The 57,671-nt window shown below is 35.5% G+C and carries 49 protein-coding genes (1 of these 49 running past the window's edge); 17 read left to right on the top strand and 32 right to left on the bottom strand.

Going from position 1 to position 57,671, the window contains the following annotated elements:
• The 23 genes from secDF to asnB form a co-directional block, all read right to left on the bottom strand.
• Positions 1-1,710: the 5' portion of a protein translocase subunit SecDF gene (secDF, locus tag ACRHOC_RS14645; protein WP_431159385.1), read on the bottom strand. The gene continues 1,350 nt to the left of window position 1, outside the view; 1,710 of the gene's 3,060 nt are visible here — the first part of the coding sequence; the start codon lies at positions 1,708-1,710; its stop codon lies off the left edge, out of view.
• A gap of 142 nt (positions 1,711-1,852) precedes the next feature.
• Positions 1,853-2,464: a hypothetical protein gene (locus tag ACRHOC_RS14640; protein ID WP_431159384.1), complete on the bottom strand. Its 612-nt coding sequence runs from the start codon at positions 2,462-2,464 to the stop codon at positions 1,853-1,855.
• A 68-nt stretch (positions 2,465-2,532) separates the two neighbouring features.
• Complete coding sequence (locus ACRHOC_RS14635) at positions 2,533-3,459, bottom strand: malate dehydrogenase (RefSeq protein ID WP_431159383.1); 927 nt, start codon at positions 3,457-3,459, stop codon at positions 2,533-2,535.
• A gap of 139 nt (positions 3,460-3,598) precedes the next feature.
• Positions 3,599-4,615 (bottom strand): DUF6588 family protein, encoded by a 1,017-nt coding sequence (locus ACRHOC_RS14630; protein ID WP_431159382.1) that lies wholly within the window; start codon positions 4,613-4,615, stop codon positions 3,599-3,601.
• A gap of 217 nt (positions 4,616-4,832) precedes the next feature.
• A complete protein-coding gene (locus ACRHOC_RS14625; protein ID WP_431159381.1) occupies positions 4,833-5,498 on the bottom strand; it encodes a hypothetical protein in 666 nt (221 codons plus the stop codon).
• Between the two features lie 20 nt (positions 5,499-5,518).
• Positions 5,519-6,223: a DUF3575 domain-containing protein gene (locus ACRHOC_RS14620; protein WP_431159380.1), complete on the bottom strand. Its 705-nt coding sequence runs from the start codon at positions 6,221-6,223 to the stop codon at positions 5,519-5,521.
• Between the two features lie 208 nt (positions 6,224-6,431).
• Positions 6,432-8,369, bottom strand: a complete 1,938-nt coding sequence (gene gyrB, locus ACRHOC_RS14615; RefSeq protein ID WP_431159379.1) for a DNA topoisomerase (ATP-hydrolyzing) subunit B — start codon at positions 8,367-8,369, stop codon at positions 6,432-6,434.
• A gap of 275 nt (positions 8,370-8,644) precedes the next feature.
• On the bottom strand, positions 8,645-9,007 hold the full coding sequence (locus tag ACRHOC_RS14610; RefSeq protein ID WP_431159378.1) for a hypothetical protein: 363 nt from the start codon (positions 9,005-9,007) through the stop codon (positions 8,645-8,647).
• A 77-nt stretch (positions 9,008-9,084) separates the two neighbouring features.
• Positions 9,085-11,319 carry a beta-glucosidase BglX gene (gene bglX / locus ACRHOC_RS14605; RefSeq protein ID WP_431159377.1) on the bottom strand — a complete coding sequence of 745 codons (2,235 nt, stop codon included), beginning with the start codon at positions 11,317-11,319 and terminating at the stop codon, positions 9,085-9,087.
• Positions 11,320-11,454: 135 nt separating this feature from the next.
• Entirely contained in the window at positions 11,455-12,078 is a 624-nt protein-coding gene (locus ACRHOC_RS14600; protein WP_431159376.1) for a DUF6090 family protein, read from the bottom strand.
• Between the two features lie 83 nt (positions 12,079-12,161).
• Positions 12,162-13,484 carry an MBOAT family O-acyltransferase gene (locus ACRHOC_RS14595; RefSeq protein WP_431159375.1) on the bottom strand — a complete coding sequence of 441 codons (1,323 nt, stop codon included), beginning with the start codon at positions 13,482-13,484 and terminating at the stop codon, positions 12,162-12,164.
• A gap of 110 nt (positions 13,485-13,594) precedes the next feature.
• Positions 13,595-14,623 (bottom strand): hypothetical protein, encoded by a 1,029-nt coding sequence (locus tag ACRHOC_RS14590; RefSeq protein WP_431159374.1) that lies wholly within the window; start codon positions 14,621-14,623, stop codon positions 13,595-13,597.
• 99 nt (positions 14,624-14,722) lie between these two features.
• Complete coding sequence (locus ACRHOC_RS14585; protein ID WP_431159373.1) at positions 14,723-15,400, bottom strand: DUF6090 family protein; 678 nt, start codon at positions 15,398-15,400, stop codon at positions 14,723-14,725.
• 51 nt (positions 15,401-15,451) lie between these two features.
• Positions 15,452-16,237: a DUF6090 family protein gene (locus ACRHOC_RS14580; RefSeq protein WP_431159372.1), complete on the bottom strand. Its 786-nt coding sequence runs from the start codon at positions 16,235-16,237 to the stop codon at positions 15,452-15,454.
• On the bottom strand, positions 16,230-17,270 hold the full coding sequence (locus ACRHOC_RS14575; protein WP_431159371.1) for a DUF6090 family protein: 1,041 nt from the start codon (positions 17,268-17,270) through the stop codon (positions 16,230-16,232). The genes ACRHOC_RS14580 and ACRHOC_RS14575 overlap by 8 nt, the downstream gene beginning before the upstream one ends.
• Positions 17,263-17,982 (bottom strand): DUF6090 family protein, encoded by a 720-nt coding sequence (locus tag ACRHOC_RS14570; protein ID WP_431159370.1) that lies wholly within the window; start codon positions 17,980-17,982, stop codon positions 17,263-17,265. The genes ACRHOC_RS14575 and ACRHOC_RS14570 overlap by 8 nt, the downstream gene beginning before the upstream one ends.
• A gap of 47 nt (positions 17,983-18,029) precedes the next feature.
• Complete coding sequence (locus ACRHOC_RS14565; protein ID WP_431159369.1) at positions 18,030-18,779, bottom strand: DUF6090 family protein; 750 nt, start codon at positions 18,777-18,779, stop codon at positions 18,030-18,032.
• The gene (locus tag ACRHOC_RS14560; RefSeq protein WP_431159368.1) at positions 18,772-19,485 is read right to left on the bottom strand and encodes a DUF6090 family protein; all 714 of its coding nucleotides are present in this window, start codon (positions 19,483-19,485) and stop codon (positions 18,772-18,774) included. The genes ACRHOC_RS14565 and ACRHOC_RS14560 overlap by 8 nt, the downstream gene beginning before the upstream one ends.
• A complete protein-coding gene (locus ACRHOC_RS14555; RefSeq protein ID WP_431159367.1) occupies positions 19,482-19,673 on the bottom strand; it encodes a hypothetical protein in 192 nt (63 codons plus the stop codon). Before ACRHOC_RS14555 ends, ACRHOC_RS14560 begins: the two co-directional genes overlap by 4 nt.
• Before the next feature lie 198 nt (positions 19,674-19,871).
• The gene (locus ACRHOC_RS14550) at positions 19,872-23,114 is read right to left on the bottom strand and encodes a S41 family peptidase (protein WP_431159366.1); all 3,243 of its coding nucleotides are present in this window, start codon (positions 23,112-23,114) and stop codon (positions 19,872-19,874) included.
• 25 nt (positions 23,115-23,139) lie between these two features.
• Positions 23,140-26,280, bottom strand: coding sequence for a WD40/YVTN/BNR-like repeat-containing protein (locus tag ACRHOC_RS14545; protein ID WP_431159365.1), 3,141 nt, complete (start codon positions 26,278-26,280; stop codon positions 23,140-23,142).
• A gap of 1 nt (position 26,281) precedes the next feature.
• The gene (locus ACRHOC_RS14540; protein WP_431159364.1) at positions 26,282-27,034 is read right to left on the bottom strand and encodes a DUF6090 family protein; all 753 of its coding nucleotides are present in this window, start codon (positions 27,032-27,034) and stop codon (positions 26,282-26,284) included.
• 213 nt (positions 27,035-27,247) lie between these two features.
• The gene (gene asnB, locus ACRHOC_RS14535; protein ID WP_431159363.1) at positions 27,248-28,909 is read right to left on the bottom strand and encodes an asparagine synthase B; all 1,662 of its coding nucleotides are present in this window, start codon (positions 28,907-28,909) and stop codon (positions 27,248-27,250) included.
• A gap of 234 nt (positions 28,910-29,143) precedes the next feature.
• Here asnB and ACRHOC_RS14530 point away from each other — a divergent pair, with 234 nt between their 5' ends.
• Positions 29,144-29,737, top strand: a complete 594-nt coding sequence (locus ACRHOC_RS14530) for a DUF2911 domain-containing protein (protein WP_431159362.1) — start codon at positions 29,144-29,146, stop codon at positions 29,735-29,737.
• Positions 29,738-29,776: 39 nt separating this feature from the next.
• On the opposite strand, the gene ACRHOC_RS14525 is transcribed toward ACRHOC_RS14530, so the two are convergent.
• Positions 29,777-30,409, bottom strand: coding sequence for a 7-carboxy-7-deazaguanine synthase QueE (locus tag ACRHOC_RS14525; protein ID WP_431159361.1), 633 nt, complete (start codon positions 30,407-30,409; stop codon positions 29,777-29,779).
• A gap of 91 nt (positions 30,410-30,500) precedes the next feature.
• Here ACRHOC_RS14525 and ACRHOC_RS14520 point away from each other — a divergent pair, with 91 nt between their 5' ends.
• Entirely contained in the window at positions 30,501-31,241 is a 741-nt protein-coding gene (locus ACRHOC_RS14520; RefSeq protein WP_431159360.1) for a hypothetical protein, read from the top strand.
• Here the strand turns inward: ACRHOC_RS14520 and ACRHOC_RS14515 are convergent, their stop codons facing one another.
• On the bottom strand, positions 31,242-31,688 hold the full coding sequence (locus tag ACRHOC_RS14515) for a RidA family protein (RefSeq protein ID WP_431159359.1): 447 nt from the start codon (positions 31,686-31,688) through the stop codon (positions 31,242-31,244).
• A 59-nt stretch (positions 31,689-31,747) separates the two neighbouring features.
• Between ACRHOC_RS14515 and ACRHOC_RS14510 the strand changes: the two genes are divergently transcribed.
• The 7 genes from ACRHOC_RS14510 to ACRHOC_RS14480 are packed head-to-tail and all read left to right on the top strand — an operon-like array spanning position 31,748 to position 36,854.
• The gene (locus ACRHOC_RS14510; RefSeq protein WP_431159358.1) at positions 31,748-33,283 is read left to right on the top strand and encodes a helicase HerA-like domain-containing protein; all 1,536 of its coding nucleotides are present in this window, start codon (positions 31,748-31,750) and stop codon (positions 33,281-33,283) included.
• A 28-nt stretch (positions 33,284-33,311) separates the two neighbouring features.
• Positions 33,312-33,872 carry a hypothetical protein gene (locus tag ACRHOC_RS14505; RefSeq protein ID WP_431159357.1) on the top strand — a complete coding sequence of 187 codons (561 nt, stop codon included), beginning with the start codon at positions 33,312-33,314 and terminating at the stop codon, positions 33,870-33,872.
• A gap of 3 nt (positions 33,873-33,875) precedes the next feature.
• Positions 33,876-34,463, top strand: a complete 588-nt coding sequence (locus ACRHOC_RS14500; RefSeq protein WP_431159356.1) for a hypothetical protein — start codon at positions 33,876-33,878, stop codon at positions 34,461-34,463.
• A gap of 6 nt (positions 34,464-34,469) precedes the next feature.
• Entirely contained in the window at positions 34,470-34,841 is a 372-nt protein-coding gene (locus ACRHOC_RS14495) for a cupin domain-containing protein (RefSeq protein WP_431159355.1), read from the top strand.
• Complete coding sequence (locus ACRHOC_RS14490) at positions 34,838-35,668, top strand: alpha/beta hydrolase (protein ID WP_431159354.1); 831 nt, start codon at positions 34,838-34,840, stop codon at positions 35,666-35,668. The genes ACRHOC_RS14495 and ACRHOC_RS14490 overlap by 4 nt, the downstream gene beginning before the upstream one ends.
• Positions 35,668-36,432, top strand: a complete 765-nt coding sequence (gene rluF, locus ACRHOC_RS14485; RefSeq protein WP_431159353.1) for a 23S rRNA pseudouridine(2604) synthase RluF — start codon at positions 35,668-35,670, stop codon at positions 36,430-36,432. The genes ACRHOC_RS14490 and rluF overlap by 1 nt, the downstream gene beginning before the upstream one ends.
• The gene (locus ACRHOC_RS14480; protein WP_431159352.1) at positions 36,432-36,854 is read left to right on the top strand and encodes a VOC family protein; all 423 of its coding nucleotides are present in this window, start codon (positions 36,432-36,434) and stop codon (positions 36,852-36,854) included. The genes rluF and ACRHOC_RS14480 overlap by 1 nt, the downstream gene beginning before the upstream one ends.
• Positions 36,855-36,865: 11 nt before the next feature.
• Here ACRHOC_RS14480 and ACRHOC_RS14475 read toward each other — a convergent pair whose 3' ends face one another.
• From ACRHOC_RS14475 to ACRHOC_RS14465, 3 genes are all read right to left on the bottom strand, one after another.
• A complete protein-coding gene (locus ACRHOC_RS14475; protein WP_431159351.1) occupies positions 36,866-37,744 on the bottom strand; it encodes a bifunctional 5,10-methylenetetrahydrofolate dehydrogenase/5,10-methenyltetrahydrofolate cyclohydrolase in 879 nt (292 codons plus the stop codon).
• 23 nt (positions 37,745-37,767) lie between these two features.
• Positions 37,768-39,099: a signal recognition particle protein gene (ffh, locus tag ACRHOC_RS14470; protein ID WP_431159350.1), complete on the bottom strand. Its 1,332-nt coding sequence runs from the start codon at positions 39,097-39,099 to the stop codon at positions 37,768-37,770.
• A gap of 190 nt (positions 39,100-39,289) precedes the next feature.
• The gene (locus ACRHOC_RS14465) at positions 39,290-41,905 is read right to left on the bottom strand and encodes a hypothetical protein (protein WP_431159349.1); all 2,616 of its coding nucleotides are present in this window, start codon (positions 41,903-41,905) and stop codon (positions 39,290-39,292) included.
• 93 nt (positions 41,906-41,998) lie between these two features.
• Between ACRHOC_RS14465 and ACRHOC_RS14460 the strand changes: the two genes are divergently transcribed.
• The 5 genes from ACRHOC_RS14460 (at position 41,999) to ACRHOC_RS14440 (ending at position 47,637) form a co-directional block, all read left to right on the top strand.
• Positions 41,999-42,517: an RNA polymerase sigma factor gene (locus ACRHOC_RS14460; protein ID WP_431159348.1), complete on the top strand. Its 519-nt coding sequence runs from the start codon at positions 41,999-42,001 to the stop codon at positions 42,515-42,517.
• A 64-nt stretch (positions 42,518-42,581) separates the two neighbouring features.
• On the top strand, positions 42,582-43,475 hold the full coding sequence (locus ACRHOC_RS14455; RefSeq protein ID WP_431159347.1) for a FecR family protein: 894 nt from the start codon (positions 42,582-42,584) through the stop codon (positions 43,473-43,475).
• A complete protein-coding gene (locus tag ACRHOC_RS14450) occupies positions 43,468-45,783 on the top strand; it encodes a TonB-dependent receptor plug domain-containing protein (protein WP_431159346.1) in 2,316 nt (771 codons plus the stop codon). Before ACRHOC_RS14455 ends, ACRHOC_RS14450 begins: the two co-directional genes overlap by 8 nt.
• Positions 45,784-45,927: 144 nt before the next feature.
• The gene (locus tag ACRHOC_RS14445; protein ID WP_431159345.1) at positions 45,928-47,085 is read left to right on the top strand and encodes an acyloxyacyl hydrolase; all 1,158 of its coding nucleotides are present in this window, start codon (positions 45,928-45,930) and stop codon (positions 47,083-47,085) included.
• Between the two features lie 6 nt (positions 47,086-47,091).
• Entirely contained in the window at positions 47,092-47,637 is a 546-nt protein-coding gene (locus tag ACRHOC_RS14440; protein WP_431159344.1) for a YfiT family bacillithiol transferase, read from the top strand.
• Here ACRHOC_RS14440 and ACRHOC_RS14435 read toward each other — a convergent pair.
• Positions 47,634-48,923 carry a carboxypeptidase-like regulatory domain-containing protein gene (locus ACRHOC_RS14435; RefSeq protein WP_431159343.1) on the bottom strand — a complete coding sequence of 430 codons (1,290 nt, stop codon included), beginning with the start codon at positions 48,921-48,923 and terminating at the stop codon, positions 47,634-47,636. The two genes, ACRHOC_RS14440 and ACRHOC_RS14435, sit on opposite strands and share 4 nt — an antisense overlap.
• A 98-nt stretch (positions 48,924-49,021) precedes the next feature.
• Entirely contained in the window at positions 49,022-50,797 is a 1,776-nt protein-coding gene (argS, locus tag ACRHOC_RS14430) for an arginine--tRNA ligase (RefSeq protein WP_431159342.1), read from the bottom strand.
• A 505-nt stretch (positions 50,798-51,302) separates the two neighbouring features.
• Between argS and ACRHOC_RS14425 the strand changes: the two genes are divergently transcribed.
• Together ACRHOC_RS14425 and ACRHOC_RS14420 are read left to right on the top strand one after the other, a co-directional pair.
• A complete protein-coding gene (locus ACRHOC_RS14425; RefSeq protein ID WP_431159341.1) occupies positions 51,303-53,354 on the top strand; it encodes a tetratricopeptide repeat-containing sensor histidine kinase in 2,052 nt (683 codons plus the stop codon).
• A 35-nt stretch (positions 53,355-53,389) separates the two neighbouring features.
• A complete protein-coding gene (locus ACRHOC_RS14420; protein ID WP_431159340.1) occupies positions 53,390-54,013 on the top strand; it encodes a chromophore lyase CpcT/CpeT in 624 nt (207 codons plus the stop codon).
• Here ACRHOC_RS14420 and ctlX read toward each other — a convergent pair whose 3' ends face one another.
• Positions 54,014-54,946 carry a citrulline utilization hydrolase CtlX gene (gene ctlX / locus ACRHOC_RS14415; protein WP_431159339.1) on the bottom strand — a complete coding sequence of 311 codons (933 nt, stop codon included), beginning with the start codon at positions 54,944-54,946 and terminating at the stop codon, positions 54,014-54,016.
• A 128-nt stretch (positions 54,947-55,074) separates the two neighbouring features.
• Between ctlX and ACRHOC_RS14410 the strand changes: the two genes are divergently transcribed.
• Positions 55,075-56,814, top strand: coding sequence for a M14 family metallopeptidase (locus ACRHOC_RS14410; protein WP_431159338.1), 1,740 nt, complete (start codon positions 55,075-55,077; stop codon positions 56,812-56,814).
• Between the two features lie 50 nt (positions 56,815-56,864).
• On the opposite strand, the gene ACRHOC_RS14405 is transcribed toward ACRHOC_RS14410, so the two are convergent.
• Positions 56,865-57,671, bottom strand: an 807-nt coding sequence (locus ACRHOC_RS14405; RefSeq protein ID WP_431159337.1) for a T9SS type A sorting domain-containing protein, incomplete at its 5' end; no start/stop codon positions are given.

Raw genomic sequence — 57,671 nt, 5'->3', positions numbered from 1 at the left:
AGGTAAGGTTAATACTGCTCCTAAACTCGCAAGTACACCAAATATTAATAGGATGTTTAATAATAAGGCAACATCGGCAAAAATACCGGCTTTACCATAATAGAATATCATCCAAAGTAATACAAACGCTAAAGCAATTAGGAAAGATTTCATACCACTATCAATAGCTTCTTGACCTAATGAAGGTCCTACCTCATCTGCCTGAACAATTTCAGCTGATGCTGGTAATTTACCTGCACGTAAAACATTAGCTAAATCAATAGCTTCTGTAAGCGTAAAAGATCCTGAAATTTGTGATCTACCTCCTGCGATAGGTCCATTAGATACACTTGGTGCTGAATAAACAATATCATCTAAAACAATGGCAATAAAACCTTGCGTTTCAAATGCTTTCTTAGTCATCTCTTCCCAAACCTTCGCACCCTTCGCATTCATCTGCATGCTTACTGCAGGTCTGCTAATTTGATCATAATCTTGAGATGCATCTGTAATTACAGAACCACTTAATGGCGGAATACCATCTCTGTTTGAATTAATAGCATACAACTCTGAATACTCAGAATCTTTTTGCTGAATACCCCAAACAAATTTTGCATAACGCATTTCTGCTGGTAATAAAGCTCTATTCTGAGGTTTATTCAATTCTGAAATAACCTTCTCTCTATCCTTAGATAAGAACATAGCGACAACAGAGCCTCCATTTCCATAACTTTGAATGCCTAATGGATTTAAATCAGCAACATCTGTTGAATCTGATTCTATCTGACCTGTTAATTCATCAATTGCACTATCAGCAGTATCTGTATCATCTTGTCCTTCTTCTTCAGTTTCTGTTTCTGCAACTTCATTATTCTTTTTGTTAGCTTCTACTAAAGCTTGGTTAACCTGTAGCACATAAGGCAACATGTCTTGTGTTTTATACGTTTCCCAAAACTGAAGTTGTGCCGTTTTTGTAATAATGTCAACGACACGTTTTTTATCTCTAGCACCAGGTAATTCAATTAAAATACGACCAGAGTTCCCTAAACGCTGAATGTTTGGAGACGATACACCAAAGCCATCGATACGATTACGTAATACCTCAAAAGCAGAAACTATCGACTCGTCGATTTTTGTTTCTAAAATACCTTTAACCTCATCATCAGACATGTCAAACTTAATCACATCGCTTAAGTCACGATTTGCAAAAATATCTGGAGATGCCAATTTCGTATCGCCTTTAATAGCGTCAAAAGCACGGAAAAACGATTCTAAATACGATTCTTGTGCATCCTTTTGAAGTTCCTCTGCATCGTCTAATGCCTTATTAAAAATTGGATCTTTACTATTATTAGCTAATCCCTTTAAAATATCTTTTACAGAGATTTGTATAATAGCGTTAATACCACCTTTAAGGTCTAGACCAAGCTTCATGGCATTGTCTTCAACTTCTGTGTAAGTGTATTGAGAAACACCTAGCATATTATAAACTTCAATTGATTCAAAGTTTTCTCCAACTTTTACTTTTGAAGTTTTTAATGAATCCAAGTAGTTGATTTCAGCTTGGTTTCTTAAATCTTGATAACCGTCTACAGATTCATCAAATTGGCTAACAGCATATGCTTTAGCTTCATCTTCTAATTGGTTAGCCTTAAATGTAAAAGACAACTGGTAGATACTTACCAGTCCAAATAGAAGTGCAAACAGTTTAATTATTCCTTTGTTTTGCATTGTATAGTTGTTTTATGTCGGAAATTAGTCGCGCAAATATAAAGTTTAGCACCATTACCGACAATTATTTTTAATTGTATAAATGGGTTAACGTTTCTTGATTGATAACGAGAATTTAAAAAGGGGATGTTTTTATATCTGTCTATCCCAAAGTAGAAGGTCCTGCTCTAACTTCTGGAACTTTATAATCAATTCTTGTAGAAAGATTTTTATTGCCATAACTATTCAATAGACGCTTAAATAGAAACGTCTCTTGATATGCTATAATCGCTTGGCTAGATCCAAATTTAAGTTTTGGAAAATAGTATCGATCACTTTTTTGGTTGAGCTCCGTAACCTGTGTCCCTTCAAAATCCCAATTATTGGTAATAGGGTTCTGAATTTCTGTTACATTAAGTTTTATAGATTGTTCATCGCTAGAAGAACCATGAGATAAAGGGTAATCACCTGTATACTCAAATACAACATTTTCTAAATGACCAAGTATGCTCTGAATGCGGATAACATCTGAATCACTGTAATAGGTGATTTTGATTTGCCCATTGTGATACTCGCCTATTTGTAATTGATCAACACCAAGATTATGTAATCTTTCAGTTAAGGCCTCTATTGAAGCCTCAATCTCATCTGCAGTAAGCTGTTGATTAGGAAATTGAACAAGAATTTGCTGATTCGGTACAGTATGATTGGCAAGGTATATGCCTAAGAACATAACCAAAGCCATTGCAAATCCAAATCGCATTTTCAATTTCATCCGCCAAATATAAAAAAATAAAGACTGTATCACTACAGTCTTTATTTATATATCAGTTTAAAAACGTTTTAGTATTCTAATAAGCCATTAGTCTTCTTCACACCTTCTGCACTTTCTATCATATGTGCTTTTTCAGCATCACTTAATGGTACATCTACAATACTTTCAATACCATTTCTTCCTAATATCACAGGTACACCAATACAAAGATCAGAAAGTCCGTATTCACCATCTAATAATGCAGAACATGGGAACATTTTCTTTTGATCACAAGCAATTGCTTGTACCAATCCGCTCACTGCAGCACCAGGTGCATACCATGCAGAAGTTCCTAATAGTTTCGTTAATGTTGCTCCACCAACCTTAGTATCTTCTTTTACCTGATTTAAACGCTCCTCAGAAATAAACTCAGATACGTTTATACTATTTCGAGTTGCATGAGATGTTAATGGCACCATACCTTTATCGCTATGGCCTCCAATTACCATACCATCAATATCACTTATTGGGGCATCTAATGCTTCCGCCAATCTGTATTTAAAACGTGCTGAATCTAAAGCACCACCCATACCAATAATTCTGTTCTTTGGTAAGTCTGTTGTTTGATGCACTAAATACGTCATTGTATCCATAGGATTACTCACAACGATGATTATAGTGTTTGGAGAATGCTCCACTAAACTAGCTGACACGGATTTAACAATCCCAGCGTTAATCCCGATTAACTCTTCTCGAGTCATACCAGGTTTACGTGGAATACCAGAAGTGATAACACAAATATCACTATTCGCTGTTTTTGAATAGTCATTTGTACTACCTACAATTTTAGTATCAAATCCATTAAGAGATGCACATTGCATTAAGTCCATTGCCTTACCTTCTGCATAACCCTCTTTTATATCGAGAATAACAACTTCGGAGGCAAAATTTTTCATTGCAATATATTCTGCACAACTTGCGCCAACTGCACCAGCGCCAACTACGGTTACTTTCATTTTATATGTTTTATAACGTTAAAAATTCGGATACAAATTTACGGCTTTAGTATGTATTTTCCATGATATAAATCATACTATTAAAAATAAAAAAGCAGTCTCAATGAGACTGCTTCAATTCATATTTTTTTCAGAATTATTATCTAATGCCAAAATTGATACCGACTGAAAACGTATCAAATTCAGACAAGTTATATTCCGCATTAAGTCTAAAGAATCCAAGCTTTAATCTGGCGCCTAAAGTACCTCTTACAGCACCAACCTCTGAAGATACTGAAAATGGATCTACGATATCTTCGGTCGTTAAAATTCCGTCAGTAACACGATAAACACCTAGTAAATCTGTTTCTGATTTTCCGTCTATATAACCTATACCACCATAAAAGTTGATGACTGGTAATTTGGTAGAAGCCACAAGTTGTAATAAAAGCGTACTCGTTTCATTCTTTAATCTTTGATTTTCGCCTTCAATACCAGAAGAATTGGTAATATCATATTCTCCGTTTAACTTGCTATAGGCTACAACACCAGACAAGCCAATTGGCCATAAGTTGTCTGCAGGTAACCATTCTGTAAATTCAATCTGTAATCCTACACCATACATTTGCAGATTTACCTCATCGGTTTCTATTTCTGGTAAGTATCTTGCTTTCACCTCTAATCCGGCTCCCAAACCAACTGCACCTTGCAACGTAGCTGTTGGAAGTAAATTAGCACTGGCATCTCCAATACCTTGAGGCAACTCTATTTGCTCGGTCTGCGAACCAAAAATTGGATCGTCGTATTCAACCTCCACAAAAATAGTTGGGTCGTTTTCACCAAGAACAGATGCTACCGACTGTACACTTGGTCCTTGAACAAACTGTACGTTATTGTAATCGGCCGTATTAAGACTAAAGATTTTGTCTTCATCCTTAACTAAGGATGCATTTGCAATAAGCGATATTTCAAATCCACCTAGTGGCTTTGTTTTACCAGAGTTAAACCAATTGGCATTCATGCTATGCATTAATCCATTGGTTCCTGGCGCTAGATAATCATTCGCAAAGCGTTGCGCATCTTCTATACCTGCAGCTAATAATACATCGATATCATTCTGTGAATTTAAGGACGATAAGGCCACCGACATAATGCTGAATAAAACTAATTTTTTCATGAGGTTAAGTTTTGTTTGGTAAACAAATATATAAAAAATTACCTTTCATCGATATTTTTTGCTCTTAATCGTGAAAATAAAATTAAAAAACTGATGCTCAATAAGTTAAAAATTACATCAAAAATTCAAGCAATTGAGAACCTATATAACCAAAAAGCAAGACCCATTTTGGTCTTGCTTTTGAATATTGTAATTAAATATCTAGGAAATGATATCCTTATTTCTGGAAGGCTTTAGAAATAGCTTTTACATATTTTGTCGCTGCTTCTGAGGCGTCATCGGGATCCTCTAAGAGGGTCGTCACTACAGCTACTAATTCATTTTCAGGTTCATTTTCTAAATCAAACACCAAGGTTTCTAGTACATAATTAGTACTTGTGTATGTTGTTGTGGTTTCTTCTACATAATTCCCTAAAGTTCTGTATGATAATGGATGCCCATAATATCTAACGAAGCCACCATAATATCTAGGGTAATACCCATAGTAAGTACTGCCTGCATAATAACCACCATCGGTCTCAGTTCTTACCAGTTCTTCTTTATCTTTTAAAGCCGTTAGCACTACGCCATTAAATCCTTCCGCCTCAATAATGGATCTTATTTGCTTCTGCTTTTCTTCAGATAATTTCTTCTCTGGGTTCAGGGTTGGGAATTTAGTAAAACTTGCTGTTGATGCGATTCCTTTTTGTGCTAGTTGTTTTACAATTTCATTTTCAAAGGCAATTCGCGCACTTTTATCTTGGCTTCTAACAATGACCAATAAATTGTTGTCTTTTATATCACCTACCTTCTCAGACTTCCACGAATCGAGAACTTTAGCACTTGAACAAGATATTATGACGAGACAACAGATTGACATTAAAAGCGATAGTTTAATTTTCATTTTTTATAGAATTTTATTGGTTAAAAAGAGTAACCCAAGGTAATTCCATACCTTAAAGTTACCGCGTTAAATTTAGTCTTTGATCTTACATCCGAAAATCTAAAATCAGCGTTTACGAAATCAAATATAGGATAATCGTCTAAGGCTTCATTTAAATCTTCGTAGAATTCTTCTGGTAGATCACTTTTATTTTCGATTTCATAATTATGAAATCCTCTGCCAGGGCCTATGATAAGAAAATCTAAGGTTAAACGTTTTGAGATTGGCAATTTATATCCAATCATGAGGCCAACGGACAATACTGAAAAATCAGCATCAAAAGCTACGAGAAAAGATTCATCCTGATCGTTTAAATACGTACCATCTAAATTTGATTTATAATTTGTAAACTTTGCATAGGTACCAACATAAAATCCATCCATACTGTACCTAGTCGTACTTTTAATATAATAGCGCACGGCCGGAATAAATTTCACACCAGAATAGGTAAGATCATTGGTTTTTATTTGATCTCCATTTAAACCAGAAAATCGGATTAAACCATTATCACCTTTATAGCCGAAGCCAAAACTAAAGGAGACATTTTTCATTATTAAGCGCTCATACTCTAATTGCAAAGCACCATTAACCATGTCTGAAACGGAAACCCCTATTTGATTTTTTCTATTATCCCACTCTTTAGGAACTGATTCTTGGGCGAATATAAATTGTCCTAGACATCCCAATATGGTAAATAGAAGTGCTTTCTTCTTTAGTCGAAGTCCTAAAATGTAATGTACTTTTTTAATTGGTCGTTGGTTATAATTATCTAAAGATAAATAAATTACAAGATGAAATTACTAAGTAAAATTCTAATTGCCTAGCAATTTAAGAATTAAACAAAAAACCACATCTTACGATGTGGTTTTTCTCTAATTTTAGATTTTCTTTATACTACGCATCAATGTTGGCATAAATCGCGTTCTTCTCAATAAATTCTCTACGTGGAGGTACTTCATCTCCCATAAGCATAGAAAATATACGATCTGCTTCTGTACCATTATCTATTTGTACTTGACGCATGGTTCTAAATTCTGGATTCATGGTCGTATCCCAAAGCTGCTCTGCATTCATCTCACCAAGTCCCTTATAACGCTGAATCTTAGAGCTGTCTCCAAAGGATTCAACAATTTCATCACGTTCTTTATCCGTCCAAGCATATTGTTTCTTAGCACCTTTCTTAACTAAGTATAATGGTGGTGTTGCAATATATACGTGCCCTGCTTCAATCAATTCTTTCATGTATCTAAAGAAGAACGTAAGAATTAATGTGGCAATGTGGCTACCATCAATATCCGCATCACACATAATCACAATTTTATGATAACGGAGTTTTGATAAGTTTAATGCTCTCGGATCTTCTTCTGTACCAATGGTTACACCTAGCGCAGTGAAGATATTTTTAATTTCTTCGTTCTCAAATACCTTATGTTGCATCGCTTTCTCAACATTAAGAATCTTACCTCTTAATGGTAAAATAGCTTGGAAAGCTCTATCTCTACCTTGCTTAGCTGTTCCACCTGCAGAATCACCCTCTACAAGGAACACTTCACATTTAGCAGGATCTTGCTCTGAACAATCTGATAATTTTCCTGGTAATCCACCAATACTCATTACCGTTTTTCGTTGCACCATTTCGCGTGCTTTCTGTGCGGCATGACGCGCCTGCGCAGCTAATATTACTTTTTGTACGATTGTTTTAGCATCGTCTGGATGTTCCTCTAAATAATCAGTTAACATTTCAGATACTGCCTGACTTACAGATGCAGAGACCTCTCGGTTTCCAAGTTTAGTTTTTGTCTGACCCTCAAATTGAGGTTCAGCGACCTTTACAGATACAATTGCTGTAAGACCTTCACGGAAGTCATCACCAGAAATGTCAAATTTCAGTTTCTCTAACATCCCTGAACTATCGGCATACTTCTTTAAAGTATGTGTTAATCCACGACGAAATCCAGAAAGGTGTGTTCCACCTTCATGCGTATTAATATTATTTACATAGGAATGTAAATTTTCTGCATAAGAAGTGTTATACACCATGGCAACCTCAACTGGCACACCATTCTTTTCCCCTTCAAATGCGATAACGTCCTTCATTAAAGGCTCACGATTCCCATCAAGATATTTCACAAACTCTGGTAAACCATTCTCTGAATGAAAGGTTTCGCCTTCAAAAGATCCATCTTCTTTGGTACTACGACGGTCTACCAAATGAATCGTAATCCCCTTATTCAAATACGCCAATTCGCGCATACGACTCGCCAAAGTATCATAATTATACTCTAAGGTTTGCTGAAAAATTTGAGGATCTGGCTTAAAGGTTACTGTCGTCCCTGTTTTGTCAGATTCTCCAACAACCTTTACAGGATACATTGTTTTACCACGTTCATACTCTTGCTCCCATATCTTGCCTTCTCTGTGTACTGTTGCTTTTAAGTGTTCCGATAGTGCGTTAACACAACTCACACCAACACCATGAAGACCACCCGATACTTTATAAGAATCTTTATCGAATTTACCACCAGCACCAATCTTAGTCATAACAACCTCTAATGCTGATACGCCTTCTTTCTTGTGTAAACCAACAGGAATACCACGACCATCATCTTCAGTGGTAATAGAATTGTCTTCGTTAATGGTCACCGTAATATTATCACAGTGTCCTGCTAAAGCCTCATCAATTGAGTTGTCCACTACTTCATATACTAAATGATGTAATCCACGTGTTCCTACATCACCAATGTACATGGATGGACGCATACGAACGTGTTCCATCCCTTCTAGGGCCTGAATACTATCCGCGCCGTATTGCTTTTTGTTTTCTTCGCTCATACTTTATATTAGTCTTGATTTTTAATGTTATAATACACAAAAAAGACGCTTTTTGCGTCTCTTTTGAGTACTATCAAAGATACGAAATAAATACCCTAAAAAACAGCTTTTTAGAGACTTTATGCATTAATTATCAACAATTGTTAAAAAGATAAAAGTGTCTTAAAATGGCTAAAAACCACCTTAAATACAATTTGACCTAAAAAAATTCTGTTCGAGAAATTGTTTTTTAAGAAAATAGATTAGGAAGCCTTATTTGAAGTTTTTCCAAAAATTCAGGCCCACTTGAACGCATCCTTAAGTGACCCAAAAACACGAATTTTCCAGTTACTTTTTTGCATGAGTTCAATAAAACGCTCCACTGCTTCCAGAACATATCCATCCTTCGCAACAAAAGCCATTTTTAACTTCCTGTTCCACTGCGATGCAGAACTGTTTATGGCAGAGGTCACTTGTAAATTATGGTCTGTGACATCGAGGTCGTCAATAGTTAATAAATCGTAAACGATAAAATCTAAATTATCAAAGCGTGGATCATTAAAGAGTGCCTCATCTGCGGATTCTATGTCAGCATAGGTCACTTCACCATGGAAGGTCACCAAAGCACTCTCTTTATTCCAATCAAATCGGTAGGGCATATGAATCCAAATAATCTTATTATCAGATAGTTAAGATACACAAAAAATACGATAATCCCTACAAATTAACTTTTCTTTTAGTTTCCTCTTATTGAAAAGCTCGCCTCATTATTAGCCATAGAACTACCACCAACAAAAATCTTAAACGCACCAGATTCGACAATAAAGTTTCCTTTATTATCATAAAAACCAAGAGCAGTCTTATCTAATGTAAACCGCACTGTTTTAGTTTCACCTTTCTTTAAAGGCACAAGCTCAAACCCTTTTAACTCCCTTACTGGTCGTACGGCAGATGCTACCATATCTCTAATGTACAGCTGTACTACTTCCTTACCATCATAATCACCAGTATTGGTAACCTCTATGGTCACAGTTAGAGATTCATTTGAATTTATTTCGTTTTTATCGAGCTTTAAGTTTGAATATTTAAAGGTGGTATAGCTTAAACCATGACCAAATGGAAACTGTGGTGTTTTTTCAACGTCATTAAAATGAGACCAGAATACATTTCCATCTTTATCCACTGGCCTTCCGGTATTCTTATAGTTGTAATAAATAGGAATCTGACCTACATTTCTTGGAAAGGACATCGGTAATTTACCACTTGGATTATAATCTCCATATAATACTTGAGCAATAGCATTACCTGTCTGAGATCCTAATTGCCAGCCTTCGACAATAGCAGGAATATGTTCTGCAGCCCAAGGAATTGTCAATGGGCGACCGTTATTAAGCACTAAAACAATATTAGGATTAACTTCATATACCTTTTCTAAAAGTTCTTGCTGCAGACCAGGAAGATCTAATTCTGTCCTACTTCTACCCTCTCCACTTTGAAATCCATGTTCACCAAGAACCATAACAACTACGTCACTTTCCTTGGCCAGTTGAATTGCTTCTTCCATACCTGTCCGATCTGTAGTATTTACAGCTAATTCATTAAGAAAAGTGGTAGCACCTAAAAACACATTAACACCTTTTTCATACGCTAGCGTATTACCTGTATACTGTTGCATCCCTTCTAAGACCGAAACTGCTGTATCGTCATCTGATGCGATTCTCCAACTCCCAAGAGGACTATTATCATCACCAGCCAACTCACCAATTAAAGCAATCTTTTGACCAGTTCGCTTTAAAGGTAAGAGGTTGTTTTCATTTTTTAATAAAACAATAGACTTTTTAGCCACATCCAAAACTGCTTCCTGATGTTTTGGATTATATATCATAGCCTTCTCATTTTCAGGATCGCAATATCTGTAAGGATCATCGAATAGACCCAACTCCATTTTTACCTTAAGGATTCGTCTTACGGCATCATCTATTAAAGCTTCATCTACCTTACCTGCTTTTACCATAGCCTCTAGCTCATTTACATAGACATGACCTTCCATATCCATATCCGAACCTGCATTGGCTGCTAATACAGCGGCATGCTTTCTGTCTCTAGCATAACCCCAAACCAAAAGTTCTCTTATAGATGCCCAATCAGAAACTACAAAGCCATCAAAATTCCAGCTTCCTTTTAATATATCACGCTGTAAAAATTCGCTCGCAGTTACAGGAACACCATTAAGATCATTAAAGGAATTCATAATGGATTTTACATCAGAATCTACAGCCGCTTTAAAAGGTGGTAAAACCATATTATACAGTGTATTTGTTCCTATATCCGAAGTATTATACTCTTTTCCGCTTTCTGCAAAACCATAAGCAGCGAAATGTTTGGCTGTTGCTGCAATGGTATTTGGTGCCGATAAGTCATCTCCTTGAAATCCTTTAACACGCGCTATTGCCACTTTACTCCCTAAATACGGATCTTCACCAGCACCTTCCATAACACGACCCCATCTTGCATTTCTTGAAATATCTACATTTGGTGCAAAGGCCCAATTAATTCCAACTGCAGAAGCTTCTGTTGCGGCGATACGTGCAGATCGCTCAATAGCTTCCATATCCCAGCTTGCCGCTTCAGCAAGCGGAATAGGACTTAAAGTCTTATAACCATGAATCACATCGAACCCAATCATTAAAGGGATTCCTAAACGCGATTCTTCTACTGCTATTTTCTGTACAGCACGCACTTCTTTAGTGCCTCTAACCGTAAGCATAGCACCAACACGACCTTCCTTTAAATGTTTGTATTTAATGGCTGCGTTGCCACCTTCTGGTGCAGGACCAGTAACCTCCCAAAATCCATTGTACAGATTCATTTGCCCTACTTTTTCTGTTAAGGTCATCTGGTTGATCAAATCCTCTATTTTCTTATCGATATTATCTTGTGCACCTATGAAGCCCGAGATTACAAGGGACATGCAGAAAAGTCTGAATTTCATTGGATTGGTATTAGTTATTTGATGCAGAAAATTCTGCGTGTAATTAAAGCCCTAAATTAGTGTAATTCGTGGATAAAATAGCGTTTTCAGAGTATAATAATAGCCTTTAGCCGATTACTCAATTGCCTTTGTAATGGCTTTTAAATTGTAGTCGAATCCATCGAGTAGTTCTGACTCGGCATAATACACATCTTCCATAATCATCCGTACAAAATTGAACATCTGCTGTGCACCTTCCTCAGTGGATCGGTTAATACCATAGATTCCATTATTAACACTTTGACCAAAATCGTTATAAAATTGAATCTTAGTGTAGAGATTATTCAAAGATTCGGACAAATCTAGATCAAAGTCCTTTATCACACCAGATTGTACTGCGGTTTGAAAAGAAGAAGAGCGTAACCTAAATATGCGATGTCCTTGCCAAAAGCTTAATCCTTGCTTGCCTTGAACCAAGGCCTCTAGGTCTATTTGTTTTAAAGTATCCCTAAGCTTTTTATGATAGTCGAATACATTGGTGATTTGTGCTCTATTGACATCGATCTCCTTTTGGATACTTTCGAGGAGTTGCACCTTTACTTTCTCTGTTTTGCGTTTCTCGTTCCAGTTATTAATACCTAAGGCTATAAGGATACCAACCACTACCAATATGATCTCTCCAAAAGCATATCTAAAGTATTTACCCATTTGATTTTGACCCATTAATTTTTGTCGCTTATTTCGGAAGATTTTAAGCATTTACTTCACCCTATATTTTCATTAAATATAGCAAAGATGCCTATAAAGGTGTATCTCAAGAATAAAAAAACTGAGCATTACCATTAAAATTGGAAGTAGATAAATTGCTCACCACTACCTTGTGAAATTATAATAAGAAAAAATAAAATTGCCCAAGTCACACCAAATAACCAAGGTGGTGTTTTTTGAGATAACTCTTTTAAAGAACTGTTGCGCATCAGCCAATGACACAGAAACATAATACCAATAACAGCACAGACTTTAATGATTTCGAAATTGTGTAATATTTTTTCACCATCTGAAACGACATAAAACATTGATTTTATCATCTCCCACGATTTCTGAAACGTGTCTGCTCTAAAAAATACCCATGTAATATTTACACAAGAAAATGTAATAAAGGCTAGAAATATCCCATTGTACTTTGTGATCTTAAACGGCAGGTATCTTTTCTGTAAACGTTCTAATATCAAATAGGAACCATGTAAACCTCCCCAAACTATAAACGTCCAAGCGGCACCATGCCATAAACCTCCTAAGAGCATGGTTAGCATTAAGGCAATGTACATCTTAACGATACCATTTCTATTGCCTCCAAGTGGTATATAAAGATAATCTCTTAACCAAGTGGATAAACTAATATGCCAGCGACGCCATAAATCTGAAAAACCGATAGACGCATAAGGATATTTAAAGTTATCTGGCAGTACAATACCTAACATTAAGGCAATACCAATGGCACAGGTCGAATAGCCAGCAAAATCAAAAAAAATCTGTCCTGAAAAGGCAATTGTACCCACCCAAGCATCTACACCGTGTAATAGTTTACTAGAACCAAATACATCATCGGACACTTCAGACAGTAGTGTGTCCGCAAGAACGACTTTTTGAAAAAGGCCCATAGTGAGTAAAAATAAACCCCATAAAAACTGCTTTGTTGTAGCACGCTTAGATTCGTAAAACTGTGATATCAATTCCTTTGCTCTCACAATAGGACCAGCAACCAACTGTGGGAAGAAGGTGACGTATAATGCAAAATCTAAAAATGTTCGTGCTGGTGCCATTCTTTTGTTATACATGTCGATGGTATAGGACATAGTTTGAAAGGTATAAAACGAGATGCCCATTGGTAGGATAATATCCATCGGCATTGCTTCATATTCGATACCTACGAGATTAACTAAGGATATAAAATTCTCGAGCAGGAAATTCCCATATTTGAAAAATCCTAAAAAGCCAAGGTTAACGACCATACTGAGTATGAGCCAAAATTTTCTTTTCTTTTGGTCGTCCTCTACTGCAAGTTTATTACCAGCGGTCCAGTCCACGATGGTAGATATCCAAAGTAATATAACCAGAGGTGGATTCCATAAGCCATAAAAGACATAACTAGCTAAAAGGAGCATTCTTTTTTTGTTGGTCCAACCAAACAATTTCGAATAATATAGCGCAAGCACTATAACGAGAAATACGACAAAACTTAATGAATTAAAAAGCATAATAAATGATTGGTTAGTTAGTTAGTAGTTATGGCTTTATCTTTCTTTAAAATGCCTATAAATTCTCGTGTAAAAAACTGCGCATCCTCAGTCGCTAAATGCGACCATTCTGGTAAGAACAAATCACGAAACTGCGGATAATCATCGTAGTGATAGGCCTTAGCACCTACCTGCTCGACTAAAGGATCCCAATACTCATTTCGCGGAAATCCTTTGGCCTCTACTTCTTTAAAAAACCCTGAGGAAGGACATCTCAATAGAATGAGATTACCACCTCTAGCTTTAAATTTTTCTGCCAATTCTACAAAAGCGGCTGTCGTAGCTTCTTTATCTGGTGGTGGCCGGTCACCAAGTACCATATCTTTCCATGCGGCTTTAATGGTATTGGCATATGCAGTATCGTTAGTTACGAAATCTGGCATCTTCATATGCCTTGTTAGTGTAATCTCTTCAAAATTATTGAAGGGCACATGAGGTGGGCCAGCACGTTCTCCAATATGGATTTGTTTTAACAGTGTTTTTAAATCTAAATCGGTATCCCAGTCTTCATCTCCATCCCTAATAAAGGCCAAATTGGTTTGCAAGGGAATGGACAGCTTATGATTAATACGTTGTGCGTAAGTTCTATTCTCATAATAGTCGACCTTAGACTGTGGTCTTCTAATAGGAAAAGCCTCAGGATAGACTGTTGAGAACATAATTGGTGGTGTTATCCCAACCATTAAGGTTCCTTTAAAATCGGTATTCTCAACAATATCTTTAAATACTGGTAATGGTGACGACCCTTGTACGGCCAACATGATTGGTTCTTTGTTTGTGAGCTCTTCCCAAATGTCTAATTGAATATCATAAAGTATACGCGACGAGCCAATAAAGACTGTCATGTTAGAGTTATCGTCATCTAAACGTTCGCGTTGATTGGCCCAGAGGTCTTTGTTATCATCGAGATTTGGAACTACGCCTTGAGAACGCCAATAGAGCTCCCAACAAGCCACTGCTCCAATACCTAAAACAATGGCAATGACAAAGGATTGCTTTAACTGCATAAAGATTGATTTTAGTTGGTTAGTAGTAAGTTAAAGCGAACCTGGGCTATGGATAAAAATAGTAAATTATTTAAAATCAACTATTTGAAACTGCAATTCTTATTGTAATTGTTCTTCTACTCTTTGCTGTAATGCCTTTAATTGCACCATCTGCTCCTCATAAACACGATTTAAAATATAGGATAGCCGCCTTCTATTAGAAACATGATTTAAAAACATTCTTGAATTTAACAGTTGTTCCTGCATCGTTTTACTTATTGGCTCATCGATATAATCCACTTGAAACAGGTCTAAATTATCATCGACATAGCCCTGATATTCACGACTGGATTCTTTATTTAACGCTTCCCATTCTTTTAAACCAGAGAGGTCGTCTTCCCAAGTGGCTAAAGCCAAACGTAAACTATCGTTGGTCACTACATTTAAATCTCCAGAAGCGATTAAGCTCTTAACCGTACCACCTTTGGCTTGGTAAATGGTAAAACCAGAACTCCCAAAGATCCAACTTGTAAAATTGCGATCACTAAAGTCTAAAACTTCATCATTCTTAACTTTTAAAAGGGTATCTGCCATATTCACTACACGATTTGTTTTGTCAATAACCCTTTGTAACTCATCAGCATTTTTCACCAAATCGTTCTGAAAACTGGTTAAATACAATTGTTCTTTGGCTTTTGATTTTCGGTTTTCGTTCCAACTGTTCACTTGAAAGGCGATTAAGATCCCAACCACAACCAATAGTATCTCGCCTATGGCATATTTTAAATATTTACTCATATTGTTCTGCTGAATTAACTGTTGCCGTATTTTTCGGAAGAAATTAATCATCTAATTACTATGGTTAAATCGTTCTTTTAGTTCTTTTTTTATGGTTTCTTGAACCTTTTCAGATCTAGAAATAATACTTTTTAGATTCCACCACAAATCACTTTTATAATGTGCATTTTGTATTAAATACTCTTCATAAAAGGGTTCAGTTAAGTATTTCTCAAGATCATATTTTCTTCGTGGCGCATAGCCTTTTTCAATTCCATCCTCAACTACAAATTCCAAATATTCTTCGAAAAAACCATCTTCTCTAAGCCTATCTATCATTTTGTTAATTTTCGGCTCGTACTTTTGTTCTGTATTCTGAATGAATGATTTAGCACGCGGCAAATACACTTCGAAATAATCTGAAAGCTCATAGCGTAAGGAGTCAGTGGTTATATTATCGAGACCACTAGATTTTAAGGCCTCGTATGGTCCATCATTGTAGGTGAACAAGATACTAGAACCAGCCCAAAAAATGTCGTTTCTTAACCGCTCTTCACTAAACTTTCGTTTACCTGCTCTCGCATATAGGAGGTTGTCGATGGCTGAATCTTTTTTCCGAATACGATCCTCAAAGTGATTAAAAATATCAATATCACTTTTCAATGTCGTGTATATTTCACTTAGCATATTTTCTTCGAAAATATTCGCTTTGCGAGTCTCATTCCAATTATTTATTTGAAGCGCCAATAAAATCCCTATTACCACTAACAGTATCTCACCAATAGCATATTTAAAATATTTGCCCATTTGATTATTATCTAAAAATGATTTTCTAAAATGTCTAAAGAACTTAATCATTTGTTTTCCTTTTATAGGTTAACTGCCCAGAAGTTCTCTGCACCTGCAATTCTATGTCACCAGCTTTGTTTTTTACAAATGAGATAAAACCTGGTTGTCCAATAAAGGTTAAGCCATGATTCCAATAAATTTCGTTCTTTAAATTATCTCCACCCTTAAGAAATAGTGTTTGCTCTTCTTCTGAAATCTGTAATTCCGAGTGTGAAAAATTAAGACCATTATCTAAATCTTCTACAAGGGTATAAGTACCAACCAATTGCTTTCTTATCGATTCGTTATCAAAGTTGGTAGAGGCAATAGATGGCATTTCTAAATCTGTTTGTGTTAAGCTATCTATCAGCTTAATGGCCGTTATAGACTTTTGTTTAAAACTAAAACCTTCGTAGGCTGTGGAATTTAAATTTTGCAAATACAAGCTGATACGATTTTTTGCCAAAGAATCTGTTAGGAAATACATGTCCGCTTCAACTGAAGGAATATTTCGGCTCCAATCTGAAAACCATGGCTTTGTCTCGGATAGTGTATTTAAATGCTCCTCTATCGCCTGGTCCATTAACTTATTGTATATGTCTAAATTACTTTTGGTATTAATGTAAATATCATTGAGAGCAGTTACCAAATCCTTATAGCTCGTAGGCAATTTGTCTATATTAACTTTAAGTTGCTCATAGCCACTGGTATTTAAATCGAGTACCAGACTGGTAAATGGTAAAAAAGAGCCTCCAATTTCCGAAAAGGTCCTTTGGTCTATGGTCTTATTGAAAATGTGATGTGCAATAGAATCTTTCCTTTTTAGAGTATAGAGGTTATTATTAACAACTAATAAATCATCTGTAAGATCTTCTTTAATCTTTAAGAGTATGGTTTGCAATTTAGCTTCATCTTTCCGCTTCTCATTCCAATTATTAATCTGCAGTGCAATTAAAATACCTATAACAACAAGGATAATTTCTCCAACAGCATATTTAAAGTATTTGCCCATCTGATTTTGTGCCAAAAGTTTGCGTCGAATATGTCTAAAGAATTTAATCATTGATATTCCCTTCTATCATTTCTAAAGTACCCTGTAAATAAGCCTCTATATTCTCATAAGCTTGCAGAACAAAAACTAAATTAAGTGTGTGATTATAGAGTTGATTTTCAAATTCGAGAGTTCTTAAGGTAGTATCATAATCCACAGAAAAATTAGACTTGGTAATCTGCGAAAGATTCCCAACACCATTTAATCGTCTAGGTACAGCCATGTTTCTAAGGACCGATTTATTTGTTAATGAGGGAATTAAAAACTCAAATAAATAATCATAATAAATCTCAATATCATCTTCTGTGTCGTCTACCATAAAAGACCATTTAGATATTTGCTTTCTTAATTCACCGTCTTTTATGATATTCAAAGAACCAGAACTTTTAATTTCGTCTATTGATGCCGCATTTAAATCTAGTGAATAGAATCCATTAAGGATAGAGTTGAGTAATACTTCAATTTCTGAAGGATTAATATTAGAATCACCTTTAATGATCTCTAATAACTTTATTGATGATTTATAAGACTCGGTGCTACTCTTATAAATTCTATTGTACTCTGCTATATTTTCATTAAAGTCTGAGCGTAAATTCATTAAGATGGTTTGCTCTTTTTGTCTTTCGAGCCTTTGGTTATTCCAATTATTCACCTGCAATGCGATAAGAATACCAATAACCACCAACAGTATTTCACCCAATGCATATTTAAAGTATTTTCCCATTTGATTTTGGTTAATAAGTGAGCGACGAATATGACGAAAGAATTTGATCATAATGCATTAAGCTCTGCTTTAACTTCTTTATTCATTTTTTCAATTTTAGGAATTTGAACATCTAATTGTCGTATGGTATAATTTGCCCTACCATTAATCTCATTCACCAATGTTAAAAATTCGACATCCTGAAATAAATTTTCTGGAAATTTTTGATAGACTTTTATATTTCCATCGACTTCCTCTGTAAATGGTTCTCCTAAAAATGACCTTAGTTTCTGTACTTGACCTTCATATCGACTTTCTGAATATTGGACCATTTCCGCATTAAAGGGAAATGTGAAGTCGTAAAATTTAATCAACTTATTTCTTAAGTCCTTATTTGAGATTTTTTCTAAACCAGATGATTTTAAGGCTTCGTATGGTCCAGAATTGTATTGGTACAGAATACCAGATCGTAAATTATACCATCTTGATCCGCCATTGCGGTATAAGGTGTCCTGAAAGATTTGAGTTTTGTTATGAATGTGTTGCAACATTACATTAGAGGCAGAATCTAATTTTTGTAATCTTGATTTCATGCGTTGGTAGTGATTTAAATCTCTATCTAAAGCACTACTTATCTCAGAGAGAATGTTTACTTCATAAGCTCTCTTCTTATTATTTTCATTCCAGGTATTGACTTGCAATGCCAAAAGAATACCAACCATTACAAGTAATATTTCTCCAATGGCATATTTAAAGTATTTACCCATTTTGTTTTGCTCTATTAAGGCTTTACGAATATGTCTGAAGAATTTAATCATAGTGTGCCGTATGTCTTAAAATTTCATTTATGTATTCCTCAACATGTTCACCTTTAACTGCATCTAAAATGTTTCGGGTATGGCGAAGGTTATCTAACCAAATATTTTGAAATTCAACAGTTTTTACAATGTTGAGCATGTCCTCATTATAAGGGTTTAAATAATCGAAATGCGTTCTAAAAAAAGGAAAAAAATGATCTGTCTGAAAATTTAGTGCAAATTGTTCTTCCTCACTATAGTCGGTGTATACATCCTTCCATGCTACAAGTAGCCCTCTTAAAGAATCGTTTGTAATCAGCTCAAATGATGACGAATTTATAATGGCCTCCACTGTTCCGTTAGCAGGATTAAATGTCCTGATAGCTGCAATATCATCACCATATTGCATCATAGTAGCTATGAGGTTAGAATCTCTAGATTTAGTCATTAAAGCAACTAGATTACTTAGCTTTTCGGTTTTTTGAGTATTAAATGCAATAATACTATCCAATTGTAATTTACTATTGGTAAAATCTTTATGAATTTGGTTAAGTAACACTGCTTCTCTAGCTCTGTCTTTGCGTTCAGCATTCCAATTATTAATCTGTAAAGCGATGAGTATGCCTATAACTAAAAGAACAATTTCACCAATTGCATATTTGGTGTATTTACCTAATTCATTTTGCCTCAGTAGTGATTTACGTATATGTCTAAAGAACTTAATCATCCAAGTTGCCCATCACCATCAATATCCTTGCTCAAGTGCATTTCTAATGCCTCTAACGTTTTTCTAAGCAAGGCTTTAGTTGTTGATAATTCGGTTTCTAGTTGCGCAACACGCTCCTCCAAGCTGTCTGCTTGTTCTTGTTGTTTGTTGAGCTCATTTTGTTGTATGAGGTCCCAGAATATGCCCATATGTTCGGTTTTTAGCGATTTAATAAATCACCAAAACACAAGTGAATAATGTCATAGATATACAGCCCTGCTATATCTCTATAAGGGTAGGTTTGGTTAGTGTTATATATTGGTTGAGTTTAATAACTATTTGTTACACAGGCTCAACCATATTTTTACCACACCTAACGCATCAATCATTAGGTGTGGTTATTTATTTTAATTTCCTGTTGCCGGTTTATTAAACGGTGGCACCTTTATTTCGCGCTTAGTGCCTAGCAACTTCATTAATTCTTGCACGCCGCGTTCTAACTGTGGATCATTACCACTATTTAGTGATTTTGCATCTTGTCGTACTTCGATGTCTGGTGGCACACCAATATTCTCTGCAATAAACTTATTGTTTATAGGATCGAATACGGCATTATCAGGTGAGGTTAAACGGCCACCATCGATCATTAAATAATGAGTCGATGATTTTACGAGTCCTCCCCAAGTGCGCATCCCAATTAATTTACCAGCCTTTTGTTGTCTAAATACCCAAGGGAAGAAGTCACCTCCAGAACCGGCTAATTCATTAATCAATAATACTTTTGGTCCCATTATACCAGCTGGTAGCTTCATCGGTTTACCATTTGGCACTTCATTGGTTAATGCCGCTCTCACATCTCTGGTCATTAAATCCACCATATAATCATCAAGCAATCCACCTCCATTAAAGCGCTCATCAATCACAGCACCTTCTTTATCTTGCTGTGCAAAGAAATAACGGTTAAAGGATACGAAGCCTGGTCCACCTGTATTAGGTACCCAGATATAACCAAGACGGCCGTTAGAGAGTTCATCAACACGTCTTCTATTGTCTTCTACCCAAGTACGCTGACGTAATGAGTTTTCACTTCTTATGGGTTCTACAACCTCTGTCCAATGGCCTTTAAATTCTGATGTTGAGTTTAAATGCAATATGGTCTGCTTGCCTGAAGTACCATCGAGAAATTCAAATATATTATCATCGGCCTTTAACTCTCTATTATTAATACCAACTATATAATAACCTTCTTTAATGTTTAAACCAGGTGCATCTAAAGGTCCTTCTAAACCAGGATTCCAGTTTTCGGTGGTATAAATGCGTTTAATGCGATAACGTCCATTTTCTATATTGAAATCGGCACCTAGTAAACCCACCTGATTGCGTTCTACTTCTGGGTAGTCGCCTCCGCCAACAAAGCTATGACCAACTGAAAGCTCGCCATTCATCTGATCAAAAATATAAGTGAGATCTGCTCTGTGTTTAACGTGTGACACTAATGGTGCATAGCGCTTGTAGACCTTATTCCAATTTCGTCCGTGAATATTTGGATCATAGAAATAATCGCGCTCATAACGCCAAGCTTCTTCAAACATTTGCTCCCATTCTTCTGCTCTATTGAGCTTCATTTGAAGATTAGGCTTAATGGACTTGGCACCTTTAGCATTGCCACCACCTGTTTTAACAAGTTTCCAACTCCCATTGAGTCTTACCAACATATGCTTACCGTTAGCTGTTATAAATGTGCCACTAGCACCACTAGTAAACTCATTAGATTCTTGTTTCTTTAAATCGAATTTATGAAGGGTTAGGCCTCTACTATTTGGTACATACTCCGCTAAGAAAGCCGTATTCTCAGGACCCGCTAATATATAAGCGTAGCTTCGCACAGGTACAGGAAGTGCTAATGTTCGTCTTCCAATATTTGTAAAATTAATTTTTAGACCAGCGTCTTCTTTCTTTTTATCAGCATCTTCCTTTTTATCCTTTTTATCATCAGATGCTTCTTCATCTTTCACCTCTTCCTCATCACTTTTTGGTTTAAAAGGTGAATCGTCATTTGCATCTAAATTAACCACATAAGCTGCATAGGTTTCATCTGAAGTCATGGCGCTCGTATTAGCCCAACCAGAACCTAAAGCGATATTGGTACTTGCCAAGAAATACAATTGTTTCTTATTTAAATCCCATGCCGGAGAGAATGAATCTGCAAACGGATCGGTAATAGATGTAGAATTACCAGAATCGACAGACCAGAGATAAATTTGACGTAGCATATTATCGCCTGTTTTGGCATAGGCAATCCACTTTGAATCTGGTGACCACTTCATCTCAATAGAACCACGTTCTAAATTGGTACCACCAACATCGATCGTTTTTATCTTCTTAGACTTAAGATCAACGACACGCAGACGTACATCATCATCTACAAAAGCAATATGTGCGCCATCTGGAGACCAGCTTGGATCCCATCCTAAATTAGATTCTCCAAGGCTAATTTTATCTAGAATGTCGCTTCCATCTTGGTTGCTGATAAACAACTGATAGTTCTTTCTGTTTTCATCTGAAAACCAAGCAATCTTATCACCCTTTGGTGACCAAATAGGTCTGCGATCAGCCACTCCCGAAGTACTTGTGATATTTCGAGAATCACCAAACTCAATTGGTACAGTAAAAATGTCTCCTCTAGCCTCTAAAATAACACGCTTACCATTTGGTGACAAGGATGCAGATTGGGCATAATTATTTACATTTTCCCATTTGGTTTCCGCCCAAGGAAAATCACCAATAACCTCTATATTAAGCTGTGTTGTCTTACCTGAAGCAATGTCCATAGTATGGATGTAACCATCGCGTTCGTAAACAATGGTATTATCGTACCCAGAAATATTTTTAATATCAGAACCTTTAAAACTAGTAACCTGATCGAGTTGCGAAGACTGAGGGTCGTAAGACCATATATTCGCCACCAAATCTCTGTCTGACAAGAAATAAATCTTGTCATTTAGCCACAATGGTTTTATATCTGTACTACGCTCAGCATTAGGCAATAAGGTTTCATTTTGGGTTTCTACATCCATTAAAATTAGTGGTGTATTCTGGCCTCCACGATAGGCACGCCATTCTACATCCCAACGGTCCATCTTATCAATAATCATTTGTTTGCCATCGGGCGAAAAGTCACCATCATAACCCCATTGAGAGGAGATTAATTCTGGCAAACCTCCATCTATAGACAGTGTATACAAGCGTTGATAAGCTCTTGGAGCCGTATCTCTACCACTAGCAATTAGTAGTGATTTACCATCTGGTGTCCAACCTCTCACTGTGGATCCCGACGGATGCCAAGTCAATTGTTTTGGTGTTCCACCTTCTATGGATACGATATAGGCATTTGGTCTACCAGAGCGGTTAGATGAAAAAGCAATCCATTTTCCATCAGGAGAAAAGTAGGGTTGGTATTCAATTGCTGGTGTACTTGTAATACGTTTAGCTAATCCGCCTGATTTATCAGCAATCCAGACATCGCTTCCATAGGTGAATGTGATGTGTGTATTACTGATGTCTGGATCTCGCAGTAATCGTGTTCCTTGAGCCGCAACGAGCGACGTCATAAAAACACAGGTTAGAAAATAGATGAGTTTTTCTTTCATAATGAATTGTTTATTTGATTAATGATTAATTTTTATCTAATATAATAGCTGGAAGATTCAATGCTTCATAAGCTTTATTATAGGCATCCATCTCCTTATTTATGATGGCGCTTTGCTCATCTTTATAGACCTTCCAGTCCCCAAGTAAATCCTTCAATCGATCTTTAGCACCTTGGGTAACCTTTGGATCTGCTTGATTGATATAACCTGAAAGATTGAGAAGTTGAGAATTGAGTTGGTTGTTAAAGTTAATAACGTCTTGAAAGGTCTCTTGCTTAGGTTGAATTAAATTCTCTTCCCAAGTGGTAATGCGATCAGACAATTCTTTGCCTTTTTCTAGTAACTCTTCTGTACCTTCATGACCTTTAAGTAATTTTTCATGCGTTTGAATTTGTGCTTTGGCAGATCGCATAGAATTTACGGCCTTGTGCATATCTTCTACTGTTTCCTTAATTGTAACTAACATCGTTTGTTGTTCTTCAAAATCTTGAGCTGTGGCCTCTATAGCATGGTAAGGTGTAACATTAACAGATGTTTCTGCCATGTCATCACCAAGCTTTAACCGCAGTTGATAGGTTCCCGGAGCAATTATAGTACCGCCTAGATATCCAAAAATAAATACATCATCTACAGGTGGTATACTATTGCGATCTAAGCCCCAAGCTATTCGATTATAGCCTTGTTTTCCAGGTAGTATTAAAGGTCGTGATGGACCACCAGGCCAAGTTCTAAATCCTTCTGGCGCTTTACTGCTGTAGTTTCTAACTACTTTATTGTCCTTTAAAACCTCTAATGTTAATTCGAGAGAATCCACATCTTTTGGTAAATAATAATCTATAATTACACCAGACAATGGGTTTTGCCCTTGTCCGATCGCATTAGAGTTACCACCTAGGTAACGTGGCGTATCCTTTGGCTGATACAATTTTAACCCTTGATTATCTGTACTTTGTTGTAAAACGGCCAAATCGTCTAATATCCAAAAGCCTCTTCCTCCTGTTGCAGCAACAAGATCATTATCTTGAATAATTAAATCGTTAACAGGTGTTACTGGTAAGTTCAATTGAAGAGGTTGCCAATAGTCTCCATCATTAAAAGACACATAGAGCCCTACCTCTGTACCTGCATAAAGCAAGCCCTTTTTCTTTTTGTCTGCTCTAACCACTCTTGCAAATCCATTAGGATCATTTAAACCAGATACAATTTTGGTCCATGAATTACCATAATCTGAGGATCTGAAAATATGAGGCGTCAGATCCATACTCTTATAGCGCATAACCGTGATATATACTTGTGCTGGATTATGCTCTGAAATATCAATACTATTTACAATACCATCGGGAACACCCTTTGGTGTAATATTAGTCCAACTTTTGCCACCATCTTTGGTTAACTGAAGTGTACCATCATCGGTACCTGCATAAATGACACCTTCCTCGTGTTGTGACTCCACAAGGCTTGTTATGGTATTATAATTCTCGCCACCTGCAGCTTCGTTTGTAAATGGACCACCACCTGGACCGTGTTTATCTGTTTCATTCTTTGTAAGATCGGGACTTACAGTTTCCCAAGACAAACCACCATCGGTTGTTTTAAACACAACATTTCCGGCATGGTAAATTGTTGATCTATCATGAGGTGATGCTATTATTGGAGCATTCCAGTTGTATCGATACTTGGAGTCTTTTGGAGCAATACTTAAACCTAATTCTGGATACTGCTTTATTGATTTTTGTTCTTGAGACGCCATTGTCCATTTACTAATATTCCCTTGATAGGTACCACCGTAAACAGTTTCTGGATTATCAGGATCAAAAGCTATATAGGCACTCTCTCCTCCGGCTGTTGGATACCAATCTTTCCAGCCTATACCGCCATCATTTGTGCGACTTGCAATGGCAACTGTAGAATTATCTTGTTGACCACCATAGACATAATATGGAAAACGATTGTCTGTAATTACTCTGTAAAATTGAACCGTCGGTTGATTTTTTTGAGTACTCCAAGATTTTCCAGAATTAAATGAAATATTAGCACCACCATCATTAGAGTTGATCATATTGGTGTTATCATTTGGATTAATCCAAAGGTGATGATTGTCACCATGCGGTACAGGAATATTAGAAAAACTCTTACCACCATCAATGGATTTCATTACTGGAGCATTCAATACATATACGATATTCTCATCTTGTGGATCGGCAAATATTTCCATGTAGTACCACGAACGTGTAATATTAATGCGATCCTTATTTACTTGAGTCCACTTTTCGCCAGCGTCTTGTGTTTTATATACACCACCTTTGGCACCTTCTGCTTCTATGACCGCGTAGACCACTTCAGAATTTGCGCGCGACACGGAAATACCAGCTTTACCCATTTCTTCAGGCAAGCCATTTTCCATGGGCTCCCAAGATTGCCCACCATCTGTTGACTTAAACAAGCCTGAACTCTCACCACCTGATTCCATATACCAAGGATAACGACGATGTTGCCACATGGCTGCATATAATATTCTTGGATTATTCATATCCATACTTAAGGAAGAACACCCTGTTGTATCATTAATGTAAAAAACCTTGTTCCAATTTTTACCGCCATCTGTCGTCATATAAATACCACGATCTGTTGATGCACCATACTGTGCACCTTGAGCAGAAACATATATAATATCTGGATTTGTAGGATGAATAATAATATCTGAAATATGTCTTGTATTCTCTAATCCCAAATGTTCCCAAGTCTTACCAGCATCCATAGACTTATATACACCATCTCCCATAGACGTCATTACACCTCGTGCCGCATGCTCTCCCATACCTACTACAACAACATTAGCATCTGACTCTGAGACCGCTATGGCACCAACAGTACCTGTTTTAAAAAAACCATCAGAAATATTATGCCAGCTCAGACCTGCATCTTGTGTTTTCCAAACACCACCTCCAGTAGAACCCATATAATAGGTTTGGGGATCATTAATTACACCACTTGATGCTACGGACCTACCGCCTCTAAAAGGTCCAATGTTTCTCCACTTAGGTCCATGCATTAAAGAATCTGAAATCTGAAACGCAGGTTGAGTATTTTTCTTTTTCCTTTTTTGGGCATTCCCTGAAAATGGAATTAATAGCAATCCTAGGATAATAAATTTGAGTAATTTCATATTAGTTGATGTTATTTTCGGTTTCTGTGAGTCTTATGATATCATCGATCATGGATGTAATACCTTCTTGTTCTACTACTTCTATTAAATATTCTAAGCCCAAGCGTCGTTCTTCCCTAAAATTGTATTCTCTGGGGCCAAACCAAATTTTCATATTGTTATCTGAAAAGGTATTCTCGTAATCGTAGCTATCTCTATTAAATGGAAAATATTCCTTAAATAAGATATCCTGAGTACCTTGTTCCTCCTCTAAATAATCAGCAAGGACATCGTCCCAAGAAATTAACAAGCGCCTTAAACTGTCATTTTGAATTAAATCAAAAGAGGATGAATTAATAAGTGCTCTTATAGTGCCACTTTTTGGGTTAAAAGATTTGTTGGTGTAGCAACAACCTTGGTAATACAATAAACTGTCCTTTATTGGATTCTCATCAAAATTGGTAAAGTTTCTCGGATCTTTCTTGAGAATAGCCACATGCGCTTGTAATTTTTCACAACATTTCATGGCCTTACCATTTAGCTCAATAATGGAATCTATTTGAATTTTATTGGATTTAAAATCAAGATTTATCTCATGGAGATAGGATTGTTCTTTCTTGCGCTCCACTGCATCTTCTCGCATACCATTTAATTGAAGGGCAATTAAGATCCCAATGACTACAAGGATTATTTCACCAGTAGCGTACAAGACATACTTACTAATCCGATTTTCATCAATTAGCTTTTGACGAATTCGCCTAAAAAATTTAATCATTGCTTACAATTGGACCTAAGCAGGTAATTTGAGTAGATTTTGGTTGGTTAATGCTAATATGTTCATAAAGTTAGTAAAATGTTACAATACAACCACTTAACATTGTATATGAAAAAAGGTGGACCTGTTGGGTCCACCTTTCCACTGAAATACATATTTTTTTTGTAAGTCTAGTGTGTTGTTAGGGCTACATCCTAATAACTCAAAAGTTGATCAATATGCATCTTCGTGTACTTTTGCCACGGCTCTACCAGATGGATCGTTCATGTTTTTAAACGCTTCATCCCACTCAAGTGCAATTTTAGTACTACATGCCACACTTGGTTCTTGTGGCACACTTAGAGCGGCAGTATCACTAGGGAAATGACCTTCAAAAATTGTTCTATAGTAGTACTCTTCTTTATTCTGTGGTGTTTGAATTGGAAAACGGAAATGTGCATTGGCTAACTGCTCATCGCTTACCTCAGCCTCTACAACTTCCTTGAGCGTATCAATCCAACTATAACCTACACCATCACTAAATTGTTCCTTTTGGCGCCATGCTACACTTTCTGGTAACATATCTTCAAACGCTTTGCGTACCACCCATTTTTCCATACGCTCTCCATTTATCATTTTATCCTGTGGGTTGATGCGCATCGCGACATCCATAAACTCTTTATCTAAAAACGGTACACGTCCTTCGATTCCCCAAGCTGCTAGACTTTTGTTAGCACGTAGACAATCGTACATGTGCAACTTGCTTAATTTTCTAACAGTTTCCTCATGAAACTCCTGCGCATTTGGCGCCTTGTGAAAATATAAATAGCCTCCAAATATCTCATCAGCACCTTCGCCTGAAAGGACCATTTTAATTCCCATAGACTTAATAACTCTTGCCATTAAATACATTGGTGTACTCGCACGAACTGTTGTAATATCGTAAGTTTCTAATTGGTAAATAACATCCTTAATAGCGTCTAAGCCCTCTTGAATTGTAAATTCAATTTCATGATGTACAGTACCAATATGATCGGCTACCTTTTGAGCGGCAGCAAGGTCTGGAGAACCCTTTAAACCAACTGAAAAACTATGTAACTGTGGCCACCAAGCTTGCTCTTTATCATCAGCTTCTACACGTCTCTGCGAATATTTTTTTGCAATCGCAGAGGTTACTGAAGAATCTAGTCCACCAGATAATAATACACCGTAAGGCACATCACTCATAAGTTGTCTGTGTACCGCATCTTCAAGCGCTTGTCTTACTTCTGCAATGCTTGTTTCATTTTCTTTTACAGCGTCATAATCTTCCCAATCGCGCTTATACCACTGAACCAATTCACCGTCTTTACTGCTTAAATAGTGTCCAGGAGGAAATAATTCGATCTTAGTACAGACACCTTCTAGGGCTTTTAATTCTGATGCAACATAGAAAGTACCATGCTTATCCCATCCCATATATAAAGGAATGATTCCCATATGGTCACGAGCAATAAAGTATTCATCCTTTTCAGAATCGTAAATAGCAAATCCAAAAATGCCATTCAAATCATCTACAAAATCAACACCTTGACTTTTGTAAAGGGCAAGAATCACTTCGCAGTCACTTTCGGTTTGAAACGTGTAACCTGGAAATTGACTACGCAATTCTCTATGGTTATATATCTCACCATTGGCCGCAAGAATTAATTTCTTATCCTCGCTATATAATGGTTGTTTACCCGAAGCTGGATCTACAATTGCAAGACGCTCATGAGCTAAAATTGCTTTTTCATCACTATATATACCACTCCAATCCGGACCACGATGACGTATCGTTTTGGCCATTTCTAAAACCTGGGGTCTTAATGTTTCTGATTTCTGCTTTATATCAAATGCACATACTATTCCGCACATAACTTTTTATTTTATTATTAATTATGAGACAAATATGACCATATAGTTTCAATTATTAAATATAAATAACTTTATTAGTTACATATAATAACTTTATGTATGATATTTTATACAATATGAAACCATATTCAAGAAATTTAGACCGTAGAAGTATAAAATTGTAAATTTTAATATTTCCTTATCAGTCTTTGGTATTCATAAGGATTAATTTTAGAACCTAATTAAAAAAGATAAATGATGAAATCAACAAAACTAATTTCAACCATCGCTTTTGCATTTATGGTATTATTTGCATTCAATGCTGAAGCACAAGATTTTAAACCACTTGACAAAAGTCCTATGGATAGAGCTTACTATCCAGCACAAGCACCTGTAAGGGCTTTTGCAAAAACTGATGAAGAGAAAAAAGCTTTAGAGCCACAAATAAGAGTTACCTACTCTAGACCTGCAAAAAAGGGTCGTGTTATTTTTGGTGATTTATTAAAGTATGGAGAGGCATGGCGTATTGGTGCGAATGAATCTACAGAAATATTATTTGTAAATGATGTAACATTTGGTGGTAAAACCATTTCTGCAGGACGCTATTCTGCCGTAATTATACCAACAGAAAATGAGTGGACTTTAAAATTAAATAATGGTCTTGATGGCTGGGGAAATTTTGGTTATGACGATAGCAAAGATGTTGTTTCAGTAACTGCACCTGTTTCTAAAAGTGAAGAAGTTATCGAAAATCTATCGATTGCACTTTACCTAGCTTCTGAAAATACAGTACATCTTAAAATTGGGTGGGACAATTCAGTAGCAGAATTTCCTATTACCATTAAGTAATAATGAATTAAAAAAAGCCTTGAGAAATCAAGGCTTTTTTTATGGAATATTTAAATATTTATGTGTTTGCAAGGAAACCTTCCATTTTGGATTGGCCATAACATAATCAACAATCTTTGGCATCATTTTTTCGCGCTTGCTCCATTCGGGCTGTAAATACAAAATACAATCCTTGTTTACTTTAGATGCTTGTTCTTCTGCAAATCTAAAATCATCCTTATTATAAACAATGCATTTCAGTTCATGTGCTTCAGCATATATTTCTTCGGTGGGTAACTTCATTTTTTTGGGTGAAAGACAAATCCAGTCCCACTCGCCAGTTAACTTGTATGCGCCTGAAGTTTCAATATGGGTTTGTAACCCTTTTTCCTTAAGCTGTTCTGTTAAAGGACCCATATCCCATGTTAAAGGTTCTCCACCAGTTACCACAATTGTATTGCTATACTTGGCGGCATTATCTACGATCTTTGAAGTTTCTGTTGGTGGATGTAATTCTGCTAACCAGCTTTCTTTGACATCACACCAATGACATCCCACATCACAACCTCCAATCCTCACAAAATAGGCTGCTGTACCCTTGTGATACCCTTCGCCTTGGATTGTATAAAATTCCTCCATTAAGGGTAATAAAAGTCCCTTATCTATTAGTTCTTGTTGCTCGCGTCTTGTCATAGTGGGCAAAGATAACCAATACTTAACAATAACGATTTGGTAGTTCGTCGGATAAATATTACTTTTGCCGCATATTTAGTCCCCCAGTAAAATGAAAAAGAACATCTCAATTGTGATGTTAATTGCCGTTACCTTGACGGCAGTTGGCGCACAAGTTGGGGTTGGTACTACCAATCCTGATCCCTCGTCAATATTGCACATCGAATCCACTGATGCTGGTGTATTAATTCCTAAATTAACTACAGCGCAACGTGATGCCATTACGCTTCCTGCCAATGGATTGCTCATTTTTAATACAGATTCTGATGAGTTTCAGTTTAATTCCAATTCTCCAGCCACACCAATATGGGAAGCCTTTAGTCTTACGACTACATCCACTTCTTCGCCAGGTCAATCTGTAAAATATAGCAATACAGACACTACCACGGATGTTAACCAAACAGCTGGTCTCAACCTACCCGTTTTTGGCACTCTAGAATGGAATGATAATACTACTTTATATTCAGTAGATGCAGGAACAAATAGTGTCACTATAGCAGAAACTGGCAGATATAGGGTTATCGTAAATGCATCTGTAGCTTGTACGGCTAGCTCAAGACGCGCACCAGAAATGTACATAGAGGTGAATGGTGCACAAGTTGGTACTACTGCATCAACGGGATACATGAGAAGAGCCAATAATCATAATGAATCTTCCCTACATATAAATGAGGTTATTCAAGTAAATGCTGGAGATGTACTTAATATATTTATTGTAAGAGCCGCTCAGAATGGACTAGTCACCCTCAGAAATACTGGTACGACTAATATCTACATAGAGAAGATCTTGTAATCATTTAGAGGCAATAACGTCAATCTCAATACTTGCACCACCAGCTAGACCAGAAGCAGCAAACGTAGTCCTTGCCGGCTTATTGGTAAAATAAGTTGTATATACCGAATTAAAATCCTTAAAATCTTCGATGTTCTTGAGTATAACAGTACATTTTACGACTCTATCCAGGCTTGAATTATGATGCTCCAAAACATCCCTAATATTCTCAATAACTTGCTTTGTTTCCGATTTAATACCACCCGAAACCAATGCACCTGCTTTATGATCTTTACCTATTTGTCCGGTTAGAAATAATAAATTTTCTGTCTCTACCACATCACTAAATGGCACGTTTGCACGATTGGGTTCATGTGAATTATGGAACTGAATTTCCTTTGACGTAAAACTGCAAGAACAGACCAAAACAAAAATCAATATTCTAAGAAAAATAGGATGCGTTTTCATACTATATTAGGTTTTAAACTTGACTAAAATTACATTATTTTTATACAAAATAAATTACAATGACGAAATCGGATAAATTCAGAAATGATATAAGCCAAGGAAACACGTTTAAAGGCGATTTCATTACACTTGGAGCAGGAATGCTTGATGGTGAAACCATGACAAATGCCTATATAAACGTGCCTTTAAAAACCATGAATAGACATGGGCTTATTGCTGGTGCTACCGGAACCGGTAAAACCAAAACTCTTCAGGTATTGGCTGAAAATTTATCTGAGAAAGGTATTCCGGTGCTTTTAATGGACATTAAAGGTGATTTAAGTGGTTTGGCAAAAGCCAGTCCTGGACATCCTAAAATCGATGAACGTCATGAAAAAATAGGATTGCCTTTTGAAGCCAAAGAATTTCCTGTAGAAATTCTCACTTTATCCGAGCAAGATGGTGTAAGACTTAGAGCCACTATTAGTGAATTTGGACCAGTACTTATCTCTAGGATACTCGATGTAACCGAAACACAAGCAGGTATCATCTCAGTTATTTTCAAATACTGTGATGACAACAAATTGCCACTTTTAGATTTAAAGGACTTTAAAAAAATCTTGCAGTACGCCACAGGTGAAGGCAAAAAAGAATTTCAAGAAGCTTATGGACGTATTTCTACTGCCTCTACAGGAGCCATTCTTAGAAAACTGATTGAAATAGAACAGCAAGGTGGTGATCTTTTCTTTGGTGAAACATCTTTTGATACCCAAGATTTACTGCGACTCGATAAGGACGGACGTGGTTATATTAATATTATTCGATTAACAGATATACAAGACAAACCAAAACTGTTCTCCACTTTTATGCTAAGTCTATTGGCAGAAATCTATTCTACATTTCCAGAACAAGGCGATAGTGGTAGACCAGAACTCATAATGTTTATTGATGAGGCACATCTCATTTTTAATGAAGCCTCAGACGCACTTCTCAACCAAATAGAAAGCATTGTTAAACTGATACGTAGTAAAGGTGTGGGCTTGTATTTTGTAACGCAGAATCCAACCGATGTTCCAGAAGCAGTATTAGGGCAATTGGGTCTTAAGGTACAGCATGCATTACGTGCATTTACAGCAAAAGATCGCAAGGCCATAAAACTAACCGCACAGAATTATCCTGACACTGAATATTATGACACAGCAGAAGTGTTGACGTCATTAGGTATTGGTGAAGCCTTAGTATCGGCATTAGATGAAAAGGGAAAACCAACACCATTGGCCGCAACCTTAATGCGTGCACCAATGAGTAGAATGGATATTCTAACTGAAGCTGAACTTGGTGGTTTATTGGCACAATCTAAATTGGCAAGAAAATACAATGAAGAAATTGATCGTGAGAGTGCCTACGAAATGCTAAACAAAAAAATTGAGCAAGCTGAGGCTGAAGAAGCCAAACGTAAAGCTAAGGAGGAACAAGAAGCACTTAAACGCGCAGAGACTAAGAAACGATCCTCTTCAAAAAGACGTAGCACAAGACAAAACCCAATAGTAAAAGTATTATCTAGTCCTACTGTCATTAGAAGTGTTCTAGGTATTCTAACTAAAATGCTCAAATAACCCCAACTTAAAAATTCCAAATCAAAATATGAGAAATACCACTATTGCACTAATTATAATCCTAATTTTAATTGTAGGTTGTGAAACAGATAAAGCACCTGATCCATTTTTAGTCCAGAAAACACAAATAGGTCTGTTAACGGATTCTACAGAAGTAAAGGATTTAAATACTGTTTTCTTAAATGACTCTGTTGTTCGTTATGTTGCAGGAGATGAATTTGCTGGTTCCGTGAATAGCATTGAGGTCTACGAAAAAGGTGGTAAAAAACTTTTAGACCTTTCTCCAAGAGAAGCTTTAGATTCCACATCTGTTATTTCAAGTATTTCCATTTTAGATAATCGGTATAAAACAGATAAGGGCATTTCAATTTTAAGCACCTTCGGCGAAATAAATGAAGCTTATAATATTTCTAAAATTGATCGCTTAATTGACAACTCATTGGTTATTTCAGTAAATGAGATCAATGCGTCTTTTACTATTGATAAAAACGAACTTCCAACTGCCTTAAGATTTAGTACTGAAAAATCTATTGATCCTATTCAAGTTCCTGGAGACACAAAAATTAAGTACTTCATAATGCATTGGTAACTAATGAAGCAATTAGAAGTAGTTTTAGGATCTCTAATTATTCTGCTAATGGTTTTTAGTCTATTAGTCTTAAAGCCATATGCATCTGCGATACTCACTTTGCTGTGTTTATTTTTAGGAGGTCTTTACTTTTATTTTAGTTTCCTCTTGCTTAACAACATTAGACTTAGACATGCTTTCAAAAAAAACAGTTACGATCACGTAAGTTTATGGCGCTTGTTGGGTACAATTTTTACTGGAGTAGTTTTAGCGCTAGTTGTGATTTATGCACTCTTTAAATTTCAAAGCTGGCCTTATGGTCAAGACGGTCTATCTATTAGTCTTGGTCTTTTAATCCTTGTGATAGCGATTGTACTCCTAAAATTATATCAAACAAAAAACGTTTTTTATAGAAACCTTTTAAAACGGTTATTAATCATTGGGTGCTCAGCTTCAATTTTGTTCTTACTATCTTATGAACAAATACTCGAAATACGATATAGAGATTACCCAGACTATATAAAAGCCGAGAAAGAATTTATGGCTGATCCTACAAATACAATTCTTGAACAACGTGCAAATGAAGAACGTATGAAAATAGATTTAAAGTAAGTTATTTTGAAAGCTAAAAAATACCACATACAAAATTCACCCTTCATCGTGCCAACAAACGATGGAAAAATAATTAAAGAATATTTTGGACTAGCTACCGACGGTAACAAGGATATTAGTATTGCACATATGGTTGCACCACCAGGATGGAGTGAACCATTTCAAACGCCAGAATTTGATGAATTTACTTTTATAATAAAAGGTAAAAAGCAATTTATAATTGAAGATGAAACCATCGTTTTAGAAGCCGGTCAATCTATTAAGATTAATAAAAATACAAGAATACAATACTCAAATCCTTTCACGGAGCCTTGCGAGTATCTTGCAATTTGTACACCAGCATTTTCAATTGAATCTGTAAACAGAGAAGAACAATGAGCAGTTTAGTTGTTAAATCTATAGGCAAAGCATTAAATGCAACGAGTTTAATCTCATCCAAATATGCCTCGAAAAAAGCCTTGAATTTGTTTGCTTCTCCAAGAAAAGGCAGATATAATGAGTCCCAGCTCAAGGTCTTAAATAAAGCAAAATACAAAATGCTTCAGTACGAAAATCATGAGATTGCGACCTACCATTTTAAAGGGAATTCTAAAACTATTTTGTTAGCTCATGGTTGGGAAAGTAATGCCGCACGATGGTCTTATTTATTTAATGATTTGACGGCTCAAGACTATAATATTATCCTCTTGGATGGGCCAGCCCATGGACAATCTGGTGGCAAACAGTTTAATGCCATTCTTTATTCGGAGTTTATCAATGTTGTTGCAGAAGCATTTAAACCAGAAGTTTTGATAGGCCACTCTGTTGGCGGTATGGCTAGTGTTTTCTGTATGCATAATCATGATCTAGATTTTGTAAAAAAGATGGTGCTCTTAGGTGCGCCAGCTCATTTTACAGGTGTGTTTACGCGTTATAAAACAATGATGGGTTATAATCATAGAATTTCTGAAGGCCTTGATCGTATTGTATTTGAACGATTTGGGAAACCTACAGATTATTTTTCTGCCGCTAATTTCACAAAAGATATCCAAGCGAAAGGTTTGATTATCCATGATAAGAAGGATTGTATAATTCCTTATGAAGATGCGCTACTATTTGCTAATAGATATGCTAATTCGGAATTAGTGACCACTGAAGGTTTCGGTCATAGTTTAAGAGATGACTCCATAACACCTTATATTATTGAATTTTTGAATAAAGAATAATGTCTGACAGCCCAAAACGATTAAATAAATATCTAAGTGAAGCTGGATTTTGCTCTCGGCGAGAAGCTGATCGTTTAATTGATGCTGGTCGTGTCACCATAAATGATATTGTCCCAGAAATGGGAACGAAAGTCAACGTGGGTGATGTCGTTAAAGTGGATGGCGAAATTATTGGTGAGCGCAAAAAGGACTTCGTTTATTTAGCTTTTAATAAACCTGTTGGCATTGTCTGCACCACTGACACACGCGTTGAAAAAGATAATATCATTGATTATATAAACTATCCAAAACGTATCTTCCCAATTGGGCGATTAGATAAACCAAGTGAAGGCCTAATTCTATTGACAGATGACGGTGACATTGTAAATAAGATACTCAGAGCAAGCAATAACCACGAAAAAGAATATATCGTTACGGTAGACAAGCCTATTTCTCAAACTTTTATAGCGCGTATGGCTGGTGGTATCTATATTGAGGAACTCGGTCAACGTACTAAGAAATGTGAAGTCAAGAAAATAGATAAGTACACATTTAGTATTATCCTAACTCAAGGATTAAATCGACAGATTAGACGTATGTGCGACTATCTTAACTATAATGTATTGACATTAAAAAGAGTACGAATCATGAACATTAAACTCGATATGCCTTTAGGTAAGCATAGGGAACTTACCCCATCTGAGTTTAAGCATCTAAACACCTTAATCAAGGATTCTAAAAAGACGTACCAACCTAATAATCATCGACAAAAAAGAAATAAATAATGAGTCAACTTTCACCATTTCATTTAGCAATTCCTGTAGACAATATTGAAAAATGTCGAAACTTCTATACCAATATTCTCAATTTTGAAGAAGGCCGTAGTAGCGATCACTGGGTAGATTATAACTTTTTTGGACATCAATTGGTTATTCATTACAAAGCCAAGGTCGAGGATGATTCACACACTAACCCAGTTGATGGCAAGGATGTTCCTGTGCCCCATTTTGGAGTCGTATTACCATGGGAGTCTTTCCATAAATTTGCTGATTTAATAAAGTCAAAAGGAATTGAATTTATTATTGAACCTTATATACGCTTTGAGGGTCAGGTTGGTGAACAAGCCACGATGTTCTTTAAAGATCCATCGGGCAACGCCCTTGAATTTAAGGCTTTTAAAGATAAGTCGCAGTTATTTGCGAAATGATAATCTATTTTTTATTTAGATCTATGTTGCTCTCTAGCTAGTAAGGTGTTCTTTAATAACATAGCAATGGTCATTGGACCAACACCTCCTGGTACAGGTGTAATGAAGCTAGCCTTCTTACTACAATTTTCAAAGTCTACATCGCCCGTAATGTAATACCCTTTTTCTGAATCATCAGGTACGCGAGTAATACCCACATCTACAATTACGACATCATCCTTAACCATTTCAGCTTTTAGGAAATTTGGAATTCCTAATGCAGAAATTATGATATCTGCCTGAGAGGTAATTTGCGTAATATTCTTAGTATGGCTATGCGTCAGTGTCACAGTTGAGTTTCCTGGAAATCCTTTACGACCCATTAGAATACTCATTGGACGACCTACAATATGCGAACGCCCAATAACAACGGTATGCTTCCCTTTAGTCTCTACGCCGTAACGATCTAGTAATTCTAAAATACCAAAAGGCGTAGCCGGAATAAATGTAGACATATCTAAAGCCATCTTACCAAAGTTTGTAGGATGGAAACCATCGACATCTTTATCTGGGTTAACAGCCATTAAGACTTTACGTGTATTAATCTGAGGAGGTAATGGTAATTGAATAATAAAGCCGTCGATATCATCATTATTATTTAAATCTTCAATAGTATCGAGTAGCTCAATTTCACTAGTTGTATTTGGTAATCTCACCATAGTCGACTCAAAACCAACGCGCTCACATGCTCTTACCTTGCTACCAACATAAGTTAAACTAGCGCCATCATTACCGACGATTACAGCAGCTAAGTGTGGTACCTTTTCACCATTAGCTTTCATTTTATCAACTTCGACCTTAATCTCAGCTTTAATGTCGTTACTCGTCTTTCTTCCGTCTAAAATTGTCATTACTAATGGTTTGTTTATTAATGTTATCTCGGCATATTTTTCATCATCTGCATCATACGCTTTCCGCCTCCACCTTGCATCATTTTCATCATCTTGCTCATCTGGGTAAATTGCTTTAACAATTGGTTTACTTCTTGAACCGTCGTACCCGAACCTTTTGCTATACGTTTCTTTCGACTTGCATTTAACAGTGATGGATTTGTACGCTCACCAGGTGTCATAGAATGGATAATAGCTTCTATGCCCTTAAAAGCATCATCATCTATATCAACATCTTTCATCATTTTGCCTGCACCAGGAATCATTCCAATGAGATCTTTCATATTACCCATTTTCTTGATTTGTTGTATCTGCTTCAAGAAATCGTCAAATCCAAATTGGTTCTTAGCAATTTTCTTTTGGAGCTTACGTGCTTCTTCCTCATCAAATTGCTCTTGAGCACGCTCTACAAGTGATACAACATCTCCCATTCCGAGAATACGATCTGCCATACGTGATGGATAGAAAACATCTATAGCCTCCATCTTCTCACCTGTACCAATAAACTTGATTGGTTTATTAACTACCGATTTAATGGATATCGCGGCACCACCTCTTGTATCACCATCTAACTTGGTTAAGATAACACCATCAAAATTTAGAATATCATTAAAGGCTTTAGCCGTATTAACAGCATCTTGACCAGTCATGGAATCCACAACAAATAAAGTCTCTTGAGGTTGAATCGCCTTGTGAATATTAGAGATCTCAGTCATCATAGCTTCATCAACCGCTAAACGACCAGCGGTATCTATTATGACCACATTATGACCATTGGACTTGGCATGTGCTATACTAGCCTGTGCAATAGCAACAGGATCACTATTACCTTTATCACTATAAACCTCTACTCCAATTTGTTCTCCAACAATATGTAGCTGATCAATCGCCGCAGGACGATAAACATCACAAGCTACCAGTAAAGGTTTCTTTGTTTTCTTGTTTTTGAGATAGTTGGCCAGTTTCCCAGAAAAAGTTGTTTTACCAGATCCTTGAAGACCAGACATTAAAACCACACTAGGGTTACCAGAAAGATTAATACCCTCAGCATCACCACCCATTAGCTCAGTGAGCTCGTCTTTAACAATCTTAACCATTAATTGGCCAGGTTGCAGGGTCGTGAGTACATTTTGACCAAGTGCCTTTTCCTTAACTGTATTCGTAAATTGCTTCGCAATTTTAAAGTTAACATCGGCATCTAAAAGCGCTCGTCTTACTTCCTTTAAAGTTTCAGCAACATTAACCTCTGTAATGCTACCATGACCTTTAAGAACGTGTAACGCTTTATCTAACTTCTCACTTAAATTATTGAACATAATCTTTATCTCTTTTAGAAGTTGCAAATTTAAGAATTTACAAGAGATAAACGAATGGGATATCTATAATTATGGGTTGTATAACTTGAGAATTTTGTAATAAAAAAAGAGTTGCTCAGCGGTAGCAACTCTTTTCGATCAACTTAAACTTACTAAAAAATACTAACTTACTTAATAGCGGTTCTTCTTCTTAGTCACAAGTTCTTTCTAATACTATATTTACATCTCCGTTTTGTAATTGTAAAACTTCAGCAGAACACTCCACAACTAACCAACTCCCTGATAGAGCCTGAATTTCTGGTCCAGCAACATTTTCAAAAGTTACTACGACACCGTCTGCCGATCCTGAAGTTGAATAAATGGCTGATACAGTTGTCTCTCCATTAGACATTACAACTACTTGACTATTGGCTTCAAAATCCAATACCCAATTGATTAAATTGTCATCTCCGTTATAACTTACAGGTACCCAAGTACATTCTGCTAAAATTCCATCTACATCACCTTCTGTACAGTCGTTTTGACTACAATCATCAACATATAAGAAGATTGTAAATACTTCAAAACTTCCAGTTTCCGAAACTACTCTCAGGTATACTTCACCTGAACCAGAAACATATGATTCTGTATTGGCAATTGGTGCAACACCAGCTTCAGCGTCAGCAACTGTCTCATGAAAAGTAGCTGTAAAACTGTATGGACAATCTATTAATCCAATGGTATTAGCGGTTAAATTAAACTCAGCCACACCGTTTGGATTAGCACATTCTGCTAGTTCAAAATCATCCAAACAATCGAATACACCTGCACTACAATCCTCTACAATTAAGACAACTGGGTATTTGAAAAACACATCTGGATTATCAAATAAAGCCACTCTCACATAAACCGTCTGTGGGTTTGTTGTATTAGTATAAGCTGTAGCACCTTCTAAAATATCTGTATTTGTTTCTGCACCTGAAGCCGTAGTATGGAAGGAGATGGATAATGTTGCATTACTATCACAATCTGGAACAGCTTCGTAAATGTTGAAAACTGCAAAACCATCATTATCGTCATCACATTCCTCTAGAATATAATCAGGCTCCTCTTCATAACATTCAAATGGATTGACATCATTCTCACAATCACGCTCAAGGATAACATAATCGTCTTCTCTAACCAATTTAAGTCTTTCATCATCACATTCAATAATTTGCCAAGTCCCAGCTAAATTCTCAAACTGAATATCGATATTTAAGGTTAAACCTGCTGGGTTTGATTCTACAGACCAGTTACCTTCTTGCACAACATTACCGTTTAATGATACAAACACATCATAATTTACTGTGAAATCAAAATCAAAATCGATAAGCTCACCACTACCATTGTAGTCTACAACATTCCAAACACACTCCTTAAGATTAATCTCAACCTCTTCTTCTTGACAATAATACTCGTCATCCTCACAGTCTTGATCTAAATAGATGTAATTATCTTCATTAATTAAATAAAGCTCACCATCTTCACATTCTGCAACTTTCCATTGACCATTAAGAACCTCATACTCACCCTCAAATTCTAATGCTAGATAAATGTAACCACCTGATAAAGTTAAATCCCAAGTACCGATAACAGTTTCAGTTCCATCTGCATTAGCACTTAATACTTCACCATTAGGTGTAAAGTAAACGTAAACTGCAAGTGTAGTATCAATTAGGTTTGTCTCTAATAACCATGCACACTCTACAATATCTGTACTTATTTCTGCAACTGAACAGTCTACTTCACTGTTGTCACAATCCTGGTCTAGTTCTAAGACAAAGTCACCTCTTTGGATCTCTAAATAATCATCATCACATTCTGTAATGATCCAAATACCTCCTAAATCCTCTTCAAAAGCGGTAAGATTGGATAGCGTTAATTTTAATCCATCATCTGTATCATTCAATTCCCAATTACCACCTATCGCAGAAGTCGCATCACCTTCTGTAATTTCTAAAGATCCATCTTCATTAAAGATAATCTGGTAATTGTCAAAATCATTAAACTCATCATCTATATCCCAAGGACATTCAACTAATAATTCTGCAATATTATCTTCATTACATTCATACTCTTCATCGTCGTCATCACAATCATCTTCAGCAGCTTCTATGGCTTCTGCTAACTCATTATTAGAGTTAACTTCAATAGTTTCTCCATTAGCATATTCTAAGGTCACTGGATAATTTAAACTTACAATTAAGGCATTATCATCTTCCTCTAATTCTTCAAGGAAATTGTAAAGCTCTTCATCACTACCGATTGAAATTGTGTCGATAATATCGAAGTCTGCATTAAAATTTGAAAATGAAATCGGATAAACGAAATCAATACACTCAATAACATCATCATCAACCTCATCATCACAATCGGTAATGAAGTTTTCTAACTGCTCTTCGTTTTCAATAACGACTTCAGTGTAATCATTAAATATTATGGTGATTGGAAAAATAAAGTCTAATATATCTTCATTTCCATCAAATTCTTCGAATAAATCCTCCAGTTCTTCAAGATCCTCTAGCGTTTCAATTACGATAGTAATATCACTAACTATTACAGTTACTGGAAGTTCTACTGAAAAGCAACTCGCACCATCTAAAACATCATCATAAGCTCCAAAATTAGCGGTAGTATTACTCATTAAACCAGCTAAGGCAGAGGCAGGTGCAATTGTCTCCTGTTCTGAAGGTTCGGAAATTTGTGTTTCTTCATTTTGACAAGCCGTAAAGCTTAAAAGGGCAAAAAAGGCAAGTAGGATTAATTGATTGAATTTGGTCTTCATAACATATTTATTTTGTTGATTCGTTTATAAAACAATTAAGAATTAAAAACTCCTACCCTCCCAACTAATTTTTTTTTAATTTGCCATTATCATATGAGCCAACCTATTAAAGATAACATCTGCAATCAATCTTTGTTTGAGCGTTTCTATAAGAAACACGCCAAGGATCTTTATGATTTTCTTTATTACAAATTTGGTGAACGTTTAAATCCAGAAGACAAAGTACAGGAGGCTTTTATTAAGGTGTGGCAAAACTGTAGTAAAATAACTCCAGATAAAGCAAAGAGCTTTTTATTTACGACGGCCAATAATTTAATGTTAAATGCTGTTGCGCACGAAAAGGTTGTCCTAAAATACAATCAGCAACCACAAAAAATTTCGACCAATGAAAGTCCAGAATTTGTGCTTCAAGAAAAGGAGTACCATGAGAAGTTGCAACGTGCCTTAGCAAATTTGACAGAACCTCAACGTGTCGCATTTTTAATGAACCGTGTTGAAGGCAAACGGTTTAAAGAAATTGCTTCAATTTTAAATATATCTACTAAAGCTGTAGAGAAGCGTATTTATGGTGCTCTAAAAAAGCTTAGAGCAGAAATTGAAGAATTGAAATAAAAAAATTTTTGATCAGAGGGTAGGAAATTTTAGAGTTCAATTGTTTTATGTGTGAACAACGATTATGAAAAGAGAAGATCTCATATTAAAATGGTTAGATAACGACCTAAATTCTGAAGAGCAGAAAGCTTTTGAGCAGTTACCGGATTATGATGAAATTATCCGATTAAACAAGGCTTTAAATAATTTCAAAGCACCAGAGTTTAATGTTGAGAAGAACTTTAGTACTATTCAAAATCAAATGGATAAGACTAGAACAAATACTTCCTGGTTGAAGCCATTATTACGAATTGCCGCTTTACTTGCCATTGGATTTAGTGTTTATTTCTATACAAACAATTTAGACACAAATGTAAATACGAGTATTGCACAGTTGTCTTCTGTTGCATTACCAGATGCCTCTACTGTAGAGCTCAATGCAAATTCTACTCTATCATTCAATAAAAGTAAATGGTCTTCTCAACGTGATGTTTTCCTTAATGGTGAAGCCTTTTTTAAAGTTGCTAAAGGCAAAAAATTCGATGTTATCACAAATGAAGGTATCGTTTCTGTTCTAGGAACTCAGTTTAATGTAAAGCAGAGACCAGGTTATTTTGAGGTTACTTGCTATGAAGGCTTAGTAGCAGTAGAATACAATGGAACATCCTCCAAGTTAGAACCAGGAAAATCCATAATGTTTATAGATGGGAAACAAATTACTATAGAAAAAGAAATTAGCGCTACACCAACTTGGATAGCTGGTGAAAGTAGCTTTAATAATGTCCCATTAAAATATGTTATTTCTGAATTAGAGAATCACTATCAACTTGATATTGATAGTGACAATGTGGACACTACCCGACTATACACAGGTAGTTTTACACATAAAAATTTAGAATTAGCATTGAAATCCATTACAATACCACTAAATTTAGGTTACAGTAAATCAGGTTCATCTATTGTACTTAAACGTGAGTAAACTATTTTGCCGTGTAGTTGTTATACTTTTTATTGTCACCTTCTGTAATTTTAGCTATAGTCAAGGTGACGAACAGGCACCTCAACCTCTCTCAAACATCCTTCAGATACTCGAAGACAGATATGATGTCAGGTTTTCATTTGAACCAAAAACAATTGCTGGCAAAACTGCAGAATTACCAGACGATACGTTAACCCTTAGACAAGCACTAAACACCTTAAAAGCAACTACTAATCTCGATTTTAAATTATTGAGCAATCGATTTATTGCTGTTACACCTTCAGAAATTAAAAGCCAGTTCATAGTTCAAAAGCTTGAAGAAATAGTAATTAAAAACTATTTGACTAAAGGTATCTCAAAAACAAATAATGGTGCTATTAAGGCCAGTACAAAGGCCTTTAATATCCTACCAGGATTAATTGAGCCAGATGTTTTACAAATCATCCAAAAGTTACCAGGAATCATAAGTGTAGACGAACGTATTTCAAATATTAATATTCGTGGTGGCACAAATGATCAGAATCTCATACTTTATGAAGGCATACGCATGTACCAAAGTGGTCATTTTTTTGGCTTAATCTCTGCATTTAATCCTTACCTAACGGAGTCTGTAAATATTTCGAAAAATGGAACTAGCGCCAGATTTGGCAATGGTGTGTCTAGTATCATTGAAATTAATAATTCCGACAACATTAATACCAATTTTGAAGGTGGAATAGGTGCCAATTTACTCAGTGTTGATGGCTTTGCCAAAATTCCTATTTCAGATAAAATGGCACTTCAAGTATCGGCCAGAAGGTCGTTTACAGATCTTTTTGCCTCCTTAACTTATGATGCCTATTTTGACAGAATATTTAGGGACTCCGAATTAAACACCTCTAATAATACCAATACGCAACTTGCCTTAGACGAACGATTTGTATTCAACGATTTTAATCTTAAATATCTTTACGATTTAGATAAAAACTCAAAACTGAGAGTTAACTTCTTTAATATTTATAATGGTTTAGATTACAATCAAGTTTTTACGACTACTCAAAACAATATACAAGAAAGCGAAAGTGACTTATACCAAAATAGTTTTGGAGCGAGTGTGCGATATTCAAAACTATGGAATCCTGGATTTGAAACAACAATAGAAGCCTACTATTCTAATTATGATTTAGAAGCATCGAATAATGATATCACAAATAATCAAACGCTAACACAAGAAAATAAAGTTGAAGATTCTGGTTTTAGAGTTGATCTTACTAAATCTGTAAATGATAACCTTGTCATTAATAGTGGCTACCAATTTATCGAAACAGGCGTTACAAATTTTGAGGATGTTACAAATCCAAATTTCACAAGTTTAATTAAAGAAGTTGTGAGATCACACTCCCTATTTGGTGAGGTAGAGTGGAATTCACTTTCTAAAAAAAGTGCAGTTAGATTTGGTGCTCGAATGAGTTATTTCGACAAGTTTTCTGAAGTGGTAATGGAACCAAGAATCACCTTTAATCAAAAGTTTTATGATCATTTCCGACTGGAAATACTAGCCGAATTAAAAAGTCAAGCCATTACACAAATTATAGATCTTCAACAGGACTTTTTTGGAATCGAAAAGCGACGTTGGCAACTTACCAATGGTGAAGATGTACCTTTAATTAAGAGTCAACAGATTTCTGCTGGTTTAAGTTATGATAAAAATGATCTATTGGTATCTGCAGAGTTGTATTATAAATTCGTTGATAATATCACCGCACGAAGCCAAGGTTTCCAAAATCAGTTTCAATTTATAAATGATTTAGGGTCTTACACCGTTAAGGGAGTTGATTTGCTAATAAATAAGCGGTTTGATGATTTTAGTACATGGCTTAGCTATTCCTATAGCAAAAATGATTACCAGTTTAATGAACTTAACAATGGAAATCCTTTTCCTAATACCTTAGATCTAACACATGTTGCCAATGCTTCCTTTACCTATAATGTTGAGCGTTTAAAAATTGGTCTCGGTATTAACTGGCATTCAGGTAGACCTTATACTGCACCAAGTGCCAATCAAGATGACACTAATGCTACAATAGAGTTTGATGCGCCAAACGGCGAGCGTATAACGAGCTATTTTAGAACAGATATTTCTGCTATTTATGATTTTAATCTTGGTACTAACTTAAAAGCCGAAATTGGTGCATCCATTTGGAATATCTTCAACCAAACTAACATTATAAATCGGTTCTATACTTTAGATTCCGATAATACAATTATCCGTGTGGATAACAGATCCTTAAAGTTTACACCCAACTTAAGCTTTAGAGTAAAGTTTTAGTAATTTTACAAGGAATCAACTAAACTCAATCTCATTAATTCTAAAATAATTTTTCGATTAATACCCTTCTTTTGTTTTGCATCTTTCTTAGGTGCACAGCAAGAAGAAAATTCATCTAGAGAATCTAAATTTATACTTGCCGAATTGCAATTAGGTAAGACATTAGAAGCCAATACCGATTTTCCAGAAACCAGTTTACAAAAGAGTCTATTCTTAAGCTATGGGAGCTACAATTTTAATCCTAAGAAGGAATGGGCTGCGCGCTTACATTATCCTAGAACTGGTATAGGAATAGGTTATACTGATTTTGGAAATTCAGAAAAAGTTGGTCAGGCCATCTCAATTTATCCCTTTATTGAATTTTCGATATTAGAAAAGAAAATTCCCAATCTCAACCTTCAAATAGGAATTGGCACCTCTTATACAAATACACAATATGATGTCATTGAAAATCCATTTAATAGAGCTATAACAACAGATTTAAACTGGACTTTTAGATCATTTCTATACTATGATATTTTCAAAAAAAATAAAATCGATTATAGATTTGGACTTGGTTATTTGCACCATTCTAATGGACACACAAGACTCCCAAACCAAGGCCTCAATTCTTTAGCCTTAAGTTTAGCTGCAAAATTTGATTCAAATCAACAACCAGAAAAACCAAAGAAACCACATGCATTCTCTAAAAAATCTCAGACCTATCTCTCTTGGCGATTAGGATTAGGTCAAAATGTACTGTCCGAAGTTTTTAATTCTAAAAAAGAGGTCTACTCTTTTGCAATGAGTGCAGGGAAAATAATAAACAACACGTTTAAGTTTGGTGGTGGGTTTTATTATCGCTTCTACGAGCATTATTACGATTATATAAACAATGATGGTGCCTTAGTCGAAGAACAACTACCTCAATTTAAAATCAATCCGTTTGGCTATGCTACAAATTTTGGGCTTTTTGCAACTTCAGAGTTATTGCTAGGTCACGTAGGCTTTGAGTTTGATTTAGGTCTAAACATTTACAAACCATTTTATCAAATAGATTGGCAACTCAACCAAGGCTATTCTTTTGAAAACTCCAATGGTGAAACCATTGTGGTATTAGGTGAATTAGACTGGTATTACGAAATAAAAAGGACGGTTTCATCAAGAATGGGATTAAAATATTATCTATGGTCTACTACAAACAGTCCTAAACACAATATGTACATTGGCGCACATATAAATGCCAATCTTGGACAAGCAGATTTTACCGAACTTAGTATCGGTTACACCTATAGATTTAATTATAAAGAAAAAGAAAACTAATCAGTCATGACAGAACAAGAATTCTACAACTTAAGATTTCCAATAGGAGAATTTGCGAAACCAGAAACCATAACAAGTAACCATATTAAAGAATGGATAAATCATATTGTAGAACTTCCTATAGCTATTGTAGATATAACAGATAATTTAAGCGAGGAAGAACTTAATTATAAATACAGACCCGAAGGTTGGACCATAAAACAAGTTGTTCATCATTGTGCCGACAGCCACATGAACAGTATTATACGATTTAAGCTAGCACTTACAGAGCATAGACCAACCATACGTCCTTATTTTGAAGATCGTTTCGCTAAGTTACCAGATTATAACGAACCTATTGATACGGCAATCTCAATCTTAAAGGGTGTGCATCACAAATTAGGTGTTCTTCTAAGAAGTCTTGAGGGCGAGGATTTAAAGCGTACTTTTATTCATCCTGAACACAATAAGGTTTTCACAATTGAAGAAACCATTGGTGTCTACGCATGGCACAGCAATCATCATTTGGCCCATATAAAACAGGCTTTAAAATATCAAGGTAAATTTAACTAAGGTCTGCTGTCCTTTGTTCTTTCTTGTTCTTTTTTGATGTTTTTTCGGATTTTTTCAATTGCAGACTCAATAGATTTATCGGGTTCAATCAAATTATATTCACCCCAAAAATCTGGATCTGAGAATCCAGATATAGCATCAGTAATAATGACTGTTGGTCTTAACTTGTCTTTAGCCTTAATCCTTAAGTCGTCAGTATTTAGTTCCCAATCCGTAACTGCCATCTCACTTGATAAAGAATAAACCTTATTAAAAAGCTCACGCTTCTTATTGACTTTAAATCGTAAATTTAGATTAGAATAACTGTAATACCACTTACCGCCTTGTTGCTTATAGTCTACTTTGTAATTTGCTTCTAAAGGATAAACTACTATATCCCTAGGTTTGCGCTTAACCAATAAATTCCTTGACCTTCCCTTATTACTGACATCTAACGAATAATTTGCACTAACTAAAGCTAAGGTCTCCACATCAACGTATAGTTTCCCATAATAGCTTAAATCTAAGGTTTTGTTTTTAGGTCTAAAATTAACCACATATACATTCCTATTATTAACTGTTGATGGTGCATCAAATGAAAACCTGTAGGTCTCAATAGATTCTTCAGTAAAAATATATTCTGGATATTTCATAATATCTAGATAAAGTGTAGAAAACGGACCTCCTTGAAGCTTTACAGAAACAGTATCTAAACGTTTATAATCAGTACTTTTTCTGGCTTTACCTAAGGTAACAGCATCACGATAATCTGAAGTGTAAGGTTGCTTTAAAATATTTACAATAGCCTCTGTTAATGAGACGTTTCTACTTCTTCGCTTAATTGTCTCACGATAAAATGCTGTCATGTACACACTACGATTCTGTATAGTTTTACTTTTTTCAGCAAAGACCTTTCTTACGAGTTTATTTGCATCCTTAAAAGCGGCTATATTAACTTCTGAGAGTTCTGTATAGGCCTCATCTAATTTTATGACAGACACATTATCAGAAAGACTATTTAGATTAATAACTTTCTTGGTGTAACCTAATAAAGCAACGACGAGTTTAGAATTTATAAATTCTTCTGGTACCTTTAATAAAAACTCACCTTCAGAATTCGTAACCACACTGATATTCGTTTCTAAAACATTAAGACTTACATATTCTAGTGGTTTATTGTTTTTGGCATCTACAACCTTTCCCTTATATTCTGAATATGTACTTTGAGCATATATTGGTGATAATAGAAGTAACATCAACCCAACACAAATTACACTCAATTTATTAGTGAAAAATAACTGTTTCATAACTGCTTGCTTTTTTAATTATAACCAAAGTTAAAGATACAAAAAGCGCAAATTTTTATACGCCAAAAAATGGTTAAAATATTGTTGCAGCTAAAGACCTACATACGTTCAGGAACTTCAATTCCTAAGACACTAAAGGCATTTTTTACAGTTTGACCCACCATTGCAGATAAAGACACTCTAAAGGATCTTTCGTCAGCTGAACTTGCACCTAAAATTGATACATTCTGATAAAAAGAATTAAAATCCTTTACAAGATCATAAGTGTAATTTGCAATTAATGCAGGACTATGTTGACTCGCAGCATTTTGAATAATCTCTGGAAACAATTGTAGTTGTTTAAGAAGCTGTCGTTCTTTTTCATGAAGTTTTATTGTCCCTATTTCACCAGTATTTTGTACTTCAGATTTTCTTAAGATAGATTGTATTCTGGCATAGGTATATTGGATGAATGGCCCTGTATTTCCCTGGAAATCTATAGACTCTTTCGGGTCAAACAGAATTCGTTTCTTTGGATCCACTTTTAAGATATAATACTTTAAGGCGCCGAGTCCAATGATCTTATAAAGATCTTTTTTCTCTTGCTCATTGTAGTCATCTAATTTACCAAGCTCTTTAGAAATTTCCTCTGCCGTAGATGCCATTTCAACAATTAAATCATCTGCATCGACTACCGTTCCTTCTCTACTTTTCATTTTACCACTTGGTAAATCGACCATTCCATAGCTAAGATGAAATAAATTTTTAGCCCAATCGAACCCTAATTTTTTAAGGATTAAGAATAAGACCTTAAAATGGTAATCTTGTTCATTCCCTACAGTATAAACCATTCCACCAACATCAGGATAATCTTTTATTCGCTGAATTGCCGTACCGATGTCTTGGGTCATGTAAACCGCTGTTCCATCACTACGAAGAACAATTTTTTCATCTAGTCCATCCTCCGTAAGATCACACCAAACCGAACCATCTTCCTTTTTAAAGAATACACCAGTTTTTAATCCTTCAGCAATAAATTCTTTTCCTAATAAGTACGTGTCACTTTCGTAATAATAAGCATCAAAATCAACACCAATTGCCTTATAGGTTTCTTCAAATCCATCATAAACCCATTGGTTCATCATTTGCCATAATGAAACGACATCTTCATCACCAGACTCCCATTTACGCAACATTTCCTGCGCTTCTAAAAGTATTGGTGCGTTCTTCTTGGCTTCTTCTTCAGATTGCCCTTGTGTAATCAATTCTTGAATTTCAGCTTTGTACGCTTTATCAAATTCAACATAATAATTACCTACCAATTTATCACCTTTTAGACCAGTGGAAGTCGGTGTTTCTCCCTTCCCATATCGCTTCCAAGCCAACATACTTTTACAAATATGTATTCCACGATCGTTTATGATTTGAGTTTTGTAGACTTTTTTACCTGAGGCCTTTAAAATTTCAGAAACACTATAGCCCAACAATACGTTTCTAACATGTCCTAAGTGTAGAGGTTTATTAGTATTTGGCGAAGAATACTCTACCATTACAGCCTTATCATCCTTTGTATTTACAAAACCAAATGATGTATTTTGACTAACTTCATTAAAGAAATTGAGGTAATAGCTATCTGCTATTTCAAGATTTAGAAATCCCTTAACGACGTTAAAGCGTTCTACCAGATCAACATTATCTTGGAGATAAGCACCTATTTGTTCACCAATAACCACAGGATTGCCCTTAACCACACGCAACATTGGAAATACTACAACCGTAATATCACCAGCAAATTCTTTGCGAGTGGCTTGAAATTCGACCGTTTCAATATTGGCCTCATATAATGTATTGACCGCTTCTTTTACATGAAATTCAAGTGTCTCCTGTAGATTCATAATTTGACAAACAATTGTTATTCTAAACGCCTGCAAAGATAGCAGTTTTATCCGTTAATGGCAGATTGACCTAGACATATTTAATCGCATAAAATTCCTATTATTATTTCAACTTTTCTAGATGTAAAATGCAATAACAACTCAATATAATATTGGATTGCATCATGTCTATATAATTGATTATCAATAATTTAAATCACATGTGCATTTCACCGATAAAATGGTAGTTTTTCTATGATTTTTGCCGTTAATCGATTTAGTATTTTTTTATAGAATTTTATGTGGCTCTTTATCTAAAATATTGGTATTAAAACCCGATAATTAGCGATTTTGAGCACATTGTGCCATTTTTGAGTAGCTATTAACAAATGTCCCAAACTTTGATGAGGCTTAAAGATCAAACATTAACAAAATTGTTATTGTTTTGCGTGAACTTACCTTTTGTATTTTTATATAAAAGCATACCAACCAAAAACAAAACAATTTGCAGTAACACTTCAACAGCATGAAGTGGTTACTAACATGCTTGTTATTTATCGGTTCATTTTTTGCCTCTGCTCAAAATGAAAAGATAGATTATTTAACTGTTCAGCTTGCCTATCAACAGCAAGATACAGTTAAGGTTAATCTTTCCATAGAACTTATCGAAGAACTCTACAAGGCTGAAGATTACAAAAAAGCATTACTCTTCATAACCGAAACAGCTAAACTTGCAGAAAGTTTAAACTATGTAAAGGGTCTGGCTGAAAGTACTTACTACCGTGCACTCATTTACAGTAACCGCAATGATTACTTTAATGCCATTGATAATTACAATAAGTCGAGACTGTATTTTCAAAAAATAAAGGACTCATTGGGTATTGCCAAGGTCAGCAATAGCATTGGCTTGATTGAAATAAAGCGTGGCAACTACATTGTAGGATTAAAAAATTCATTATCTGCAATTGAAATTTTTGAACAAAAAGGACTTAAGGATGAGTTGAGTAAAGCCTATAACAACTTAGCAGAAGCGTATTTTAAAACAAATCAAATTGACAAGGCCATTGATTTTAATTTCAAGGCACTCGAAATAAGAAAACAGATTGACGACAGAGACGGTGTTAAACTATCAACCAAAAATATTGCGGATCTATACTCAGTAAGAAAGGAGCATCGTAGAGCTATAGAATACTATGAAAAAGTTCTAGATATGATCCCTCAGGATTCTGATCAAGAACTACGAGGTGAGATCTTACCAAAACTAGGTAGCGAATATCTACAATTTAAAGAGTTTGAAAAAGCTTCAGAATTATTGGTTGAGGGTCTTAAATACAATAGAAGACAAAATAATCAAGAAGGCTTACTCAGAGCGCTTAACGCCATAGGTAATTTAAACCTTATGCGTAAAAAAGTTAGACTTGCAGAAACACAATTAAACGAGGCTTATGCCATAGCCCAGAAGATTGATAACAAAACAGAATTACTAGAAAATTACAAGTTGCATATAGCCTTAGATTCTACAAGAGGTTACTTTCAAAATGCATTTTTCTGGCAGAACAAATACTATGATTTAAAGGAAGAAGTGGCGCAAGAAGAACAACAAGTTTTTCCTTCAGACTTTGATTCTTTAGACATAGAAGATAATGATCCATTTGTTGATAGCTCAAATTCCATCGTTAATGACGATGGAAAAGACAATTGGTTAAGCAAGAATCCTCTATATCTTTATGGAGGAATTCTTGCTTTAATAATACTTTTAGGCCTTTTGATTTATGCTTTATCAAAACTTAAGACATTAAAGAGTAAGGTTGATGAGCAAAATGAGGCATTGGAACTCGAAAAAATTAGAAATGATGCCATATTAGAGCAAACACATCATTTAGAAGAAGTCAATCAAGTAAAGGACAAGCTATTCTCTATAGTTTCCCATGATTTAAAAGATTCGATTTCTTCCATCAAAGCGTTTTTAGACTTACTAAAAGAGGACAGTATTTCGAGAGAAGAATTTAATGATCTTATACCTGAGCTTAGCGAAAATGCCAACAACGCTTCTGCCCTACTTTTTAACCTATTGAATTGGTCAAAATCTCAACTTCAGAATTTAGAACCTAAACAAGAACATTTTAATATTCAAGAGGTTTTCCATAACAAAATTGCATTAGTAGAGCAAAAAATTGAGGATAAGCGCATTGTTCTTATTGATGAATCACAGCGCGACTTTGTCTATGCAGATAGAAGTATGATTGAAATTGTAATTCAAAACCTTATTACAAATGCCGTTAAGTTTAGCAGAACTGGTGATGTTATAACTGTTTCTAATCAGGATGTTAATGGCAAGGCTCTCATCTGCGTAGAAGATACAGGTGTTGGTATTTCTAGAGAAAATCTAGACAAACTCTTTAAGGCAAATAAAAACTTCACAACTATTGGTACAAAAAATGAGAAAGGTACTGGTTTAGGTCTCACCATTGCTAAAGATTTAGTCGAATTGAATAATGGTAGAATATGGGTTGAAAGCACGCTTAACGTTGGAAGTAAATTTTTCATTGAATTACCCAAAGAAGGCCCTTCAAATTAAAATCTTATATTGAGGTATCTAATTCAAAAGACCTCATGAGAATACTCTTAATATTATTATTAGTTTCTGGCACTATTGTTAGTTGCAAAAACAGTAACTCCTCACCTGTCGAAGACAAAGAATTAACAGAACTCTTTTCTTTAATGCAAGGCTCATTTAATTCAGAGATACAATCGCAAGTAGATTCATCTTATTATAACATTTCTCTTCATATGTATCCTATTTGGCAAGATAAAGGTAATTTCCTTTACGTGGAACAAGCGCTTAACAGCATGCAAGATAGGCCATATCGTCAGCGTATTTATGAGATTACCCGTCTTAGCGATAGCACCTTTAGTTCTGCAGTATATAATTTAGACACAGATTCTTTATGGATTGGCAAATGGAAAACACCAGTGGCTTTTGATGCTATTTCAAAATCTGATTTAATGTTAAAATCTGGTTGTGAAGTTGTTCTTAAACGCATCGATAAAAATCACTTTATGGGTAGCACTGGCGAAACCTCTTGTGCTAGTTCGCTTAGAGGTGCGTCTTATGCTCAAAGCGAGGTTGAAGTTTTAGAAGACAAGATTATCTCGTGGGATCGTGGCTTCGATTCAGAAGGAAATCATGTCTGGGGAGCAGAAAAAGGTGGTTATATTTTTAACAAACTAGATTAACTAGGCTCGCGGTAAAAATACTTCGGCCATCATACATCTCGCGCTTCCACCACCACAAGTTTCTATGGTTTCTAGTGAACTCGAAACTATGGCACAATGGCGCTCTATTTTGCTTACTTGCTCTTTGGTCAAACTATTATAAGCAGCACCACTCATAATTAGAAATCGTTTATCATCTTGACCTCTTAATTGTAACATATTACCAGCAAAATTGTGCATTTGTGATTCTGAAATTGAAATAATCTCTTTGCCATCACTTTTTAGATGCTTCACTACATTTTTGCGCTCTTTTTTGTCATCTATGCTATCTAAACATATCACCGCAAAATTTTCGGCGATACACATCATCACATTTGTATGATAGATTGGTAGTCTTTTGCCATCAACCGTTTGGTTAGCCGTAAAGATCACAGGAGTATATTCGAAATCTTCACAGAACTCTATGAAAAGATCCTCGTCTGCTCTTGGTGATAATGCACAATAGGCTTTTCTATTCACACGGTCTAAGATGATACTGCCTGTCCCTTCTAAAAAAACACCTTCATCTTCTGCACCTGTATAGTCGACAATATTATTTATCTTAAATCCTTCTTCTTCTAACTTTATAAAGACTTCCTCACGACGCTCCAATCTTCTATTTTCAGCAAACATGGGATAAATCGCAACATCTCCATTATTATGAAAGCTTACCCAATTATTTGGAAAAATAGAATCTGGTGTATCCATCAATTTATCATCACTTACAACAACCACATTAATTCCGACGTCTCTCAGTTTCTCAACAAATGAATCAAATTCATGCTGTGCTTTTGCATTAATCTCAGCATTCTTAATTTTCAATTCCTCTTGAAAATAATTATTGATAGCTGTTTGCTCATTCATCCTAAAATTAATAGGACGAACCATTAAAATGGTATTTGTGGTTTGTTGCATTAGATTTTGTTGAAAGTTGTGCAAAATTACTCAATTTTTGGGGATCGAAAATACACATTCGAGAAGTTATTCTGCTATAAAATTTTTAAGTTTGAAATCATTATTGGTCTAACCTTCATATCAATTTCATGAAAAAAATAATACTGCTATTTGTTCTTTGTTCTGCCTGCTCTAATAATTCTAAGGTCGCAGATAACCTTGATTTTGAAACACGATTTGAGACATCAAATGGTCTTGAAACTGCGACCTATGATCAAACCATTACTTATTATAAAAAGTTGGCCGATTCATATAAGGAAATTTCAATTAAAGAAATGGGGAAAACCGATTCTGGCGAGCCCTTACATTTGGTTACGCTTAACATGAATAAAAATGGTGACGATTTCGACGCATTACGCAAAGACCACAGAATTCTGCTCATAAATAATGGTATTCATCCAGGAGAGTCTGATGGTATCGATGCAACTATGATGCTATTTAGAGACATTGTTCAAGATAAAATTGAAGCTCCTAAAAACACAATAATCACCACCATTCCGATTTATAATATTGGTGGTAGCCTTAATCGTAATTCTGGAACTAGAACCAATCAAAATGGTCCAAAAGAATACGGTTTTAGAGGTAATGCACGTAACTATGATCTCAATAGAGATTTTATAAAATCAGATACCAAAAACGCTCAAGCTTTTGCTGAAATATTTCATCTCGTAAAACCAGATGTTTTTATTGATAACCATGTCAGTAATGGAGCTGATTATCAATATACACTTACACATTTATTTACACAACACAATAAACTAGGTGGTGATCTTGGGGCATATCTACATAATGAAATGATGCCTGCACTGGAGTCGAAATTAGGGTCAAAATCATGGGATATTACGCCTTATGTTAATGTATTTAATCGCACACCCGATTTAGGATTTACACAATTTATGGACTCACCGCGTTATTCAACAGGTTACACCACTTTGTTTAATACATTAGGGATGATGGTAGAAACTCACATGCTCAAACCTTATAAACAACGTGTTGAAGGCACCTATGAACTTATGCTCAGTATGATTGAAATAATTGAAGAGGACAAGGACAAAATAGAATCCTTAAGAAGCAATAGTCTTGGCACTTGGAAGGTTGGTGATTATTACCCTGTAAACTGGGAGGTTGATACAACACAATTTTCCACTCTAAATTTTAAAGGTTATGAAGGCAATATGATCGAAAGTGATCTGACAGGCGCTCAAAGATTAAAATATGATAAATCCAAACCGTTTACTAAACCCGTCAAATATCAAAATTACTTTAAACCTAAAGCAGAAATTGTAATACCAAAAGCTTATATCATTCCAAAAGGCTGGCATAACGTAGTTTCTTTGCTAGAACTAAATAATATTGAATTAACAAGGATTGATAAAGACACAACCTTAACAGTTGAAGCCTATAAGATTGAAGATTATAAAACCAGAAATAGACCTTATGAAGGACATTACCAACATAATAATACTCAGGTGAGTACAACAAAAGGTGATATTTTGATAAAGGCTGGTAATTATATTGCCTATACCAATCAACCAGGCATGCGCTACTTAATAGAGACCTTAGAACCAACTGCTGTAGATTCATTTTTTAATTGGAATTTCTTTGATACTATACTTCAACAAAAGGAAGGGTTTTCACCATATGTTTGGGAAGATAAAGCGAAACTTTTACTTAGAACTGACCCTAAACTTCAAATAAAATTCAATCTTAAAAAGACATTAGATAAGGAATTTGCTAATAACTGGTATGACCAATTAGATTGGATTCATAAAAATAGTAAGCACTATGAAAAAGCACATTTACAATATCCTATACTAAGAATCCCATAAAAAAAAGCCACCAAAAAATGGTGGCTTTTCTAATATATAGAACTTAATAATTAACGTTGTACTTGTACTTTAGTTGTAAAGTTTCTATACTCTGAATTAAGTTGAACAATATAAGTTCCATTGCTAAGACCCTTCATATCTATGTTATGTAGGTCTCTAGAAATTGAGTTCAATCTACCCGTCTGAAGTAAACGTCCTTGCATATCAATAATTGAAAAATCAATGGTTTCTCCATCTAAAATAGTAGTATTGATATTTAATTCTGTTCTTACAGGATTTGGATAAACATCTGTCTCTATTAACTGAGCCAATACATCTTTTGCAAAGCTATCATAACTATCATATTGGTTTACCCAATCATTCACAGTGTCGGAATTTGTATCTCCATCTTTTCCATAGAATCCACCGAAAATATTACAAAAGAATCCTGGTAATGCCAGTATTACAGCACCTCTCACATCTAGAGACGCACAAATCTCACCACCTCCTTGTTGTAATAACGGCAATACATCAAATGCGGTTGTCGTTCCTAATTCTACAATACTTAAATCTAAAGTACTTGGGTCATAGACTAAACTATGAATTCTGTAGAACCCTACTTGATTAACTTCAAATTCTGGAGTAGCTGAAACGTTAAGAATAGTAAGGTTAAAAGCATTTGTTAAAACATATAGTTGCTGATAACCTGCCGGAATTACGGCTGGTGCGGCCTGAAAAGCACTTACGGTTGCTACACCTCCACTAATACACGCTAATGGATGATATGTTTTCATTCTACCTGCATGTGCTAAGCATTGCTCAACCTCTTCCTCTACATGGATTGGTGCGCCTGGAACATCAAGCGATGCACATAAATC

This window comes from Winogradskyella poriferorum (assembly GCF_050618035.1).
Classification (GTDB): domain Bacteria; phylum Bacteroidota; class Bacteroidia; order Flavobacteriales; family Flavobacteriaceae; genus Winogradskyella; species Winogradskyella poriferorum_A.
The sequence above is the reverse complement of the archived record's forward strand: the minus strand, read 5'-3'. Positions and strand labels throughout refer to the sequence as shown.

Coding starts and splice junctions, on each gene's coding strand:
- ACRHOC_RS14640 (WP_431159384.1), bottom strand. CDS start 2,464: ATGAAATTGAAAATGCGATTTGGATTTGCAATGGCTTTGGTTATGTTC.
- ACRHOC_RS14635 (WP_431159383.1), bottom strand. CDS start 3,459: ATGAAAGTAACCGTAGTTGGCGCTGGTGCAGTTGGCGCAAGTTGTGCA.
- ACRHOC_RS14630 (WP_431159382.1), bottom strand. CDS start 4,615: ATGAAAAAATTAGTTTTATTCAGCATTATGTCGGTGGCCTTATCGTCC.
- ACRHOC_RS14625 (WP_431159381.1), bottom strand. CDS start 5,498: ATGAAAATTAAACTATCGCTTTTAATGTCAATCTGTTGTCTCGTCATA.
- gyrB (WP_431159379.1), bottom strand. CDS start 8,369: ATGAGCGAAGAAAACAAAAAGCAATACGGCGCGGATAGTATTCAGGCC.
- ACRHOC_RS14610 (WP_431159378.1), bottom strand. CDS start 9,007: ATGCCCTACCGATTTGATTGGAATAAAGAGAGTGCTTTGGTGACCTTC.
- bglX (WP_431159377.1), bottom strand. CDS start 11,319: ATGTCCCTTGTAATCTCGGGCTTCATAGGTGCACAAGATAATATCGAT.
- ACRHOC_RS14600 (WP_431159376.1), bottom strand. CDS start 12,078: ATGCTTAAAATCTTCCGAAATAAGCGACAAAAATTAATGGGTCAAAAT.
- ACRHOC_RS14595 (WP_431159375.1), bottom strand. CDS start 13,484: ATGCTCCTTTTAGCTAGTTATGTCTTTTATGGCTTATGGAATCCACCT.
- ACRHOC_RS14590 (WP_431159374.1), bottom strand. CDS start 14,623: ATGCAGTTAAAGCAATCCTTTGTCATTGCCATTGTTTTAGGTATTGGA.
- ACRHOC_RS14585 (WP_431159373.1), bottom strand. CDS start 15,400: ATGAGTAAATATTTAAAATATGCCATAGGCGAGATACTATTGGTTGTG.
- ACRHOC_RS14580 (WP_431159372.1), bottom strand. CDS start 16,237: ATGATTAAGTTCTTTAGACATTTTAGAAAATCATTTTTAGATAATAAT.
- ACRHOC_RS14575 (WP_431159371.1), bottom strand. CDS start 17,270: ATGATTAAATTCTTTAGACATATTCGACGCAAACTTTTGGCACAAAAT.
- ACRHOC_RS14570 (WP_431159370.1), bottom strand. CDS start 17,982: ATGGGAAAATACTTTAAATATGCATTGGGTGAAATACTGTTGGTGGTT.
- ACRHOC_RS14565 (WP_431159369.1), bottom strand. CDS start 18,779: ATGATTAAATTCTTCAGACATATTCGTAAAGCCTTAATAGAGCAAAAC.
- ACRHOC_RS14560 (WP_431159368.1), bottom strand. CDS start 19,485: ATGATTAAGTTCTTTAGACATATACGTAAATCACTACTGAGGCAAAAT.
- ACRHOC_RS14555 (WP_431159367.1), bottom strand. CDS start 19,673: ATGGGCATATTCTGGGACCTCATACAACAAAATGAGCTCAACAAACAA.
- ACRHOC_RS14550 (WP_431159366.1), bottom strand. CDS start 23,114: ATGAAAGAAAAACTCATCTATTTTCTAACCTGTGTTTTTATGACGTCG.
- ACRHOC_RS14545 (WP_431159365.1), bottom strand. CDS start 26,280: ATGAAATTACTCAAATTTATTATCCTAGGATTGCTATTAATTCCATTT.
- ACRHOC_RS14540 (WP_431159364.1), bottom strand. CDS start 27,034: ATGATTAAATTTTTTAGGCGAATTCGTCAAAAGCTAATTGATGAAAAT.
- asnB (WP_431159363.1), bottom strand. CDS start 28,909: ATGTGCGGAATAGTATGTGCATTTGATATAAAGCAGAAATCAGAAACA.
- ACRHOC_RS14530 (WP_431159362.1), top strand. CDS start 29,144: ATGATGAAATCAACAAAACTAATTTCAACCATCGCTTTTGCATTTATG.
- ACRHOC_RS14525 (WP_431159361.1), bottom strand. CDS start 30,409: ATGACAAGACGCGAGCAACAAGAACTAATAGATAAGGGACTTTTATTA.
- ACRHOC_RS14520 (WP_431159360.1), top strand. CDS start 30,501: ATGAAAAAGAACATCTCAATTGTGATGTTAATTGCCGTTACCTTGACG.
- ACRHOC_RS14515 (WP_431159359.1), bottom strand. CDS start 31,688: ATGAAAACGCATCCTATTTTTCTTAGAATATTGATTTTTGTTTTGGTC.
- ACRHOC_RS14510 (WP_431159358.1), top strand. CDS start 31,748: ATGACGAAATCGGATAAATTCAGAAATGATATAAGCCAAGGAAACACG.
- ACRHOC_RS14505 (WP_431159357.1), top strand. CDS start 33,312: ATGAGAAATACCACTATTGCACTAATTATAATCCTAATTTTAATTGTA.
- ACRHOC_RS14500 (WP_431159356.1), top strand. CDS start 33,876: ATGAAGCAATTAGAAGTAGTTTTAGGATCTCTAATTATTCTGCTAATG.
- ACRHOC_RS14490 (WP_431159354.1), top strand. CDS start 34,838: ATGAGCAGTTTAGTTGTTAAATCTATAGGCAAAGCATTAAATGCAACG.
- rluF (WP_431159353.1), top strand. CDS start 35,668: ATGTCTGACAGCCCAAAACGATTAAATAAATATCTAAGTGAAGCTGGA.
- ACRHOC_RS14480 (WP_431159352.1), top strand. CDS start 36,432: ATGAGTCAACTTTCACCATTTCATTTAGCAATTCCTGTAGACAATATT.
- ACRHOC_RS14475 (WP_431159351.1), bottom strand. CDS start 37,744: ATGACAATTTTAGACGGAAGAAAGACGAGTAACGACATTAAAGCTGAG.
- ffh (WP_431159350.1), bottom strand. CDS start 39,099: ATGTTCAATAATTTAAGTGAGAAGTTAGATAAAGCGTTACACGTTCTT.
- ACRHOC_RS14465 (WP_431159349.1), bottom strand. CDS start 41,905: ATGAAGACCAAATTCAATCAATTAATCCTACTTGCCTTTTTTGCCCTT.
- ACRHOC_RS14460 (WP_431159348.1), top strand. CDS start 41,999: ATGAGCCAACCTATTAAAGATAACATCTGCAATCAATCTTTGTTTGAG.
- ACRHOC_RS14455 (WP_431159347.1), top strand. CDS start 42,582: ATGAAAAGAGAAGATCTCATATTAAAATGGTTAGATAACGACCTAAAT.
- ACRHOC_RS14440 (WP_431159344.1), top strand. CDS start 47,092: ATGACAGAACAAGAATTCTACAACTTAAGATTTCCAATAGGAGAATTT.
- ACRHOC_RS14435 (WP_431159343.1), bottom strand. CDS start 48,923: ATGAAACAGTTATTTTTCACTAATAAATTGAGTGTAATTTGTGTTGGG.
- argS (WP_431159342.1), bottom strand. CDS start 50,797: ATGAATCTACAGGAGACACTTGAATTTCATGTAAAAGAAGCGGTCAAT.
- ACRHOC_RS14425 (WP_431159341.1), top strand. CDS start 51,303: ATGAAGTGGTTACTAACATGCTTGTTATTTATCGGTTCATTTTTTGCC.
- ACRHOC_RS14420 (WP_431159340.1), top strand. CDS start 53,390: ATGAGAATACTCTTAATATTATTATTAGTTTCTGGCACTATTGTTAGT.
- ctlX (WP_431159339.1), bottom strand. CDS start 54,946: ATGCAACAAACCACAAATACCATTTTAATGGTTCGTCCTATTAATTTT.
- ACRHOC_RS14410 (WP_431159338.1), top strand. CDS start 55,075: ATGAAAAAAATAATACTGCTATTTGTTCTTTGTTCTGCCTGCTCTAAT.